Annotated in this window: 52 protein-coding genes and 1 tRNA gene (2 of these 53 only partly in view); 31 read left to right on the forward strand and 22 right to left on the reverse strand. The window is 63.9% G+C overall.

Features of this window, described 5'->3' with window-relative positions:
- The 3 genes from HU738_RS05840 to HU738_RS05850 form a co-directional block, all read right to left on the reverse strand.
- On the reverse strand, window positions 1-665 hold the start of the coding sequence (locus HU738_RS05840; RefSeq protein WP_186601445.1) for a class I adenylate cyclase. 2200 nt of this gene lie to the left of the window's left edge; the window shows 665 of its 2865 coding nt (coding positions 1-665); the start codon lies at window positions 663-665; its stop codon lies beyond the left edge, outside the window.
- A gap of 148 nt (window positions 666-813) precedes the next feature.
- Window positions 814-1059: a TIGR02647 family protein gene (locus HU738_RS05845; protein ID WP_176509183.1), complete on the reverse strand. Its 246-nt coding sequence runs from the start codon at window positions 1057-1059 to the stop codon at window positions 814-816.
- Window positions 1060-1128: 69 nt separating this feature from the next.
- Window positions 1129-1428, reverse strand: a complete 300-nt coding sequence (locus HU738_RS05850) for a hypothetical protein (RefSeq protein WP_099813889.1) — start codon at window positions 1426-1428, stop codon at window positions 1129-1131.
- A 147-nt stretch (window positions 1429-1575) separates the two neighbouring features.
- On the opposite strand from HU738_RS05850, the gene HU738_RS05855 reads away from it, so the two are divergent.
- Complete coding sequence (locus HU738_RS05855) at window positions 1576-2238, forward strand: glutathione S-transferase (RefSeq protein WP_186601444.1); 663 nt, start codon at window positions 1576-1578, stop codon at window positions 2236-2238.
- Between the two features lie 138 nt (window positions 2239-2376).
- Here HU738_RS05855 and argH read toward each other — a convergent pair whose 3' ends face one another.
- On the reverse strand, window positions 2377-3771 hold the full coding sequence (gene argH / locus HU738_RS05860) for an argininosuccinate lyase (RefSeq protein ID WP_176509181.1): 1395 nt from the start codon (window positions 3769-3771) through the stop codon (window positions 2377-2379).
- A 309-nt stretch (window positions 3772-4080) separates the two neighbouring features.
- On the opposite strand from argH, the gene HU738_RS05865 reads away from it, so the two are divergent.
- From HU738_RS05865 to rsd, 7 genes are all read left to right on the forward strand, one after another.
- The gene (locus tag HU738_RS05865; RefSeq protein ID WP_176509180.1) at window positions 4081-4830 is read left to right on the forward strand and encodes a LytR/AlgR family response regulator transcription factor; all 750 of its coding nucleotides are present in this window, start codon (window positions 4081-4083) and stop codon (window positions 4828-4830) included.
- 172 nt (window positions 4831-5002) lie between these two features.
- Window positions 5003-5944: a hydroxymethylbilane synthase gene (gene hemC / locus HU738_RS05870; RefSeq protein ID WP_186601443.1), complete on the forward strand. Its 942-nt coding sequence runs from the start codon at window positions 5003-5005 to the stop codon at window positions 5942-5944.
- Window positions 5941-6723 carry a uroporphyrinogen-III synthase gene (locus tag HU738_RS05875; protein WP_186601442.1) on the forward strand — a complete coding sequence of 261 codons (783 nt, stop codon included), beginning with the start codon at window positions 5941-5943 and terminating at the stop codon, window positions 6721-6723. The genes hemC and HU738_RS05875 overlap by 4 nt, the downstream gene beginning before the upstream one ends.
- Before the next feature lie 31 nt (window positions 6724-6754).
- Window positions 6755-7855 (forward strand): uroporphyrinogen-III C-methyltransferase, encoded by a 1101-nt coding sequence (locus HU738_RS05880; protein WP_186601441.1) that lies wholly within the window; start codon window positions 6755-6757, stop codon window positions 7853-7855.
- Complete coding sequence (locus HU738_RS05885) at window positions 7852-9090, forward strand: heme biosynthesis HemY N-terminal domain-containing protein (RefSeq protein WP_186601440.1); 1239 nt, start codon at window positions 7852-7854, stop codon at window positions 9088-9090. Before HU738_RS05880 ends, HU738_RS05885 begins: the two co-directional genes overlap by 4 nt.
- Window positions 9091-9310: 220 nt before the next feature.
- The gene (locus tag HU738_RS05890) at window positions 9311-9817 is read left to right on the forward strand and encodes a disulfide bond formation protein B (RefSeq protein ID WP_176509175.1); all 507 of its coding nucleotides are present in this window, start codon (window positions 9311-9313) and stop codon (window positions 9815-9817) included.
- Between the two features lie 231 nt (window positions 9818-10048).
- On the forward strand, window positions 10049-10519 hold the full coding sequence (gene rsd / locus HU738_RS05895; RefSeq protein ID WP_176509174.1) for a sigma D regulator: 471 nt from the start codon (window positions 10049-10051) through the stop codon (window positions 10517-10519).
- Window positions 10520-10528: 9 nt separating this feature from the next.
- Here the strand turns inward: rsd and HU738_RS05900 are convergent, their stop codons facing one another.
- Window positions 10529-11194: an FKBP-type peptidyl-prolyl cis-trans isomerase gene (locus tag HU738_RS05900; RefSeq protein ID WP_186601439.1), complete on the reverse strand. Its 666-nt coding sequence runs from the start codon at window positions 11192-11194 to the stop codon at window positions 10529-10531.
- 315 nt (window positions 11195-11509) lie between these two features.
- On the opposite strand from HU738_RS05900, the gene HU738_RS05905 reads away from it, so the two are divergent.
- Window positions 11510-12628 (forward strand): AlgP family protein, encoded by a 1119-nt coding sequence (locus HU738_RS05905; RefSeq protein ID WP_186601438.1) that lies wholly within the window; start codon window positions 11510-11512, stop codon window positions 12626-12628.
- On the opposite strand, the gene HU738_RS05910 is transcribed toward HU738_RS05905, so the two are convergent.
- Window positions 12604-13086 carry a TIGR02444 family protein gene (locus HU738_RS05910; protein ID WP_186601437.1) on the reverse strand — a complete coding sequence of 161 codons (483 nt, stop codon included), beginning with the start codon at window positions 13084-13086 and terminating at the stop codon, window positions 12604-12606. The two genes, HU738_RS05905 and HU738_RS05910, sit on opposite strands and share 25 nt — an antisense overlap.
- Window positions 13087-13136: 50 nt before the next feature.
- Between HU738_RS05910 and HU738_RS05915 the strand changes: the two genes are divergently transcribed.
- Both HU738_RS05915 and HU738_RS05920 read left to right on the forward strand, forming a co-directional pair.
- The gene (locus HU738_RS05915; RefSeq protein ID WP_186601436.1) at window positions 13137-15047 is read left to right on the forward strand and encodes an ATP-binding cassette domain-containing protein; all 1911 of its coding nucleotides are present in this window, start codon (window positions 13137-13139) and stop codon (window positions 15045-15047) included.
- A 152-nt stretch (window positions 15048-15199) separates the two neighbouring features.
- The gene (locus tag HU738_RS05920) at window positions 15200-15832 is read left to right on the forward strand and encodes a LysE family transporter (RefSeq protein ID WP_176509169.1); all 633 of its coding nucleotides are present in this window, start codon (window positions 15200-15202) and stop codon (window positions 15830-15832) included.
- A gap of 30 nt (window positions 15833-15862) precedes the next feature.
- On the opposite strand, the gene HU738_RS05925 is transcribed toward HU738_RS05920, so the two are convergent.
- Window positions 15863-16615: a slipin family protein gene (locus HU738_RS05925; protein ID WP_186601435.1), complete on the reverse strand. Its 753-nt coding sequence runs from the start codon at window positions 16613-16615 to the stop codon at window positions 15863-15865.
- A 1-nt stretch (window position 16616) separates the two neighbouring features.
- Window positions 16617-17963 carry an NfeD family protein gene (locus HU738_RS05930; RefSeq protein ID WP_186601434.1) on the reverse strand — a complete coding sequence of 449 codons (1347 nt, stop codon included), beginning with the start codon at window positions 17961-17963 and terminating at the stop codon, window positions 16617-16619.
- A 97-nt stretch (window positions 17964-18060) separates the two neighbouring features.
- Here HU738_RS05930 and HU738_RS05935 point away from each other — a divergent pair, with 97 nt between their 5' ends.
- The 3 genes from HU738_RS05935 (at window position 18061) to HU738_RS05945 (ending at window position 19530) form a co-directional block, all read left to right on the forward strand.
- Window positions 18061-18519 (forward strand): aminoacyl-tRNA deacylase, encoded by a 459-nt coding sequence (locus HU738_RS05935; protein ID WP_186601433.1) that lies wholly within the window; start codon window positions 18061-18063, stop codon window positions 18517-18519.
- A gap of 61 nt (window positions 18520-18580) precedes the next feature.
- The gene (locus HU738_RS05940; RefSeq protein ID WP_054886437.1) at window positions 18581-18823 is read left to right on the forward strand and encodes a DUF2789 domain-containing protein; all 243 of its coding nucleotides are present in this window, start codon (window positions 18581-18583) and stop codon (window positions 18821-18823) included.
- A 68-nt stretch (window positions 18824-18891) separates the two neighbouring features.
- Window positions 18892-19530: a hypothetical protein gene (locus HU738_RS05945; protein ID WP_054886436.1), complete on the forward strand. Its 639-nt coding sequence runs from the start codon at window positions 18892-18894 to the stop codon at window positions 19528-19530.
- A gap of 6 nt (window positions 19531-19536) precedes the next feature.
- Here HU738_RS05945 and HU738_RS05950 read toward each other — a convergent pair whose 3' ends face one another.
- The 3 genes from HU738_RS05950 to HU738_RS05960 all read right to left on the reverse strand — a co-directional run bounded on the left by HU738_RS05950 (window position 19537) and on the right by HU738_RS05960 (window position 22141).
- A complete protein-coding gene (locus tag HU738_RS05950; RefSeq protein ID WP_186601432.1) occupies window positions 19537-19974 on the reverse strand; it encodes a CBS domain-containing protein in 438 nt (145 codons plus the stop codon).
- A gap of 205 nt (window positions 19975-20179) precedes the next feature.
- Window positions 20180-21907 (reverse strand): dipeptidase, encoded by a 1728-nt coding sequence (locus HU738_RS05955; RefSeq protein ID WP_186601431.1) that lies wholly within the window; start codon window positions 21905-21907, stop codon window positions 20180-20182.
- A 157-nt stretch (window positions 21908-22064) separates the two neighbouring features.
- A tRNA-Arg gene (locus HU738_RS05960) sits at window positions 22065-22141 on the reverse strand.
- Between the two features lie 265 nt (window positions 22142-22406).
- Between HU738_RS05960 and HU738_RS05965 the strand changes: the two genes are divergently transcribed.
- The 9 genes from HU738_RS05965 to HU738_RS06005 all read left to right on the forward strand — a co-directional run bounded on the left by HU738_RS05965 (window position 22407) and on the right by HU738_RS06005 (window position 31816).
- Window positions 22407-23156 carry a GntR family transcriptional regulator gene (locus tag HU738_RS05965; protein WP_176509164.1) on the forward strand — a complete coding sequence of 250 codons (750 nt, stop codon included), beginning with the start codon at window positions 22407-22409 and terminating at the stop codon, window positions 23154-23156.
- A complete protein-coding gene (locus HU738_RS05970) occupies window positions 23153-24877 on the forward strand; it encodes a fumarate reductase/succinate dehydrogenase flavoprotein subunit (RefSeq protein WP_176509163.1) in 1725 nt (574 codons plus the stop codon). Before HU738_RS05965 ends, HU738_RS05970 begins: the two co-directional genes overlap by 4 nt.
- Before the next feature lie 38 nt (window positions 24878-24915).
- Window positions 24916-25161, forward strand: coding sequence for a 4Fe-4S dicluster domain-containing protein (locus HU738_RS05975; protein ID WP_054887076.1), 246 nt, complete (start codon window positions 24916-24918; stop codon window positions 25159-25161).
- 121 nt (window positions 25162-25282) lie between these two features.
- Window positions 25283-26689 carry an ABC transporter substrate-binding protein gene (locus HU738_RS05980; RefSeq protein ID WP_186601430.1) on the forward strand — a complete coding sequence of 469 codons (1407 nt, stop codon included), beginning with the start codon at window positions 25283-25285 and terminating at the stop codon, window positions 26687-26689.
- Between the two features lie 14 nt (window positions 26690-26703).
- Entirely contained in the window at window positions 26704-27486 is a 783-nt protein-coding gene (locus tag HU738_RS05985; RefSeq protein WP_176509161.1) for an ABC transporter permease, read from the forward strand.
- Complete coding sequence (locus HU738_RS05990; RefSeq protein WP_186601429.1) at window positions 27486-28337, forward strand: ABC transporter ATP-binding protein; 852 nt, start codon at window positions 27486-27488, stop codon at window positions 28335-28337. Before HU738_RS05985 ends, HU738_RS05990 begins: the two co-directional genes overlap by 1 nt.
- Entirely contained in the window at window positions 28334-29299 is a 966-nt protein-coding gene (locus tag HU738_RS05995) for a HEAT repeat domain-containing protein (protein ID WP_186601428.1), read from the forward strand. The genes HU738_RS05990 and HU738_RS05995 overlap by 4 nt, the downstream gene beginning before the upstream one ends.
- Entirely contained in the window at window positions 29299-29580 is a 282-nt protein-coding gene (locus HU738_RS06000; protein WP_186601427.1) for a DUF971 domain-containing protein, read from the forward strand. The genes HU738_RS05995 and HU738_RS06000 overlap by 1 nt, the downstream gene beginning before the upstream one ends.
- A gap of 64 nt (window positions 29581-29644) precedes the next feature.
- Window positions 29645-31816 (forward strand): dermonecrotic toxin domain-containing protein, encoded by a 2172-nt coding sequence (locus HU738_RS06005; RefSeq protein WP_186601426.1) that lies wholly within the window; start codon window positions 29645-29647, stop codon window positions 31814-31816.
- On the opposite strand, the gene HU738_RS06010 is transcribed toward HU738_RS06005, so the two are convergent.
- Window positions 31813-32676: an ABC transporter ATP-binding protein gene (locus HU738_RS06010; RefSeq protein ID WP_186601425.1), complete on the reverse strand. Its 864-nt coding sequence runs from the start codon at window positions 32674-32676 to the stop codon at window positions 31813-31815. The genes HU738_RS06005 and HU738_RS06010 overlap by 4 nt on opposite strands.
- Window positions 32673-34268, reverse strand: coding sequence for an ABC transporter permease (locus tag HU738_RS06015; protein ID WP_225923403.1), 1596 nt, complete (start codon window positions 34266-34268; stop codon window positions 32673-32675). The genes HU738_RS06010 and HU738_RS06015 overlap by 4 nt, the downstream gene beginning before the upstream one ends.
- A gap of 297 nt (window positions 34269-34565) precedes the next feature.
- Here HU738_RS06015 and HU738_RS06020 point away from each other — a divergent pair, with 297 nt between their 5' ends.
- Both HU738_RS06020 and HU738_RS06025 read left to right on the forward strand, forming a co-directional pair.
- On the forward strand, window positions 34566-35603 hold the full coding sequence (locus tag HU738_RS06020) for an ABC transporter substrate-binding protein (RefSeq protein WP_186601424.1): 1038 nt from the start codon (window positions 34566-34568) through the stop codon (window positions 35601-35603).
- Between the two features lie 36 nt (window positions 35604-35639).
- A complete protein-coding gene (locus HU738_RS06025) occupies window positions 35640-36545 on the forward strand; it encodes a TauD/TfdA dioxygenase family protein (RefSeq protein WP_186601423.1) in 906 nt (301 codons plus the stop codon).
- Between the two features lie 87 nt (window positions 36546-36632).
- Here the strand turns inward: HU738_RS06025 and HU738_RS06030 are convergent, their stop codons facing one another.
- Window positions 36633-37547 carry a LysR family transcriptional regulator gene (locus HU738_RS06030; RefSeq protein WP_176509153.1) on the reverse strand — a complete coding sequence of 305 codons (915 nt, stop codon included), beginning with the start codon at window positions 37545-37547 and terminating at the stop codon, window positions 36633-36635.
- 193 nt (window positions 37548-37740) lie between these two features.
- Between HU738_RS06030 and HU738_RS06035 the strand changes: the two genes are divergently transcribed.
- From HU738_RS06035 to HU738_RS06055, 5 genes are all read left to right on the forward strand, one after another.
- A complete protein-coding gene (locus HU738_RS06035; protein WP_186601422.1) occupies window positions 37741-40077 on the forward strand; it encodes a TonB-dependent receptor in 2337 nt (778 codons plus the stop codon).
- Between the two features lie 18 nt (window positions 40078-40095).
- Window positions 40096-41772, forward strand: a complete 1677-nt coding sequence (locus HU738_RS06040) for an aryl-sulfate sulfotransferase (RefSeq protein ID WP_186601421.1) — start codon at window positions 40096-40098, stop codon at window positions 41770-41772.
- A 296-nt stretch (window positions 41773-42068) separates the two neighbouring features.
- Window positions 42069-43511, forward strand: coding sequence for an NADP-dependent succinate-semialdehyde dehydrogenase (gabD, locus tag HU738_RS06045; protein WP_176509150.1), 1443 nt, complete (start codon window positions 42069-42071; stop codon window positions 43509-43511).
- Between the two features lie 180 nt (window positions 43512-43691).
- Window positions 43692-44969, forward strand: a complete 1278-nt coding sequence (gabT, locus tag HU738_RS06050; protein WP_054887246.1) for a 4-aminobutyrate--2-oxoglutarate transaminase — start codon at window positions 43692-43694, stop codon at window positions 44967-44969.
- Between the two features lie 138 nt (window positions 44970-45107).
- Window positions 45108-46403 carry a response regulator gene (locus HU738_RS06055; protein ID WP_225923404.1) on the forward strand — a complete coding sequence of 432 codons (1296 nt, stop codon included), beginning with the start codon at window positions 45108-45110 and terminating at the stop codon, window positions 46401-46403.
- Window positions 46404-46430: 27 nt separating this feature from the next.
- Here HU738_RS06055 and HU738_RS06060 read toward each other — a convergent pair whose 3' ends face one another.
- Entirely contained in the window at window positions 46431-47417 is a 987-nt protein-coding gene (locus HU738_RS06060; RefSeq protein ID WP_186601630.1) for a GGDEF domain-containing protein, read from the reverse strand.
- A gap of 141 nt (window positions 47418-47558) precedes the next feature.
- Window positions 47559-48743 (reverse strand): delta-9 fatty acid desaturase DesA, encoded by a 1185-nt coding sequence (gene desA / locus HU738_RS06065; RefSeq protein WP_186601420.1) that lies wholly within the window; start codon window positions 48741-48743, stop codon window positions 47559-47561.
- A gap of 148 nt (window positions 48744-48891) precedes the next feature.
- Between desA and dibA the strand changes: the two genes are divergently transcribed.
- On the forward strand, window positions 48892-50787 hold the full coding sequence (gene dibA / locus HU738_RS06070) for a phosphodiesterase DibA (protein ID WP_186601419.1): 1896 nt from the start codon (window positions 48892-48894) through the stop codon (window positions 50785-50787).
- Between the two features lie 212 nt (window positions 50788-50999).
- Here the strand turns inward: dibA and HU738_RS06075 are convergent, their stop codons facing one another.
- The 6 genes in view from HU738_RS06075 to HU738_RS06100 are tightly spaced (at most 49 nt apart) and all read right to left on the reverse strand, a layout consistent with a single transcriptional unit that may run on beyond the window.
- Window positions 51000-51644 carry a methionine ABC transporter permease gene (locus HU738_RS06075; RefSeq protein ID WP_186601418.1) on the reverse strand — a complete coding sequence of 215 codons (645 nt, stop codon included), beginning with the start codon at window positions 51642-51644 and terminating at the stop codon, window positions 51000-51002.
- A complete protein-coding gene (locus HU738_RS06080) occupies window positions 51634-52743 on the reverse strand; it encodes a methionine ABC transporter ATP-binding protein (protein ID WP_186601417.1) in 1110 nt (369 codons plus the stop codon). Before HU738_RS06080 ends, HU738_RS06075 begins: the two co-directional genes overlap by 11 nt.
- Before the next feature lies 1 nt (window position 52744).
- Entirely contained in the window at window positions 52745-53545 is an 801-nt protein-coding gene (locus HU738_RS06085) for a MetQ/NlpA family ABC transporter substrate-binding protein (RefSeq protein ID WP_176509143.1), read from the reverse strand.
- Complete coding sequence (locus HU738_RS06090; protein WP_186601416.1) at window positions 53538-54929, reverse strand: LLM class flavin-dependent oxidoreductase; 1392 nt, start codon at window positions 54927-54929, stop codon at window positions 53538-53540. The genes HU738_RS06085 and HU738_RS06090 overlap by 8 nt, the downstream gene beginning before the upstream one ends.
- Window positions 54929-56110 (reverse strand): SfnB family sulfur acquisition oxidoreductase, encoded by a 1182-nt coding sequence (locus tag HU738_RS06095; RefSeq protein ID WP_186601415.1) that lies wholly within the window; start codon window positions 56108-56110, stop codon window positions 54929-54931. The genes HU738_RS06090 and HU738_RS06095 overlap by 1 nt, the downstream gene beginning before the upstream one ends.
- Window positions 56111-56159: 49 nt before the next feature.
- Window positions 56160-56361 carry the 3' end of an SfnB family sulfur acquisition oxidoreductase gene (locus tag HU738_RS06100; protein WP_176509140.1) on the reverse strand. Its footprint extends 1040 nt past the window's final position, so only the last 202 of its 1242 coding nucleotides appear in the window; its start codon lies beyond the right edge, outside the window; its stop codon occupies window positions 56160-56162.

Raw genomic sequence — 56361 nt, forward strand, 5'->3', positions numbered from 1 at the left:
TCATAGACCGGCACCAGCCACCACAGCGGCGTGCGCCCGGCCAGCCAGATGGCCGTGCGATAGAACTCGTCGAGCAGCAGGAAATGTTGCGTGGTGCCGCAGTCGTCGGAGCTGAGCTGGCTGTCGCGCTGGCCCTGGGAGAAGCTTTGCGGGTCGATCAGGAAGAAGTGAGCCTCGGCACCCTGGCTGGCCGCCCAGGCCTCCAGCAGCTGGCACTTGCGGCGCAACTCTTCGCGCTCGGCCTCGCTCAGGCCAGGGGCATGGCATACCCAGAGGTCCATGTCGCTCTGTTCGGCCTGGGCCAGCGTACCGAGACTGCCCATCAGGAACAGGCCGTGTATCGGGCGTGGCGGGTTGCCATGACGGGTTTTGTAGGCGAACGAGCGAGCCAGGCGTTGGGCATCGGCGACCTGCTCGGCATCCGGCTCGAACCCCGCCACCCCGGCCGGAGTGGCGCCGGATACGTAACCGGGCAACAGCGGGTGGTTGACGTGGAACAGCAGCGGCAGCAGGGTCAGGACCAGCTGCTGGCGGCTCGACAGGCCCTCCATTGCACGTTCGAGCCGGCACTGGTTGATGTGCAGGAAGCGCGCACGCAATGTCGCCAGCACCTTGCGGTCGATGCCTTCGTCCAGGTCAGGGCGGATTTCGTGGGGGTGGTTCATTGCACACTCAGGGCGGGCCAGGAAAGCTGTGGCGAGTTTAGCCTGAGTGGGGCAGTCGGATAAGCGGAATATGGATTATTGGCGCCATTTTTCTATCGTCTGTTCTGGCCCCTTTCGCGGGCAAGCCCGCGAAGAGGCCGGTGCAGGGTCAGGCTGGCTGTGGGGCTTTGAGGACGTTCAACAGCAACTGCACGCTCTCCACCGCATCATGCCCCAGGCTGGTCAGGTAACCGCCATCAGGTTGATCGGTCAGTTGCTTGGCATGCAGGCGCTTGGCCGCAGCGACCAGGGCGGGGGAGGCATTGGCGTGAATCTTGATGCCTTCCTGGTTGCTGTCCAGGTTGAACAGGGCGAGCACTTCCAGTTCGGCGATCAGTTCGGGGCTAAAGGACATGGCGACTCCTGACTTCCAGACAAGGATGGCGGCACCGCCAGCGGTGCCTGATCCAAGAGTGTAGTCGGGTTATTCGTCGTCGCTTTGACCCATCTCAGGCGGCAGCTCGGGCAGGGCACGCAGGGCGGTCTCATACCACTCGCCGTTGAATGCGCGGTCCTCCTGGAGCATGTTGTCGATTTCGAAGGCCAGAACGTGGGCCATGAGGTTGAGGATGTCTTCACGCTCATAGCCGACCAGGGTCAGCTTGTTGAAGGTGGCCTTGGCCGCTGGCGGCTCGCCGCTTTCGATCTGGTTTTCGATGGCTTCGGTCAGCGTCGCTTCGGCGAAGGCTTCGTCGTCATTGTCGATTTCGTCGTGTTCGCTCATGGCGCTACTCCTGTGGGGGGACGCACAGTTTGCCACGCCTGCGTTGGCAATGCCTGGTCATCGACAGGGCGCATGACGCTGGTCAGGCTTGTATGGACGGTTTATAAGAACCGAGCCATCCCCACACGGCCTGGAGGCTGTAACCCGATGCTCAAGCTTTACGGATTCTCGGTCAGCAACTACTACAACATGGTCAAGCTGGCCCTGCTGGAGAAAGGCCTGCCTTTCGAGGAAGTCACCTTCTATGGCGGGCAGGCGCCGCATGCGCTGGAAGTCAGCCCGCGGGGCAAGGTGCCGGTGCTGGAAACCGAACACGGCTTCCTCAGCGAAACCAGCGTAATCCTCGACTATATCGAGCAGACCCAAGGTGGCAAGGCGCTGCTGCCCAGCGACCCGTTCGGCCAGGCCAAGGTGCGCGAACTGCTGAAGGAAATCGAACTGTACATCGAGCTGCCGGCGCGTACCTGCTACGGCGAGTCGTTCTTCGGCATGCCGGTGGAGCCGCTGGTCAAGGAGCGCGCGCGTACCGACTTGCTGGCGGGGTTTGCCACGCTCAAGCGCAATGGCCGTTTCGCGCCTTATGTGGCGGGTGAGCACCTGACCCTCGCCGACCTGATGTTCTGCTTCTCGGTGGACCTGGCGTGCGCGGTAGGCAAGAAAGTGCTGGGTATCGACTTCCTGGCGGACTTCCCGCAGGCGAAGGCGTTGCTGCAACTGCTGGGTGAGAACCCGCACATGGCGCGGATCGTGGCCGACAAGGAGGCCTCGATGCCGGCCTTCATGGAGATGATCCGCAGCGGCAAGCGCTGAGACCGCGTTGGAGTCATCGCGGGTAAACCCGCTCCCTCAGGGACTGCACTGCTTTTGGCGCCTGTGCAATACCTGTGGGTGCGGGTTCATCGAGGCGTCGAACCGCCGCGAACGAGGGCGAAGCCCTCGCAATGGGCTTTAGCGCGAAGCCAGCAGGGCCTTGCCGCGAGCCACGGCAGCACGCACCTGGGCTGGCGCGGTTCCACCGATGTGGTTACGGGCATTCACCGACCCCTCCAGGGTCAGCACGGCAAACACGTCCTGCTCGATCTGGTCGCTGAACTGGCGCAGTTCGTCCAGGCTCATCTCGGCCAGGTCCTTGCCCGTGTCGACGCCATACTTCACCGCGTGGCCGACGATCTCGTGGCAGTCACGGAACGGCAGGCCGCGGCGAACCAGATAGTCGGCCAGGTCGGTCGCGGTGGAGAAACCGCGCAGAGCCGCTTCGCGCATGATGGCGTGCTTGGGCTTGATCGCCGGGATCATGTCGGCAAAGGCGCGCAGCGAGTCGCGCAGGGTGTCGGCGGCGTCGAACAGCGGCTCCTTGTCTTCCTGGTTGTCCTTGTTGTAGGCCAGCGGCTGGCCTTTCATCAGGGTCAGCAGGCCGGTCAGGGCGCCGAACACACGGCCGCTCTTGCCGCGCACCAGCTCCGGTACGTCCGGGTTCTTCTTCTGCGGCATGATCGAGCTGCCGGTGCAGAAGCGATCAGGCAGGTCGATGAACTGGAACTGGGCGCTGGTCCACAGCACCAGTTCCTCGGAGAAGCGCGACAGGTGCATCATCGCCACGCTGGCGGCCGCGCAGAATTCGATGGCGAAGTCACGGTCCGAGACGCCGTCCAGCGAGTTGCCGGCCACGGCTTCGAAGCCCAGCAGCTTGCAGGTCAGCTCACGGTCGATAGGGTAGGTGGTGCCGGCCAGCGCGGCACTGCCCAACGGCATGCGATTGGCGCGCTTGCGGCAGTCGACCAGGCGCTCGTAGTCGCGGCTGAGCATTTCGAACCAGGCCAGCAGGTGGTGGCCGAAGGTGACCGGCTGGGCAGTCTGCAGGTGGGTGAAGCCAGGCATGATGGTTTCGGCTTCGCGTTCGGCCTGCTCCAGCAGACCCTGCTGCAGACGGGTGATCTCGGCCAGGATCAGGTCGATCTCGTCACGCAGCCACAGGCGGATGTCGGTGGCCACCTGGTCGTTGCGGCTACGGCCGGTGTGCAGCTTCTTGCCGGTGATGCCGATACGGTCGGTCAGGCGTGCTTCGATGTTCATGTGCACGTCTTCGAGGTCGACACGCCAGTCGAAGCTGCCAGCCTCGATTTCGCCCTGGATGGTTTTCAGGCCATCGATGATGGTGTCGCGCTCGGCATCGCTGAGGACGCCGACCTGTGCCAGCATGGTGGCGTGGGCGATCGAACCCATGATGTCGTGGCGGTACAGGCGCTTGTCGAAGTCGACCGAAGCGGTGAAACGGGCGACGAAGGCGTCGACGGGCTCACTGAAGCGGCCGCCCCAGGACTGATTGGTCTTGTCGGTGCTCATGGATTCACTCTATGCAGGCGTGAACGAAAAAGTGGCGCCGATAATAGCAGGGTTGGGCCTGACACCGCAGGACATCGGTCGACAGAAACCGGAGGCAAACATCGGTAAAGGTGGGCGGAGACGATATTCACCGATTGAACGGCAGTGTTCCACGGACCGTCTACAGTTGGACAGAGGACTGGCAGCTATTCTGCTGGCTCAGTGAATCTTTGGCCTTCGTATCGGTCTAGAGCGTGACCGCAGCGTCGCTCGACCTGCTCTTGTCTACGCTATACCTGTGCGAGACTCACTCAGGAATCCAGAGCAATTATGAATGTCCTGATCGTTGATGACGAACCCCAAGCCCGTGAACGCCTCACACGGCTATTCGCTGAACTGGAGGGTTACACCGTGCTGGAGCCCAGCGCCACCAACGGCGAGGAGGCTCTGACACTGATCGAAAGCCTCAAGCCGGATGTGGTTCTGCTGGACATCGGCATGCCAGGCCTGGATGGCTTGCAGGTTGCTGCGCGCTTGTGCGAACGCGAGGCGCCACCGTCCGTGGTGTTCTGTACCGGCGACGATGAATACGGTGCCGAGGCGTTCAAGGACAGCACCCTCAGCCACGTGACCAAGCCAATCCAGCCTCAGGCCCTGCGCGATGCCTTGCGCAAGGCCGAGAAGCCCAACCGTGCCCAGCTGGCGGCGTTGACCCGGCCTGGCAGCGAAGGCGGTGGGCCGCGCAGCCATATCAGTGCGCGTACGCGCAAGGGTATCGAGCTGATTCCATTGCCCCAGGTGATCTATTTCATCGCCGACCACAAGTACGTGACCTTGCGCCACGAAGCCGGGGAGGTGCTGCTCGACGAGCCGCTCAAGGCGCTGGAGGATGAATTCGGCGAGCGATTCGTGCGTATCCACCGCAATGCGCTGGTCGCGCGCGAACGCATCGAACGCCTGCAGCGCACGCCATTGGGGCATTTCCAGCTATTCCTCAAGGGCCTCGACGGCGACGCCCTGACGGTCAGCCGCCGGCATGTGGCAGGCGTGCGCAAGATGATGCAAACACTCCAAGGCTGAGCCTGCATGGCAACGGCTGCGCCCTTGTGCGCGGCTGAAGCCGGTCCCACAGGTACGGCGCCGCCTGTAGGGGAGGCTTTGGCCGCGAAGGGCCCTGACGCTGATCCACATCTGCTGGCGATGCCGGTGATGCTGTTATCATCAGCGGCATTTCTCTGCATCGGGGCGTTTCATGTCCACTCGCGAAATCCGCATTGCCACCCGTAAAAGTGCCTTGGCCTTGTGGCAGGCCGAATATGTCAAAGCCCGCCTCGAGCAGGCGCACCCCGGTCTGCGGGTGACCCTGGTACCCATGGTCAGTCGCGGCGACAAGCTGCTCGACGCACCGCTGGCGAAAATCGGCGGCAAGGGGTTGTTCGTCAAAGAGCTGGAAACAGCGCTGCTGGACAACGAAGCCGACATCGCCGTGCATTCGATGAAGGATGTACCCATGGACTTCCCCGATGGCCTGGGCCTGTTCTGCATCTGCGAGCGCGAAGACCCGCGCGATGCATTCGTCTCCAATACCTTCGCCAGCCTCGACGCCCTGCCAGCCGGCAGCATCGTCGGCACCTCCAGCCTGCGCCGCCAGGCTCAGTTGCTGGCGCGTCGGCCGGACCTCAAAATCCACTTCCTGCGCGGCAACGTCAACACCCGCCTGGCCAAGCTCGATGCCGGCGAATACGACGCCATCATCCTCGCCGCCGCGGGCTTGATCCGCCTGGGCTTCGAGGATCGCATCAGCGATACCATCAGCGTCGAGCACAGCCTGCCAGCCGGTGGCCAGGGCGCGGTGGGTATCGAGTGCCGCAGCGCCGACACTGAAATCCATGCCCTGCTGGCGCCGCTGCACCACGCCGATACCGCCGACCGTGTAGTTGCCGAGCGTGCCTTGAACAAGCGCCTCAACGGCGGCTGCCAGGTGCCGATCGCCTGCTATGCGGTGCTCGAAGGCGATCAGCTGTGGTTGCGCGGCCTGGTTGGCCAGCCAAGTGGCGGGACCTTGCTGGTGGCGGACGCCCGTGCGCCGCGTGCGGCTGCCGAGACCTTGGGCGTGCAGGTCGCCGAAGCCCTGCTGGGTCAGGGCGCCGAAGCCATTCTCAAGGAAGTCTACGGCGAGGCCGGGCATCCGTGAGCTCCTGGCGCCTGCTGCTGACCCGGCCTGAAGAGGACTGCGCGGCACTGGCGCAGAGCCTGGCCGTTGCCGGTGTGGCCAGCAGTTGCCTGCCGTTGCTGGCCATCGAGCCTGTCGCGCTGGCTGACGGGCAGCGTCGGCAGCTGGCCGGGCTGGCGCAGTACCAGGCGATCATCGTGGTCAGCAAGCCGGCGGCACGGCTGCTGCTTGGGCAGCTGCAGGGCGCTGGCTTGCAAGCGCCCACCGCAGGCTGGTTTACCGTGGGTGAGGCGACGGCAGCAGTGCTGCAGTGCGCAGGCCTTCAGGTGACATTCCCGGTGCAAGGCGACGACAGCGAGGCCTTGCTCGCGCTCCCGGCCCTACGCCAGGCTATTGCGGCGCCTGAGGCCCGCGTGCTGATTGTTCGTGGCGTCGGAGGTCGCGAACTGCTGGCCGAGCGTCTTGCAGAGCAAGGTGCTAGTGTCGAATATCTGGAACTGTATCGTCGCTGCCTGCCGGCGTACCCGGCGGGCACGCTGATGCGCCGCATAGAAGCGGAACGCCTCAATGGCCTGGTGGTCAGCAGTGGGCAGGGTCTTGAACATTTGCAGCAAATGGCTGGCGCCGATTGGCCGCAGGTAGCCAGGCTGGCGTTGTTCGTGCCCAGCCCGCGGGTCGCTGAACAGGCCCGGGCCGCCGGGGCCCAACAGGTTGTGGATTGCCGTGGCGCGAGTGCCACGGCCTTGCTGGCAGCCGTGCAGCGTAGCGCTGTACCTGCCTCTCAAGGCGCTTCGCACTAGCGCGAGGCGCCCCCATGCAAAGGATGGATACGTGAGCGAAACTGTCTTGCCCAACAATGATCAGCCGTCGGCGCAGGAGCCGGCGCAACCCGTCACCGACAAGCCTGTAAAGCGCTCTGGCAGTGGTCTGGCCGTGCTGGCGCTGTTGCTGGGTGCGGCCGGGGTCGCAGTAGGGGGTTGGGGTGTCTGGCAGGTGCGGCAGCTGCAAGGCAGCGAGGTGAACCAGGGTCAGCACCTTGAAGCCCTCAGCCAGCGCGCCGCGGCGCTGCAGCAGCGTGAGCAGCAGATCAGTGCACAACTGGCCAGCCTGCCGGCCGCCAGTGAGCTGGAAGACCGTCGCCGCCTGGTGGCGCAACTGCAAGGCGACCAGCAGCGTCTCAGCCAGCGTCTGGAAACCGTACTTGGCGAAAGCCGCAAGGAGTGGCGCCTGGCCGAGGCCGAGCACCTGCTGCGCCTGGCTACCCTGCGCTTGTCGGCGCTGCAGGACATCACCAGCGCCAAGGCCCTGGTCGAAGGGGCCGACGAAATCCTCCGTGAACAGAGCGACCCTGGCGCCTTTGCCGCCCGCGAGCAACTGGCGCGCAGCCTGGCCACGCTCAACAGTACCCAGCAGCCGGACCGCACCGGTCTGTTCCTCAAACTCGCCGCCCAGCGTGAGCTGGTGCAACAGCTCAGCGCCCAGTCTCCCGAATTCGCCAGCAACGCCGATGCGCTTGGTGCGCTGACCGCCGATGGTGACGGGGCCAGTCGCCTGTCGCAGTGGTGGGCAGAAATCTCCAAGTACTTCCAGATCGACTTCAACGCCGATGACAATGTGCGGCCGTTGCTGGCTGGCCAGCAGCTGAACCAGTTGCGCCTGGCCCTGAGCCTGACCATCGAGCAGGCGCAGTGGGCTGCGCTCAATGGCGAGGCCAAGGTGTACAACCAGGCCCTGGATGATGCCCGTAGCGTGCTGCTGGCCAACTTCAATGCCGACAACCCGCAAAGCAAGGCGATGCTCGACAGCCTCAACGCGTTGGCTGAGCAGCCCGTCTCGGTAGTGACCCCGGACCTGAGCGAAAGCCTGGCGGCGGTGCAGGCGTACATTCAACGCCGCCATCTGCCAGCCGAGGCTGAAGGGGGCAAGCCATGAAGCGTGTCTACCTGCTGGCCGTACTGGCGATCGTGGTTGCCGCGGCGCTGGGCATCGCGGTGGCCAAGCACAGTGGTTATGTGCTGATCGCCTACGGTGGTTTCCGTTACCAGTCCGGATTGTGGGCGGCGCTCGCGGCGCTGGCGGCGGTGGTCGTCCTGCTGTTGCTGCTGCGTTATCTGGTCAGTTTGGTCCTTACCTCCAGTGGCGTGGTCAACCCGTGGTCGCGGCGTAACCGCAGCCGGCGCGTGCGGATCGCCATCGAACAGGGCCAGCTGGACCTGGCCGAGGGCCGCTGGGCCAGTGCCCAGCGCCACCTGCATCGTGCTGCCGAGGCCGAGCGCCAGCCGTTGCTGTATTACCTTGGCGCCGCCCGTGCCGCCAACGAACTGGGGCGCAAGGAGGACAGCGACAACCTGCTGGAACGTGCGCTGGAGCGCCAGCCCCAGGCTGAACTGGCCATTGCCTTGACCCATGCGCAACTGCAGATGGACCGCGGCGAGCGGGATGCTGCGTTGGAGACCTTGCTCGCCATGCAGGAGCGCCATCCGCATAACACCCAGGTCCTGCGCCTGTTGCAACGCCTGCATCTGGAGCGTGGCGATTGGTCGGCGCTGATCCGCCTGCTGCCGGACCTGCGCAAGAGCAAGGTGTTGCCGGCCGATGAGCTGGCCGCGCTGGAGAAACGCGCCTGGGGCCAGAACCTTGGCTTGGCGAGCACCCGTGGTGATGATCCGCAAAGCGCCCGTCAGGCCCTTGAGCGTGCCTGGCAGCAGCTGACTGCGGCCCAGCGCCAAGAGCCGCAACTGGTCCTGGCCTATGCCGAACAGCTACGTCAGATGGGTGCCCAGGGCGAAGCCGAGCAGGTGCTGCGCACCGCACTCAAGCGTGAGTACGAAAGCCATCTGGCGCGCCTGTATGGCCTGGTACGGGGTGATGATCCGGCGCGTCAGCTACAGACCGCCGAAGGCTGGCTGAAGGCCCACCCGGACGATCCGAGCCTGCTGCTCACTCTCGGCCGCCTGAGCCTGCAGAACCGCCTGTGGGGCAAGGCGCGCGACTATCTCGAAAGCAGCCTGCGAATGGAGCGTAATCCGGAAGCCTGTGCCGAGCTTGCACGCCTGCTCGCCAGCCTGGGCGAGACCGAACGCAGCAATCAGTTGTTCGAGGAAGGCCTTGGGCTGCTCGATGAGCGCCTTCTGGCCCTGCCGTTGCCAGAAGCTGTACGCGCCTGAGCCCTGCATGAGCCCGCGCAACGGCGCGGGCTCATGGGTCGGGTAACCTGTTCTGCGGTGTAAGTTGGATTTGCAGTCTGTTCTTAGGAAGTTTCCTACAGCTTGCATGGACATTTCTCTTCCAATACAGCGACTTGTCACTCCAGTAGTGCCTTGAAACAAGCCCGGCCTTTCCTCTACCGTTCCAAGCCACTTCAACTTTCCCGGGACCTTTTTTCCCATGCCGATGGCCAGTCTGCGCACGCTTTTCATTCCGGCATGCCTTGCTTCGCTGGCAGTGTTGGGCGCTTCGTTTTATCTCGAAAGTGTCCTTGGGCTGGTGCCTTGCCCGCTGTGTTTCAGCCAGCGGCTATTGTTGGGGATCTATGCGCTGGTCTGTCTGAGCGCGGCGCTGCATGCACCCGGTATTACCGGGGTTCGGCTTTATGCGCGAACGGCAATGCTGAGCGCGGCCAGCGGCGCCCTGCTGGCGGCGCGGCATGTGTGGTTGCAGGGTGCAGGTGATGCGAGCCACCTGTGCCCTTTGCCGATCGGGCGCATGTTCGAGCTGTCCTGGCGTGAAGCTGTGCGACAACTGCTGCTCGGCGGTCCCGATTGCCGCTCGCTGACCTGGAGCTTCCTCGACCTGACCCTGCCGGAATGGAGCCTGCTGGCGTTTCTGTTGCTGGCGGCACTGCCCCTGAGTTGCCTGCTGGCGTATCGTTTCCGCTCACTTGGCAATCCTTGACCTGGCGCATGCCGGTGGCCAATAGCGGACCAATGGTGGTGTCTAACGGTATTAAACGCTTGTATGAACTTTGTCCGCTGCGTACCTTGATGCTAAGCACGCGCGGGAATAATCTCCCAGCACGCATACTGAAAACACAACTGCTCGATGCCGTCCTGCTGATGTCACCTTTGTGCTGCACGGTCGTGGTGCGAGGTGCAGCGGCATCTACCCAGAAGGGAAGAGATCGCCATGCTCGATAGTTGTCAGAACGCCCAGGAACGCTGGGGCGGGGTTCACAAGCTGATCGACCGTTGGCTCGCGGAGCGAGAGGAGCTTGTCCAGGCTTTCCGTACCTTGCGTGTCGCCAAGCCGGCCTTTGCCGACAAGGAAAAGAACCGCGACTTCTGTGCGGTGCTGGTCGACTACGTGTCGGCCTGGCACTTCGAAGTGAGTGAGCAGCTGGTCACCGAGGCCAAGGCATTCGGGGATGAGAAGGCGCTGAAACTGGCCGAAGAGATCAACCCGCGGATCAACGACATTACCCAGATCGCACTGGCCTTCAACGATCATTGCGAGAAGGGCGAGTGCAAGGACACCGAGCGCTTCGCCGAGAAGCTCGGCAAGCTGGGCAGCCTGCTGCACGAACGCTTCGAGCTGGAAGACTGCCTGATCGAAGTGCTGCATAACGCGCACAAGGAAGAGGGCGCGGTCGAAGCCTGAAGGTCGGCGTCAGTTGCCTACCGCCAGTAACTCGATTTCGAATACCAGCGGCGTGTAGGGCGCGATCAGGTCACCTGCGCCCTCGGCACCGTAGGCGCGTGCCGATGGGATCACCAGGCGCCAGGTCGAACCGGCTTTCATGTGTGGCAGGGCCACCTGCCAGCCGTCGATCACCGAGTCCAGGCTGAACCACTGCGGCTGCTGATTCTGGTCGAACACCGAACCATCCGGCAGCCTGCCGACATAGCGCACCTGTACCTTGCCGCCGGCTTTGGGTTGCGCCCCATTACCCGCTTTCAATTCGCTGTACAGCACGCCTTCGGGCAGTTCGTGCACACCGGCACGCGCCCGCTCGTTGGCCATGAAGCGTGTTTCGACGGCCTGCAGTTTGACGACTTCGGCTTGTTCGGCGGCGCTATCGGCCTGTTCCTCATGCTGCTGGAGGATGGCCTCCATCCGTGCCTTGTCGAGTTTCAATGGCTGGCCCTGATAGGCCTGGCGCAGGCCTTCTACCAGCGCATCCAGTTGCAGGCCGGGCACTTCCTGACGCAGGCGCTCCCCCAGGCTGGCGCCGAGGCTGTAGGCCAGGTCATGATCGTTGGCAGGGGCGGTATCGTTGGCGGCCAGGGCGAATGGCGCCATCAGGCATAGGCCAAAAGCAAGATAACGTGACATGGTTGGGTTCTGTTCCAGATGTGTGTAATGGCTCGGGTGTTTGGCGTGATTGATTTGTTGTCGTCGAGATCGAGCGCCGCCCGCGCGGCGCTCGATCTGCGCAATGATAAATGACCAGGTCATACACCCGGAAAGTCCCGGCATCAGGCAAAACCCTGCAACGTTTTGTTAAGCAACTACACTTGCACGGAGCTGCAAGATAACAACTTTGCCCAGGCATGCAACGCGGCACCCTCAATACTGTCAACATGCCCTAGCGGCGGTAGCAGCAGAAGCATAGTATGAGCCGCAATCTCGTCAGCCAGGAGGTAAACCATGTCGGCTAAAAAGAAGCCAGTAAGTACGCCGTTACACCTGCTCCAGCAACTTTCGGGCAGCCTGCTCGAACACTTGGAAGAGGCCTGCTCACAAGCGCTGGCTGATGCGGAGAAATTGCTGGCCAAGTTGGAAAAGCAGCGCGGCAAAGCCCAGGAAAAACTGCATAACGGCCGCCTGAAGTTGCAGGATGCGGCGAAGGCAGGCAAAGCCAAGGCGCAGAACAAGGCGCAAAAGGTGATCGGTGAACTTGAAGAACTGCTCGATTCGCTCAAGGAACGCCAGACCCAGACCCGTACTTACATTCAACAACTCAAGCGTGATGCCCAGGAAAGTTTGAAACTGGCTCAAGGTGTCGGCAAGGTACGCGAGGCTGCAGGCAAGGCACTCGACCAGCGTGCAGTGGCGGCCAGGACTGCGAAACCAGCTGCTGCCAAAGCACCGGCCCGCAGCACCGCCAAGCCAGCGGTCGCCAAGGCGCCGACCAAACCAGCCGCTGCCAAGGCTCCAGCCCGCGCTGCTGCCAAGCCAGCCGCCGCCAAGGCACCTGCTCGCGCTGCCAATGCCAAGCCGGTTGCCAGCAAGGCCCCAGCCAAAACCGCTGCCGCGAAACCGGCTGCCAAACCTGCTGCTGCCAAAACTCCAGCCAAGTCAGCGGCCGCCAAGCCAGCAGCAGCCAAAGCGCCGGCCAGAACCGCCTCGGCGAAGCCGGCCGCCAAACCTGTCGCTGCACAATCCACTGGCGCCAAGCCAGCCGCCAAAGCTGCTGCTGCCAAGGCTCCAGCCAAGCCTGCGGCAGCCAAACCCGTAGCAGCCAAAGCGGCCGCCAAGCCAGCGGCAGCCAAGCCAGCGGCAGCCAAGCCAGCAACAGCCAAGCCAGCAACAGCCAAGCCAGCAACAGCCAAACCAGCAACAGCCAAGCCAGCGGCAGCCAAAGCACCGGCCAAGTCCGCTGCAAAACCTGCAGCGAAGGCCCCGGCAAAACCCGTTGCAGCCAAACCTGCAGAAGCCAAACCGGCTGCACCCGCTGCCAGTGCGCCAGCGACCAACTCGGCCGCTCCCGCTCCTGCCTCGGTATCCGCCAGCACTCCCGCTCAGACGCCGTCTTCGGCTTCCTGAAGCGCTGCCGCCGCGACGCGCAAGTCAACCAGCGCGTCGTGGCCGCGTGCCTGGTCCGGCGCCAGCCGGTCAAGCCAATCGTCCGTAGGCTCTAGCGAGCCTATGGGCCATTGTTGCGCACAGGTTTGCAGCCGTTGCAGCAACTGCTTCTCCGCTTCCAACTCCAGCCCCTTCAATTGCTCACGCAACGCCGCCAGGTGCGTATCGTGTCGTGCAGGCGAACGCCATTGCTGGCGCAGGCTACGTAACGGCGCCACCACATCGTGTTGCCACGGCCCGGCAATCGCACGCAGGGCCTGAGCGCGTTCTTCGCTGAAGGGCACTGCACGCGCCTGCAACCAGGTTGCACACAGCAGCAGGCAGACGTCGCCCCCCATCGCCTGAACATTCAGACAAGCCGTTTCGACGCCCGGGCGGGCATACAGCGCCAAGGCGTGATTCCACAGGTCGGTGTACATGATTCCACTCACGCTGCGGGCCGAGGAAGCTGGTAGACTCCGCGACCACTATGATCAGACTATCCAACCTCACTTTACAGCGTGGTCCGCAGCGCTTGCTAGAAGGCGCCGAGATGACCCTGCACGCCGGTCACAAGGCCGGCCTGATCGGCGCCAATGGCGCCGGAAAATCCAGCCTGTTCGCCCTGCTGCGCGGCGAGCTGTCGCCTGATGCCGGCGATTGCCAGCTGCCCGGCGACTGGCGCATTGCCCACATGCGCCAGGAGGTCGATACGCTCGACCGCCTGGCGGTGGACTATGTGCTCGACGGTGACGCCCGCCTGCGCAAGGTCCAGGCCGAACTGGCCGTTGCCGAGCAGGCCCATGACGGCACTGCGCTGGCGCGCCTGCACAGTGAGCTGGAAGTTGCCGACGGCTACACCGCTGATGCCCGCGCTCGTAAATTGCTGGCGGGCCTGGGCTTCACCAACGAGCAGATGGACCGCCGCGTCGGTGACTTCTCCGGTGGCTGGCGGATGCGCCTGAACCTGGCCCAGGCGCTGATGTGCCCGTCTGACCTGCTGCTGCTCGACGAACCTACCAACCACCTCGATCTTGACGCGATCCTGTGGCTGGAAGACTGGCTCAAGGGTTACCCGGGCACGCTGTTGCTGATTTCCCACGACCGCGATTTCCTCGATGCCGTGGTCGACCATGTGCTGCACGTCGAGCAGCGCAAGCTCAACCTGTACAAGGGTGGTTACACCGCCTTCGAGCGCACCCGTGCCGAGCGCCTGGCGCAGCAGCAGCAGGCCTACGAGAAGCAGCAAGCACAGCGCGCGCACATGGAGAAGTACATCGCCCGCTTCAAGGCCCAGGCCACCAAGGCCCGCCAGGCACAGAGCCGGATCAAGGCCCTGGAGCGCATGGAAGAGCTGTCGGCGGCGCATGTCGATTCGCCGTTCGACTTCGTATTCCGCGAATCGCAGAAAATCTCCAGCCCGCTGCTGAGCCTGTCCGAAGGCCGCCTGGGCTATGGCGACAAGGCGATTCTCGACAAGGTCAAGCTGCAGCTGGTCCCGGGAGCACGCATCGGTCTGCTCGGGCCCAACGGCGCCGGCAAGTCGACCCTGATCAAGAACCTCGCCGGTGAACTCGAGCCGCTGTCGGGCCGCCTGGTACGTGGCGAGAACCTTGCCGTCGGCTACTTCGCCCAGCACCAGCTCGACTCGCTGGACGACAAGGCCAGCCCGCTGCTGCATCTGCAGCGCATCGCACCCACCGAGCGCGAGCAGACCCTGCGCGACTTCCTGGGTGGCTTCGACTTCCACGGCGACCGCGTCGACGAGCCGGTGGTGAACTTCTCCGGTGGTGAGAAGGCCCGTCTGGCCCTGGCGCTGATAGCCTGGGAGCGGCCGAACCTGCTGCTGCTCGACGAACCGACCAACCACCTCGACCTGGAAATGCGCCTGGCGCTGACCATGGCCCTGCAGGAGTTTGCCGGTGCCGTGGTGGTGGTTTCCCACGACCGTCACCTGCTCAAGAGCACCACCGACGACTTCCTGCTGGTGGCCGATGGCAAGGTCGAGACCTTCGATGGCGACCTCGACGACTACGGCCGCTGGCTGGTCGAATACCGCCAACGCAGTGCGCCGGCCAGCAACGCCCCGGTCAACCCGGACAAGACCGACAAGAAGGCCCAGCGCCAGGCTGCGGCAGCCTTGCGCCAGCAGTTGGCACCGCACAAGAAGGCGGCCGACAAGCTGGAAACCGAGCTCAACCAGGTGCATGCGCAACTGGCCGAGATCGAGACTGCGTTGGGTGACGGCGGTGTGTACGAGGCGGCGCGCAAGGATGAATTGCGTGATCTGCTGGCTCGGCAGAGCAAGCTGAAGCAGCGTGAGGGCGAGCTTGAGGAAGCCTGGATGGAGGCGCTGGAAACGCTGGAGAGCATGCAGGCTGAGCTGGAAGCGCTTTCCTGAAAGGTCTCTATCGCCTGGGCTGGCCTCTTCGCGGATGAATCCGCTCCTGCAGGGGCCCGTGCAGGCGATGGAATGCCCGCAGAATTTGCTGGTTATTTTTTCGCCAAAACCTTAGCTTAACGTTTTGCAACAGTTGTTGAGCGAGGTGTGAAATGTCGATGGAAGTGTGGCTGGGCTTCTTTGCCGCCTGCTGGGTGATCAGCCTGTCGCCGGGTGCCGGGGCGATTGCCTCGATGTCCAGCGGACTACAGTACGGCTTCTGGCGTGGCTACTGGAATGCCCTGGGCCTGCAGCTGGGCCTGATCATGCAGATCGCCATCATTGCCGCCGGCGTCGGCGCAATCCTCGCTGCATCCGCCACCGCTTTTCAGCTCATCAAGTGGTTCGGCGTGGGCTACCTGGTCTACCTCGCCTACAAGCAATGGCGCGCCTTGCCCATGGACATGACCGATGAAGCTGCCGTGCGCCCGATTGGCAAGCCGCTGAGCCTGGTGTTCCGCGGCTTCCTGGTCAACGTCAGCAACCCCAAGGCGCTGGTGTTCATGCTGGCCGTGCTGCCGCAGTTCATCAACCCTCACGCGCCGTTGCTGCCGCAATACATCGCGATCACCGTGACCATGGTCAGCGTCGACATGCTGGTGATGGCGGGGTACACCGGGCTGGCTTCCCGCGTTTTGCGGCTGTTGCGCACGCCCAAGCAGCAAAAGCGCCTGAACCGGACCTTTGCCGGGCTGTTCATCGGCGCGGCGACCTTCCTCGCCACCCTGCGCCGGGCGCCAATCTGATCGAATCCCGGGGCTGCCCTGCGGCCCCGGTCATTTCTGCTTGTCCACCAGCCCCTTGAGCAAGTCGACCGGCAACGGAAAGACAATGGTCGAGCTCTTGTCGCCGGCAATCGCCCCCAGCGTCTGCATGTAACGCAACTGCATGGCCCCCGGCTCTTTGCTGAGCATCTGCGCGGCCTGCATCAGTTTCTCTGACGCCTGCAGCTCGCCCTCGGCATGGATTACCTTGGCCCTCCGTTCACGTTCGGCCTCCGCCTGACGGGCAATGGCGCGGACCATCGACTCGTTGAGGTCGACGTGCTTGATCTCGACGTTGGCGACCTTGATGCCCCAGGCATCGGTCTGTGCGTCCAGTACCTGGCGAATGTCCGAATTCAGCTGCTCGCGCTCGGCCAGCAGCTCGTCCAGCTCATGCTTGCCCAGCACCGCACGCAAGGTGGTCTGGGCCAACTGGCTGGTGGCGACGAGGAAGTCTTCGACCTGGATGATCGCCTTCTGCGGGTCGAGCACGCGGAAATACACCACTGCATTGACCTTTACCGACACGTTGTCGCGGGTGATCACATCCTGTGGTGGCACATCCAGCACCACGGTACGCAGGTCGACCCGGACCATCTGCTGGATCACCGGGACCAGCAGGATCAGCCCCGGCCCCTTGACCTGCCAGAAGCGCCCCAACTGGAACACCACGCCACGCTCGTACTCGCGCAGGATGCGAAATGCCGACAGCAACAGCATCACCAGCACGATCAGCGCGGCACCGAACCCCACTTGCATGAACATGTCAGTCTCCTTGCGCCGCAGGCGCGGCGGCACTCACTTCCAGCGTCACGCCATGGCGTGCTGTAACCCGGACGTGCTGCCCGGCCTGCAGCGGCGTGGTGCACTGGGCTTGCCATTGTTCGCCCTGGGCCTGGACCGAGCCGCAGAACGGGTTGTCCGCCATCACCTGGGTCACCGTCACCAGGCTGCCGACCAGCCCGGCGTCACCGCTGACCAGCGCCCGTCGGCGCGCCTTGATGGCCATGCCTGCCACGCCGCCGATCAGCAGGGCCGAAACCACGGCGAGGATGCCTATCAGCACCACGGGGATGCCGAAACCCGGGGCATCGGTGTCGATCAGGATCACGGCGCCAGCGATGAAAGCCACGATGCCGCCGAAGCCGACCACGCCAAAACTGGGCAGGAACGCCTCGGCGACCATGAAGGCGATGCCGAGCAGGATCAGTGCCATGCCGGCGAAGCTCACCGGCAACAGCTGCAGGGCATACAGCGCCAGCAGCAGGCAGATGCCGCCGACCACTCCGCCCAGTGCGGAACCTGGGTTCATGAACTCGAACAACAGGCCGTATACCCCGATCATGATCAGGATCAGCGCCACACTGGGATGGGTGATCACGGCCAGCAGGCGCGTGCGCCAGTCCGGCAGGCGTTCGATCACGGCAGCATCCCGGGTCTGAAGCCGCTGTGGTTGGCCGGCGGCGACCAAGGTCTTGCCGTCGATCTGGTGCAGCAGCGCAGGCAGGTCGTTGGCTACCTGGTCGATCACGTTCAGGCGCAGTGCTTCACTGGCCGGCAAGCTGACCGCCTCACGCACCGCTTGTTCTGCCCAGTCGGCATTGCGCCCGCGTAGCTGGGCCAGGCCTCGGATATAAGCGGTGGCGTCGTTGACCTGTTTGCGGGCCAGGGTCTGTTCATCGTCGCTCGGCTTGGCCTTGTCGTCCTTCGGCGCACCGGGCAGGCCACCGATCTGCACGGGCGTGGCGGCGCCGAGGTTGGTCCCGGGGGCCATGGCGGCGACGTGGCTGGCATAGAGGATGTAGGTGCCAGCGCTGGCGGCACGGGCGCCGCTGGGGGCAACGTAACTGACGACCGGCACGGGGCTTGCCAGAATCGCCTTGATCATCAGGCGCATGGCACTGTCCAGCCCGCCGGGGGTATCCAGGCGCAGCACCACCAACTGGGCACCTTGGGCCTTGGCCTGGTCGAGATTGCGAACCAGGTAGTCAGCGCTGGCCGGGCCGATGGCGTCATCAATGCCCAATACCCAGACGCTACCGGGCGCTGCCAGGCTCGCCGGGGCAAGGCCAAGCAGCAACAGCAGCAGCCAGCGGCAACATCGAGTGATCACCTGTCGTCACCTCGTTGACCTCTCTGCTTGAAGTTTAGCCATGCCTGCCGGCCCAAGGCCTAAAATTGAAGGTTGGGGGCGAAACCGGAGGTGCATCATGCGTATGGCCAAGACCCTGCAGCAGCGCCTGGACCAGGCCAACTGCGACTACGACATCATTCCCCACCCACACTCGGCCACCAGCCTGGAGTCGGCGCGCACGGCGGGCGTACCTGCCGAGCGGGTGGCCAAGTCGGTCATGCTCGACGACCGTCATGGCAACTACCTCATGGCCGTGCTACCGGCCAACCGGCACATGGACATGAGCAAGGTGCGCATGTCCGGCGCCTGGCAACTGACCCGCGAAAGCGCCCTGCCGATGCTCTTCGGCGACTGCGAAAGAGGCGCCATACCGGCAATGGGTGAGGCCTATCAGATAAAGATGCTGCTCGATTCGAGTCTTACCCGCCAGGGCGATGTCTACCTGGAGGCAGGTGACCACGATCACCTGATCCACATGAGCATGGAGCAGTACCTGAAACTGGTACCGCAAGCCGAAGTACGAGAACTGTGCTGATGACAACCAACCCATGCCGGGCCGGGCGCACTGCTGGCCGGCCCGGTGCTAAGGAGGCAACATGGAAAAACCGAACCACCACTTCTCGGAAATCTTCAAGCAACTGGGCCTGCCTGACGACCCAGTCGAAATCGAGCGCTTCATCACCACGCACTCGCCGCTGGATGACGGCGTAAAACTGGTAGACGCGCCTTTCTGGACGGAAGGGCAGCGGGCGTTTCTCAAGGAAAGCTATACCGCCGATGCTGACTGGATACCTATGATCGACCAGTTGAACGAGGCCCTTCATCCCAAGAAAAAATAAGTGCCGAGCGGCACCTGACGAGTGATCGGCCGTTGCTATGCTCAGGAAAAACAACAGGGGATAGCGTGATGAAAGATCCCTACGCACCAGGTTTCTGGTGCTCCGTGACGATCCTGGGCACCCTGACGGCCGGCTACTTCTACGGCATACGCCACACCCAGCAGATGAACCAGGCCATACAGTTTCTCTACGCCGCCGCCGCCGTCACTGGCGCGGTGGCGTTGCTGGCCCTGACCTGGATTGCCTGGCAGCAGTTGCGCTTGAACAAGCGTGAAGTGATTCAGGGCCGAACGTTGCTCACCATCTGGGACACCAAGGTTGCACTGCGCCGCGTCGAGACGGTGTTCGACCGCTATTTCTGGGGCAGCTACTGGCATTCCGGGCGCACCTTCGAGGAAGTGATGGGCGAACTCAAGGGTACGCCGCTGGAGCAGAGCCTGGATGCATTGAAGCGCCAGTGCCGGGCGCTCGACCGGGAAATCCATGACCATCATCACCACTGGCTGGCCAATGCCCGCGACCTGTCCAGTGTGGCCACGGCCATGGCCCGCGAGCGGTATCAGCTGGATCTGTGCGAGCCGTCGAGCAACGGCCATGGCAATACCGCCGTGCTCAACCGTGACCTGGAAGTGTTGGTTTACACCTGGTCGGCGCGCCTGCGCAGCTTCGACCATCAGTTGGACGAACTGGAGCGCGCCTACCATTGAGGCCGGCTATTCGCCGCGAATGTAGCCTTCCAGCTGCTTGATCAGGCTGGCCTGCTCGGCGATGGTTTCCTTCACCAGGTCACCGATCGATAGCAGCCCGAGCAGCTTGCCGTCCTCGACGACTGGCAGGTGGCGCAGATGGCGGTCGGTCATCTGTTGCATGCAGTAGTCCAGACTCTTCCTTGGGTCCACCGTGATCACCGGCGCGCTCATGATCTCGCGCACCGGTGTGGCGGCCGAGGAGCGGCCCCTGAGTACCAGCTTGCGGGCATAGTCGCGTTCACTGACGATGCCCACCACCTGATCGTTCTCCACGACAGGCAAGGCACCGACGTTCTTCTCCGCCAGCAGTTTCAGGGCGTCGAGCACCGAGTCATCCGGGCCGATGGTGTACACGGTCTGGTGCTGGGACTTGGTCTTGAGGATTTGGTCGACGGTCTTCATACGGGCCTCTGCGGGGGAAAAGACGAGCTCCTGGGGTAAATAAAGCATCCGGGACGCCGGCCTGCACGGCAATGCAGGAAACGGCATCGAGTCGATTGAAAAACGTCATGGGTAGTTCCTGTACCGGCCGCTTCGCGGCTAAAGCCGCTCCTGCAGGTATGCAGCGAACATCCGGGGGAGCCGCGAAGAGGCCGGTACAGCTGACTTAGAGCTTCGGCATCTGCCCAATCCGCGCGACCATCTCGCTCACTACCTGCAGGTCGAGCATGAACTGTTCCACGGTCTTGAACTCGTTGTCGTTGTGCCCGGTGTACTTCACATCCGGCATGGCCAGACCGAACTGCACGCCGTTGGGCAGGTCATGCACCGACGTGGCGCCGGCCGAGGTGCCGAATTCGTGTTTCATGCCCAGGTTTTCGCTGGCCACATCGAGCAACGCCTTGACCCATTCACCCTCGGGGTTGCGGAACATCGGCTCGTCGAGGCTGTAGTCGAAGGCTACCGAAGTGTGGCTCTGGCGGGTCCATTTACCCAGTTTGTCGGCCAGCTGGTCCTTGATCACGGCCAGTGGCTTGCCTTTGGGGATGCGCAGGTTCACGGCCAGCTTGAGGCCCTTGTCGTCCACGCCGACGAAAGTGAGCGAGGTGGTCAGCGGGCCCATGAACGCGTCCTCGAAGCCAATCCCCAGTTTCTTGCCCAGGTAGTCCAGGCCCCAGTTGTCGGCGGCGTAGCGGGCGGCATCGGTGAAGTGGTTGTGCTTGAGCGGTACCTGCTGGCCCAGGCCATTGAGGAAATCGAGCATGCGTGCCACCGGGTTGACGCCGGACTCTGGCTCCGAGGAGTGGGCAGACACACCGGTAACGGTGAGCAGCACGTTCTTGCCGTCGACCTTGGCGGTGATGCTGAAGTCATTGCCATGACGCTTCACATAGTCGGCCCCGGCCGTCTCCAGGTGCTTGGCAAGTTCCGCCGGGTTGTCGGCAACCAGGGTCGCCACCGACGTGGTCGGAATCTGGTTGGTCGCCAGACCGCCGGTCAGGTTGACGATTTCCGCACCTTTGCCTGTGGCCGGGCGTTTGCTGAAGCTGGCCATGACCGTGCCGTAACCTTTTTCGGCAATCACCACCGGGTAGCCGCCATCGAGGGCCAGGTTGTAGTCGGGGGTAGGGTTGCGCTCGAAGTAGTAGGGGATGGCATCGCCACTGGTTTCTTCGGTGGTGTCGATCAACAGCTTGAACTGCCGGGCCAGTGGCAGCTTTTCGTCCTTGGCCACTTTCAGCGCATACAGCGCAACGATGATGCCGTTCTTGTCATCCTCGGTGCCACGGCCGTACATGCGGTCACCGACCAGGGTGACCTTGAACGGGTCGAGGCGGGTGCCGTCGGCAAGCTTCCAGTTGTCCGGGTTGACCGGCACCACGTCAGCGTGGGCGTGGATGCCGACCACTTCCTTGCCTTCACCCAGCGAGATCTCGTAGACGCGGTTGTCGACATTGCGAAAGGCCAGGCCGAAGCTCTCGGCCAGCGCCTTGATCTTGTCGGCGATCTTCACGAATTCGGGGTTTTCGTGCTGCGGCACCCCGTCGACGCTGAAGGTGGGGATGGCGACCAGCTCGCGCAGGTTTTCCGTGGCGGCCTTGGCGTACTTGATGCGGGTGTACAGGCCGAGCAGGCGGTTGATCTCATTCTGTTGCTCGGCTGCGAGCGGCTTGCCGGCCAGGTAGGCGTCGAGCGTGGCTGCGAGGTTGTCGGCCTTGGCCAGGTCGCTGCCTTGGAGTTTACCGAGGAATTGCTTGAAGTCGGCCGGGTTGCTGCCGTCGAAAGCTTTGACGATGGCGGCAGACTGTTGCTGGGACAGGTTGGCCTGGGCCGGTTGAGTGAACAGGCCAATGCTGGCCAGCATCAGAGCGGTGGAGAGTTTTTTCAGGTGCATGAGCACGCATTCCTTCGCGAATCATTGTTATGGGATACCCGTCGGGACGGGAGGGGATCCACGCTAACATCAATGACCCATGGCACGGGAGTGCCAGAAACGCGACATGTCGCACAAATGAAAAAGCCCCGGGCATGATCCCAGGGCTTTTCAGATATGGCGCACTCGGCGGGATTCGAACCCACGACCCCTGCCTTCGGAGGGCAGTACTCTATCCAGCTGAGCTACGAGTGCAACGCGCACGCATGATACCCATCTGATTCGGCGGCGTCCATCGCCTTGATCTATCGCTGTTTTCTCGCCTGGCCCTTCGCGGCCAAAGCCGCTGCCACAGGTACTGCGCTGTCTGTAGCAGCGGCTTCAGCCGCGAGAGGGCCGGTACAGGCCGCCACAAATCCATCTATCCATATGCAATTTCAGTATTTCCTCAGCGGTTCTTATGTCCTCTATCCTCTGGTCACAACTTGTTATAACAAGTACTCGATCAGCGAAGAGAATCATGGCCGAACTGCTCCCCCTGTCCCCGGTACCGCTCTACACCCAGCTCAAGGAACTGCTGCGCGAGCGCATCCTCGACGGTACTTATCCACCGCACAGTCGCATGCCCTCGGAAAGCGAGCTGGGCAAGGCTTTCGAGGTCAGCCGTATCACCGTGCGCCAGGCGCTGGGTGACCTGCAGAAAGAAGGACTGATCTTCAAGATCCACGGCAAAGGCACCTTCGTCGCCAAGCCCAAGGCGTTCCAGAACGTCAGCACCCTGCAGGGCCTGGGCGAGTCGATGACGCAGATGGGCTATGAGGTGATCAACCGCCTGCGCAGCTTCCGTCATGTGCCGGCCAATGCGCTGGTCGCTGCGCGGCTGCAGGTCGAGGAGGGCAGCCTGGTTACCGAGATCCGCCGGGTGCGCTTGATCAACCGCGAGCCGGTGTCGCTGGAGCTGACCTGGCTGCCCAAGGCCGTCGGCGAAAAGCTGGAAAAGGCCGACCTGGTCACCCGCGACATCTTCCTGTTGCTGGAAAACGACTGCGGCATTGCGCTGGGCCACGCCGACCTGGCCATTGACGCGGTGTTGGCAGACAGCGACCTGACCCAGGCGCTGGAGGTGGAAGAGGGCGCGCCGATCATGCGTATCGAGCGCCTTACCCACGCCGCCGACGGCACGCCGCTGGACTTCGAACACCTGTATTACCGCGGCGATGCCTTCCAGTACCGCCTGCGCATCGACCGTCAGAAGGGGAGCAAGGCATGAGCATCGAGACCCAGGACTACGACATCATCGTCATCGGTGGCGGCACCGCCGGGCCGATGGCGGCGATCAAGGCCAAGGAGCACGACAAGCGCCTGCGCGTACTGCTGCTGGACAAGGCCAACGTCAAGCGCAGCGGCGCCATCAGCATGGGCATGGACGGCCTGAACAACGCCATCATTCCCGGCCATGCCACGCCCGAGCAGTACACCAAGGAAATCACCGTGGCCAACGACGGCATCGTCAACCAGGCCGCCGTGCATGCCTATGCCACCCACAGTTTCGAAACCATCGAGCAACTCGACCGCTGGGGCGTCAAGTTCGAAAAGGACGAGACTGGCGACTACGCGGTGAAGAAGGTCCACCATATGGGCGCCTATGTGCTGCCCATGCCTGAAGGTCACGACATCAAGAAAGTGCTCTATCGCCAGCTCAAGCGCGCCCGGGTCGAGATCAGTAACCGCATGGTTTGCACCCGTGTGCTGCTCGACGCCGAAGGCGCGGCTGCCGGTGTCATGGGTTTTGATTGCCGCACGGGCGAGTTTCGCGTGGTACGGGCCAAGGCGGTGATCCTTGCCTGCGGCGCTGCCGGGCGCCTGGGCCTGCCCTCCTCGGGGTACCTGATGGGCACCTACGAAAACCCGACCAATGCCGGCGACGGCTATGCCATGGCCTACCACGCTGGCGCCGAGCTGGCCAACCTCGAGTGTTTCCAGATCAACCCGCTGATCAAGGACTACAACGGCCCGGCCTGCGCCTACGTCACCGGCCCCCTTGGTGGCTACACCGCCAACAGCAAGGGCGAACGCTTCATCGAGTGCGATTACTGGAGCGGGCAGATGATGTGGGAGTTCCACCAGGAACTCGAAGGCGGCAACGGCCCGGTGTTCCTCAAGCTCGACCACCTGGCCGAAGAAACCATCCAGAACATCGAACAGATCCTGCACAGCAATGAGCGCCCCAGCCGCGGCCAGTTCCATGCCGGGCGTGGTACCGACTACCGCCAGCACATGGTCGAGATGCATATCTCCGAGATCGGCTTCTGCTCGGGGCATTCGGCGTCAGGGGTGTGGGTCAACGAGAAGGCCGAGACCAGCGTCAAGGGGTTGTATGCCGCCGGTGACATGGCTGCAGTGCCGCACAACTACATGCTCGGTGCGTTTACCTACGGCTGGTTTGCCGGCGTGAACGCCGCAAAGTACGTGGCCGAGCGGGAATTGGCCGAGGTCGATGCCGGGCAGGTCGAGCGCGAACGCACGCGGGTGTTCGCCCCGCTGCAGCGTGAGCATGGCCTGCCGCCGGCGCAGGTCGAGTACAAGCTGCGGCGCATGGTGAACGATTACCTGCAGCCGCCAAAGGTGACCAGGAAGATGGAAATCGGCCTGGCGCGCTTTGCCGAAATCGAACGTGATCTCGAACAGATGAAAGCCAGCAACCCGCATGAGCTGATGCGGGCGATGGAGGTCTCGGTGATTCGCGACTGTGCCGAGATGGCGGCGCGGGCCTCGCTGTTCCGTGAGGAGAGCCGCTGGGGCCTTTACCACCACCGCGTGGACTTCCCCGAGCGCAACGATGGTGAATGGTTCTGCCATTGCCATCTGAAAAAAGGCGAAGACGGTGAAATGACCAGCTTCAAGAAAGCCGTCGAACCGTACCTGATTGCGCTGGATGCCCAGGAACAGACTGCCTATGACCGGCTGCGGGTGAAAGCCGACGCTGCCTGAATGAAACAGAGGGCCGAAGGCCCCAAGGACCCCGTGAAATGGCCTACCAGCCCCAGGAAATCTTGTTCCGCAGCAGCGCCCCGGTAACCATCGACGAAGACAAGTGCATCGCCGAAAAGGGCTGCACCGTGTGTGTCGAGGTCTGCCCCATGGACCTGCTGGCGATCAACCCAGCCACGCAAAAGGCGTACATGGCATTCGACGAGTGCTGGTACTGCATGCCTTGCGAGAAAGACTGCCCCACCGGCGCGGTCAAGGTCGACATCCCGTACCTGCTGCGTTGACTCATCTGCGCCATCCGGGGAGCCACCGGACGCGCCCTCCTGCAATGCCCCTCGTTTCCCACCCCCAAGCCGGGCGGCGGAGACGATTCCAGCACTCAAAACGATTCGAGGGGAAACATCCATGCGCCTTGTAGCAACCGTGGCCGGCCTCGCGCTGGCGCTCACCGGGCTGAACGCCAGCGCCGAAACCATCCGCATCGCCATCGGTACCCAGGACACCACCATCAACTGCGCCACGGGCGGCCTGCTGATTCGCGAGCTGGGTCTGCTCGACAAGTACCTGCCGCACGATGGCAAGTACAAGGACGCCCACTACCAGGTCGAGTGGAAGAACTTTACCAGCGGTGCACCGCTGACCAACGAGATGGTCGCCGGCAAGCTCGACTTCGGCGCCATGGCTGATTTCCCCGGTTCGTTCAACGGCGTCGCGCACCTGGATGCCGGCAAGCGCAGCCTGTTCATCAGCGTGCTGTCGGGCAGTGTGCATGGCAGTGGCAACGGTATCGTGGTGCCGGCGGCATCCAAGGTGCAGTCGCTGGCAGAGCTCAAGGGCAAGACCATCTCCGTGCCGTTCGCCTCGACCGCCCACGGCATGCTGCTGCGCGCCGTGGCAGCCCAGGGCTGGGACCCGCAGAACGACGTGCGGATCATCGCCCAGGCGCCGGAGATCGCCGGTTCCGCCTTGCGCAGCAACCGTATCGAAGCTCACGCCGACTTCGTACCGTTCGCCGAGCTGTTCCCCAATCGCGGCTTCGCCCGCAAGATCTACGACGGTGCCCAGGCCAACGCGCCGACGTTCCATGGCGCCCTGGTCGATGCCGACTACGCCAGGAAGTACCCGGAAGTGGTCACCGCCTACCTGCGCGCCAGCCTTGAAGCGGACCGCCTGATCGCGGCCGAACCGGAAAAGTACAGCGAGCTGATCGAAAAGGTCACCGGCATCGAGGCCGAGGTCAATTACCTGTTCCACGGCCCGCTTGGCCTGCAGACCCGTGACCTGACCTGGAAGCCTGAATACCGCCAGGCAGTGGCGACCTCCATCGACACGCTCAAGCTGCTGAAAAAGACCGATCGCGGTCTCGACACCGACCAGTTCATCGACGACCAGTACATCCGCGCAGCCTTCAAGCAGGACGGCCTGGATTACGACAAGGCGTTGAACAACTATGCGCCGCTGCCACTCAAGGCCAACGACGCGCTCACGGGCAAACCGATCACCGACTTCAGCCGCCTGGCGCAGATCTGGGTGCGCGGTGAAGCCAAGGTGCGCCACTACGCCTCGCCGGAAGCCGCCCTCGGCGCGCTGGCTCAGCTGGAACAGGACGGCAAGGACATTCGCGCCATCTACGCCCAGGCTGCCGACAGCGGCATCAAGCTGCTGGCCAACCAGGCCTGGTTCGTGCGCAATGCCAAGGGCGAACTGGCCGCTTTCCTGCTCAAGGACCAGGCCGAGCAGTACGCCAAGGCCCATGGCGGCGAAGCGCTGGACTTTGTCAGCGCCAACCAGAAGCTGGTCGCCCAGCGCTGACCGGAGGCATCGAGATGACCCGCGACCTCAAGCGCTGGCCCGTGCGTCTGGTTTCGCTGCTGGCCTGCCTGCTGTTCTGGCAGGCGGCGGCCAGTGTCAAGCTGGACCTCGGTCTGCTGACCTTCACCTATGTTCCCACGCCGCAGGCGGTGCTGAGTGCGGCCTGGCAGTTGCTGACCTCCAGCACGCTGCTGGCGCACCTGGGCAGCAGCCTGTCGCGGGTGTTTGCCGGTTATGCCGCTGCTGCGCTGCTGGGTGTGAGCCTGGGGCTGCTGATCGGCCGCTCGAAATGGGCAGAGGACACCTTGCTGCCGCCGCTCGAAGTGCTGCGGCCGATACCGGCGGTGGCGTGGATCCCGCTGGCAATCCTGATGTTCCCGTCGTCGGAGCTGTCGATGGTGTTCATCACCTTCACCGGCGCGCTGTTCCCCATCCTGCTCAACACCGTGCATGGCGCGGAGGCCGTCGACCCGCGCCTGGTAGCCTCGGCGCGCAGCCTCGGTGCCGGGCGCTGGGCAATCCTGCGCGAAGTGGTATTGCCTGGCGCGTTGCCGAGCATCGTCACCGGCCTTGCCATCGGCATGGGCACCTCGTGGTTCTGCCTGGTCACTGCCGAGATGATCGCCGGGCAGTTCGGCATCGGCTACTACACCTGGGAGTCGTATACCTTGCAGAACTACCCGGACATCATCGTCGGCATGCTGCTGATCGGCGTACTGGGCATGGGCAGTAGCTCGCTGGTCAAGCACTTGGGTGCGCTGGTCACGCCCTGGTACCGCACACGGAGGGCTGCCTGATGAACCCCTGTCAACAGGCGCCGGGGCGGATCGAGGGGCAGGGCCTGTCGATCCGTCTGGGGCGGGGCGGTGAGGCCTTCGAGGCGGTGCAGCGCCTGGACTTCGCTGTGGAGCCGGGGGAGTTCGTCTGCATCCTCGGGCCTTCCGGTTGCGGCAAGTCGACCTTGCTCGGTGCCCTGGCCGGGCATCTGGTGCCCAGCAGCGGCCAGCTGAGCGTGGATGGCCAAGCCATCACCGGGCCCTCGCCGCAGCGCGGCATGGTATTCCAGCACCACACCTTGCTGCCGTGGCGCAGCGTGCTCGACAACGTCGCCTTTGGCCTGAAGATGCAAGGCCTGGGCAAGGCCGAACGCCGCCAACAGGCATACGACATGTTGCAACTGGTGGGCTTGGCGGACTTCGCCGAGCGCTGGCCCAGCCAGTTGTCCGGTGGCATGCAGCAGCGTGCCGAGATCGCCCGGGTGCTGATCAATCGCCCGCGCCTGCTGCTGATGGACGAGCCTTTCGGCGCCCTCGATGCGCAAACCCGTGCACGCATGCAGGAACTGCTGCTGGATATCTGGGGGCGCATTCGCACCACCGTGGTGTTCGTCACCCACGATATCGACGAAGCCTTGTTTCTGGCCGATCGCCTGCTGGTGATGAGCCCACGCCCCGGTCGCTTCATCGAGGACCTGCGCCTGGACTTCGCACGCCCGCGCCGTACCAGCCTGCTGACCAGCGCTGAGTTCACCCACCTCAAACGCCATTGCCTGGCCTTGTTGCGCCATGAAGAAGGCCGCGAATTGCCGCGCCTGACGCCGCTCGGCCTGCCGACCACTGAACACCCACCGTTAAGGATTGCGCTATGACGGAACGAAGCACCGACAACCCCGAAATTCTTGACCTGCTGCCACGCCTCGAAGCCGACGATGCGGGTGTGCGACGCATTGCCCTGATCGCGCTGGCCGACCTGGAAGACCCTGATGCCTTGCCGTGGCTGACCGATGCGCTGTTGGTCGATGGCGCCGACGACGTGCGTGCCGAGGCCGCGCGGCTGCTGGAGGCCTGGGAAGAGCCGGAAGTGGTGCAGGCACTGTGCGCCGCGCTGGCGGATGGCGCCGAAGCGGTTCGCCTGGCTGCCGCGCAGAGCCTCAGCGAGTTGAAGACCCCGGAAGCCGGGCAACTGATTTTGCCGTGGACGGCCCATGCCGATGCTTTTGTCCGCGCCAGTGCCTTGCGCGCCCTGCGCGAACTGCGCCTGGAGGACGCTGCCAAGCCTGCGTTGCGGGCACTGGAGGACCAGGATGCGCTGGTGCGGCGCGAAGCGGTGGGGATCCTGGGTTGGCTCAAGCACGAGCCCGCGCTGCCTGCCTTGGCGAGACTGGCCGAGCATGAGCCCGACACCGAGGTACGTCGCGCAGCGATTGGCGCTTTGGGGCTTGCGCATGACCTGGTCGTGTTGCCGGCGCTGGTTGGCGCCTTGCGCGATCCCGCCTGGCAAGTACGCGAAGAAGCCGCGACGACGCTGGGCAAGGTTGGCCATGCCCAGGCCGGGCCCGCCTTGGTGGTGGCGCTAGGGGATGACTTCTGGCAAGTGCGCTTGCGCGCTGCCCGTTCACTGGGCCGCCTGCGTCACACCGAGGCGCTGGATGCCTTGGCCGCCCTGCTGGGCCATGCCATCGCCAACCTGCGCAAGGAGGCCGCGCTGGCGCTCGGCGAACTGGGCCAGGCCCGCGCCCTGCCGGCGTTGCAGGCGGCTGAGGCGGACAGCGATCCGGAAGTGCGCAAGGCCGTGCGCATCGCCTTGGCGCAGCTGCGCGGGGCTGCGTGATGAACAGCCCCAGCGCAATCCGCAACCAACGCGAGGCGGGGCTGCTGAGCGTGCAGTGGCAGGATGCCGAGCAGGTCATCAGCCATGCGCGCTTGCGCGGTGCCTGCCCGTGCTCGCAATGCCGCGCCGCCCGCCTGCGCGGCGCCATTGGCGTGGTGCAGGACGATGTGCGAGTGGAGCACATCGAGCCGCAGGGTTACGGCGTGCAACTGCTGTTCAGCGATGGGCACCAACGGGGTATCTACCCCTGGGAATACTTGCGCGGACTGGGGGTGGCATAGGGGTATCCCCTTCCTCTCCTCGGGGCGGAGCAGCATCAAGGCTCTCGAACCGAGGAGCATGGGCATGACCGATCCATACGCGCAGAGCCTTGAGTGGCTAAAGGACGCCAAGACCATCCTGGAAAAGGCCCGACGGTACCGTGAGGCGTTTCCTGACCTGCAATCGCTGGCGCACGAGCAGGCAAGCGCTTACCTGCTGATGCAAACCGGCATGGCGCTGGACCCCGACCAGGTTTGGTGGCACCACTTCCGTAAGGGGGACAACCGGCGAGCCCGCAGTTTCACCGGGTGGACGCACCATCACGCACCGATCAGCTCACTGACCTTCACCGAGCTGTGGATCAGGCGTCTCGATGTCGAGTTGCAGGACGAAGATGCCGATACGATCTTCCGCCTGAACGGTTTTTACCGTGATGGCCCGGGTGCGCAGGCGTTCGATGCGCAGAACGAAGTGAAGCTCGACCCGGTGAAGGTCAGGAAGCATCTCTGGGAGCTCGACTTTGCCAATGTGGTGCGTGAGCGCACGGATCGGTTCTGGAGCAATGAGGGCAAGGATCTGCCTGTGCTGCTCAAGGTCAGCTTCATCTCTGCCATCGAGAGCAGCCTGATGGCTGGCCATGTCACCACCGAGGATCGCCAGCGGTTATGGGCGTGGATGGGGCTGGAAGCCGGGAAGCGCCTGAGCCTGGCCGGTTTGAGTGGCCCAGGCGGCACTGGCGATTACTCGGTTCGGCACTACCCGATGCACGGAGGAGGGCACTTGTTGACCTTCGCGCTGCGTAACGGCCGGTTTCTTCTGTATACCCCGACGGCGGACGTGGTGCTGCAGGCATTCGATGACGTGGCAGCCTTGCGCATCTGGGTTTCCAGGCAGTTGCATGGGGAAGAGGGCCAGAGCTGGTACGACTCCCTGCACAAGCCCTACGCCGAGGTTGACGAGGCCACGCGCAAGGCCGGGCTGCAGCGACTGCGCGAGCGCAGCGGTACCGGGCCGGCGCCACACTGGCCGTTCGGCCTGGGCGCCGAAGTGGCTCGGCCGCTGTTTGAACAGATGAGCGAATGGGTCAGGCATGACGTCGAGGCCGGCCATCGCATACTGGTCTCCAACAGCGACCTGCACAAACAATACTGGCGACATGAGCTGGGGATCGCGATCACCGTGCTGAGTGTGTTCGCCTTGGGGTGGCAGCCTCTTGGCATGGTGCTGTTCATGCTTGGCAGCGTTCGCCTGGGGCTGGATATCGATGCGTTGGTGAATGCTCCCAACAAGGTCCAGCGCAATGAAGCGTTCACTTCAGCCGTGTGCGACCTGCTGGTGATAGCGTTTTCCGTATATTCGGTGCTGACGGAATCTACGCCTGAGCAGTGGGATACCTACATGGAGGTGGACCAGGCTTCCAGCGACCTGGTTTCACGCGCTGTACGCCAGCGTCACAAAGCGTTGCTGAACCAGGCCGAGCTACCCGGGTTCGAGGGGCACATGGCGCCGACGGACGAGTTCGGTACGCCCCATGTGGCGCGTCAAGGCGAGCGCTTTTACAGCTTCAGGCACGAAGGTGACGTGCACAACAACCTGATCGAGCAATACAGTGGCCACATGGCCAAGGTCAACGATGTGTTCAGTATCGGCAGGCAGCGCTTGGCCGCGGTACCTGAAGACGAGCTGCGGGCATTCCTCGACAACCTGTTCGACTCGATGGAGCAACTCCCTCGCAGCGGCGCCAAGGTGCTGTGGCGTGGAGGCCGTGGCCCGCGAGTGACCATCGGAGCACGCTGGCGGGCCGGTGCAATTCGCCGAGGCGATGTGCTGGTCAGCACCGACATCACGTCGTTTACCGAGAGTCCCTACATTCCCCGACGGTTCATGCTGCCCAAGGAGGCGGTCGACCTGCCGTTGGCGCAGGTGGCGGAGCATTTCGATGACAACACCGTGTTGTACGAGCTGCTTGTCGATGGCCAGGCCAGCGGCGTGCCGGTGGCATCCCTGTCGTTGAACTGGCAGGAGGCCGAGGTGCTGTTCACTCCTGGGCGCTACTTTCGGATCGAGTCCGCCGGCGAGGTCAGCGGTACGCATTACCGTTTTCTGCGCATCCGCTTGCGCGAAGTGCTCAAGCCCACCGACAAACCGATCTACGCCATGCGCACCGGCCTGCCGTTCGATCGTCATGCCTACCTGCAGCTGGTGCAGCATGACGCTGTGGTCGAGCGCTTCTTCCCCGCAGCGGCTTGGACCTAAAGAGCGATCAGTTCAGGCCGCAGACCTTCCACCCGACGTGCTGGCGGCGGCAGGTAGCCGCCGTCACCGGTGATCTGGTGCAGAACCCGCTCGCGCAATCCGTGCAGGGCCACACCGGTACGCAGGCGCGGGTGCGGCAGGTCGATGTCCACCACCGACTTGATCCGCCCGGGGCGTGGTTCCAGCACCACGACCCGGTCGGCAAGGTAGGTGGCTTCCTCGGCGTCATGGGTCACCAGCAGCGTGGTGATACCGGCACGTTCGCGAATGGCCAGCAGTTCGTCCTGCAGCTGCTGGCGGGTCAGTGCGTCAAGCGCGCCGAACGGCTCGTCGAGCAACAGGATGCGCGGGCTGGCCACCAGGCCACGGGCAATCGCTACACGCTGGGCCATGCCGCCGGACAGCTGGTGCGGGTAGGCCGACTCGAAACCGACCAGGCCTACCAGTTGCACGAACTCATGCACACGCCGGGCGCGTTCTCCCTGGGTCAGGTGTTCGTTGACCAGGCCCAGGGCAATGTTCTGTTCGACCGTCAGCCAGGGGAACAGCCGATGCTCCTGAAACACGATGCCGCGCTCGCCGCCGATGCCGCTGACCGCCTGGCCATCGATGCGGATGCTGCCGCTATAGTCGGTGTCCAGCCCGACCAGCAGGCGCAGCAGGGTCGACTTGCCGCAGCCCGAGGCGCCGACGATGGCGATGAACTCGCCTTCGTTGATGGCCAGGTTGAAGTTGCGGATGGCCTCGAAGGGCTGGCCATCGACGCTGAAGACCTTGCCGACGCCTTCGAAGCTGACCAGCGGCGGCGTGGTGTCGGCCTGATTGGCCGTGTGCAGGTGTGAAGCATTGAAGGCGTTCATGCGGTTCTCCAGCGCGTGGCGCGCGATTCGAGGCGTTGGCCGAGGGTGCCGAGCAGGGCGCCGACCAGGCCGATCAGGACCATCGCGGCCATCACCTGGTCCATGCGGAACAATTGCTGCGCGCCGATCATCAGGCTGGCGATGCCACCGTCCGAGGGCATGAAGTACTCAGCACCGATGGTGCCCAGCCAGGCGTAGATCAAGGACAGGCGCAAGCCGGCGAATATCGCCGGTGCGGCGCCGGGCAGCACCAGCAGACGCAGTCGTTGCCACAGGCTCAGGCGCAGTGTGCGGGCTGCTTCGCCCAGTTGTGGCGAGAGGCTGGCGATGCCGCGCTGGGTGGCGATCAGCAGCGGGAAGAATGCCGCCAGGCCGACGAACACGTGCTTGGCCCCTTCGCCGAGGCCGAACCAGGCCGTGAGCAAGGGGACCCAGGCAAACAGCGCCACTTGCCGCAGGGCCGATAGGCTTGGCCCGAACAGGCGTTCGGCCTTTGGCGACAGCCCCAGCAGCAACCCGCTCAGCAAGCCGGCGCCGCCACCCAGGAGCAGGCCGGTCAGGGTGCGCTGCAGGCTCAGCAGCATGGCTTCTGGCAGCGAGCCGTCGGCCAGGCCGCTGAACAGCGCGCGCAGCACATCCAGCGGCGAAGCGAGGATGTTCGGGTCGATCCAGCCCAGGCTATTGCTCGCCTGCCACAGCGCCAGCAATGCCACTGGCAGCAGCAGGCTTTGCCAGCCCCGTGGAATGGGCCCGCGCTGCTGTTCGCCGGTGGCCGGTTGAGGCCAGAACAGCAGGCGCTTTTCCAGGGTCGAGAAGCCGCGCTCCAGCAGTGCACCGACCAGACCGATCACCAGGATGCACAACAGCACCAGATCGAGCATGAACAGCTGCCTGCCCCAGACCATCAGGTAGCCGATGCCCTCGCTGGAGGCCAGCAATTCCACGGCGAGCAACGACGTCCAGCCGGTCGCCAGGGCCAGGCGCACCCCAGTGAGGAAGGCGGGCAGGGCCGCTGGCAGCAGCAGGCGCAGAAACAACAGGTGACGCGGCAGGCGCAGCGCGGCGGCGGCTTCGCGCAGCTTCGGCTGCGCGTCGCGCACGCCGACCAGCGTGTGCAGGGTGACCGGCACCACGACGGCTTTCACCAACACCACCAGCTTGAGCAGTTCGCCGATACCGAAGAACAGCATGAACAGCGGAATCCAGGCCAGGGTAGGGATTTGCGCCAGGGCCACGAAGGTTGGCAGCACCCAGGTCTGCGCGTGGCGTGAGGTGCCCAGCCATGTGCCGAGCAGCAAGCCACAGCCGACGCCCGTCAGCAGCCCCCAGAACAGCCGCTGCAGACTTATCCACAAGTGCCCCCAAAGCTCACCGGAGCCAAACTCCAACGCGCTTTGCCACACCAGTGAGGGCGCCGGCAGGATCTGCTCGCTCATCCAGCGCTGCTGGCTCGCCACGCACCACAGCAAGGCAATGCACACCGGCACTGCCCATGGCAAGACGCGACCCACGCGGGAGCGGCCGTGCGCCGTGATTGGGGCGCGCAGTGGCCAGCGAAGCCAACCCCGCCCTTTGCTCAGAACTCCATTCATCGGCCATCTCTCGAAGCGTTTCAATGTTATTCACTTATGGAATTAAAAAATTACACAAGCGATATTCAAGAGATAAGAGCATGCAAGCCATGCATGCGGAACCCCCTCGCCGTTGCGTTTTCCTCATATTTTCCATGCGTTTCCCGCAAGCCACCCCGCGCCCCGCATGAATCCTCGTTTATGTCTTTCCGTTACTGAAAAATGAAGTTTTGATCTTTGTGGGTTCTAACCAGACCTGCCTAGCTTCTGGCCAACGCGCCGGCCATCGCCGGTGGCAGCCTGCCAAGGAGCCTTGCCATGAAAACCCCGCTTCGCCACCTGATCACCGCACTCGGCCTGGCCTTTACCCTGGGCGCCCACGCAGCCGAGCCGGCCAAGCCGGAAAGCATCCGCATCGCGGTGCCCGACCTCAGCGCCGGCAGCAAGCACAGTGCGGGCGGTGTGGTCGACGTACTGCGCGACCAGCAGCTGCTGGAAAAGGAATTTGCCAAAGACGGCATCCGCATCGACTGGCACTTCTTCAAGGGCGCAGGCCCCGTGGTCAACGAAGCCCTGGCCAATGGCCAGGCCGACTTCGCCTACCTGGGCGACCTGGCGGCGATCGTCGGCAAGGCCAACGGCCTCGACACCCGTGTGCTGTCGGCCGGGGTGCGTGGGGTGAAGAGCTATCTGGGCGTAGTGCCGGGGTCCGGCATCAAGTCCCTGCGCGACCTCAAGGGCAAGCGCGTGGCGGTGTTCCGCGGCACCGCCAACCAGTTGTCGTTCGCCAGCGCGCTGGCCAGCCAGGGGTTGTCCGAGCGCGACCTGAAAGTGATCAACCTCGACTTCAACGCCGCCAACGCTGCGCTGGCTGCAAAACAGATCGACGCCACCTGGGGGCTTTCCAACCTGTTGTCGCTGCGTGAGCGCGGGCTGGTCGAGCTGCCGGTCAACTCCCGCGACCTGGCGGGCGCCGGCAGCACCCAGGCGGTGTTGCTCGGCACGGGCGATTTCATTCGCAAATACCCCGAGCTGGTGCAGCGCCTGGTCAATGCCCAGGAGCAGGCCACCAACTGGCTGCGCGACGAGCGTAACCGCGAGGCCTACGTCGAGCTGGTTGCGAGCAACGCCAACTGGCCACGCAGCATCCTCAGCGATGACCTGGCCAACGAAGACCTGGCCCATTACTTCGATCCTCGCCTGGACGCCGATTTCATCGCCCAGTTGCAGCAGGGCGTCGACCTGGCCGCACGCGAGCGCCTGATCCGCCGTGGCTTCCAGGTTTCAGAGTGGGTCGAACCGCGTTTCCTCGATACCGCACTGCAATCCCAACAGGCCGTGCAGGCCGCCCGCTGAACCCCAAAACCGACCATGACCGCAAGGACCACGACCATGAGCAATGCCGCACTAGCCTCAGCGCCACACGCCCTCGAACTCGACATCCAACCGGTTGCCGGCCGCATCGGCGCCGAAATCCGTGGGGTGAAGCTGTCTGCCGACCTCGATGCCGCCACCGTCGACGCCATCCAGGCGGCGCTGGTGAAGCACAAGGTGATTTTCTTCCGTGGCCAGACCCACCTGGACGACCAGGCCCAGGAAGGCTTTGCCAAGCTGCTCGGCGAGCCGGTCGCCCACCCCACCGTGCCAGTGGTGGACGGCACCAGCTACCTGCTGCAACTGGACGGCGCCGAAGGCCAGCGGGCCAACTCCTGGCACACCGACGTGACCTTCGTCGAGGCCTACCCAAAGGCCTCGATCCTGCGTAGCGTGGTGGCGCCGGCTTCCGGCGGCGACACCGTCTGGGCCAACACGGCCGCGGCCTACCAGGAGTTGCCTGAGCCGCTGCGCGAGCTGGCTGACAAGCTGTGGGCGGTGCACAGCAACGAATATGACTATGCGAGCGTCAAGCCTGATGTCGACCCGGCCAAGCTTGAGCGTTATCGCAAGGTGTTCACCTCGACCGTCTACGAGACCGAGCACCCGGTGGTGCGCGTACACCCGATCAGTGGTGAACGGGCGTTGCAACTGGGCCATTTCGTCAAGCGCATCAAAGGTTATTCGCTGGCTGACTCGCAGCACCTGTTTGCGCTGTTGCAGGGGCATGTGACGCGGCTGGAGAACACCGTGCGCTGGCGCTGGCAGGCGGGCGATGTGGCGATCTGGGATAACCGCGCGACGCAGCATTATGCCGTGGATGACTACGGCACCCAGCCACGCGTGGTGCGGCGGGTGACGTTGGCCGGTGAGGTGCCGGTGGGCGTGGATGGCCAGTTGAGCCGGACAACCCGCAAGGGGTAGGCCTGGTATCAAGGCCTTGAGATGGACCCTGTGGGAGCGGGTTAATCGGAGCGCCGAACCCGCTTCCACAGGGAATACGGTTAGCCCTCAGATTTCGGCATCGCAGGCGATCAACTGCCTGACCAACCCTTGAGCCAGCGGCGACAAGCCATACCCCACCCGGCTCACCACCCCATAGCGGGTGTAAAACGCCTCTTCCTGCTCCGGTAACAGGTCCACCAGTTTCAACGCCACCAGTCCCCCCTCCCTGTGGTAGGGCCGCAAATTCGCATTGCAGGCAATGCCAATGGTGTCCGATTGCATCACCACGTTCAGCAGGGCGTACCCATGCTCGCATTCCACCGTTGGCAGAAAGTCCTGGCGGCCGCTCAGGTCGCTGAGGATCTTGCGGATGTTTGGCGGCCGGAAAGTGGTGGCCAGCGGGTAGTCGAACACGTCCCGCGCACGCACTTCATTCTGCTCGGTCAGCGGGTGCCCGGCCCGACAGCAGAAGTGCCAGCGCTGCGGTGCCAGCTTGTGCACGCGGTAATCCGGGTCGGACTCGAACTGGCGCGTATCGGCAACGAAGAATTCGATCTCCTCGGCGATCAGCTTGCGGTTCAGCGCCTGCCAGTTATCCACCTGAAAGCAGGTGCGCGCCGCCGGGTATTCGGCCACGAAGCGCGCCACGGCCTTTGGCACCAGGCCGCCAGCCGGAGCCGGGCCGGAGCCGAAGCGCACCACGCCGGTGGTGGCGCCATTGAACTGGTGAATCTCGTTGACCAGGTTATGCGCGCCATGCACCAGGCGCCGCGAATGCTCCAGCACCAGCAAGCCCTGTCGAGTGGGTGAAAGCTCCTTGCTGGCACGGTCGACCAGACGACAGCCGATGTTGTGCTCCAGGGTCTGGATGCTGCGGCTGAAGGCCGATTGCGACAGATTCACCGCAGCCGCCGCAGCGACGAAACTGCGGTGTTCGACAAGGGCGATGAAGTGGCGGAGCTGGCGTAGGTCGATATGCATTTTCTACATGAAAACTTTCGGTCGAATGCAATTGATGAAGAGGGTCAGCCCCCTTATAAAGGGAGTCACTTATTCCACAAAATATGATTTACAAATATTTATATCTCTTAAAAGAATATAAGCCCAACTGACCGCGATTCGGTTCCGCCAACGGAAATGCTCGCCCAGGGCCGCAGCCTCAAGGAGCACTTGCATGTCCGGACTTTCCCGTTGGCCTGCGCGCGCGTCGCGCTTTACCTTGCAACCCTTGGCCGCCGGCGTGTTGCTGGCGGCATCCAGCGGCAGCTTTGCCGAAGAACCCGTCAGCACCACGCCGGCCGTGGAGCAGGAAGCCAAGCTCGGTACGGTCACGGTCAATGCCCGCCGCCGCGAGGAAACCGCGCAGAGCGTGCCCACGCCCATCAGTGTGCTCAGCAGCGAAACCCTGGAAACCCAGCGCATCTACCGTGTGCAGGATCTGCAACAGCTGGTGCCCAGCACCAACGTCGCCTACGTGCATGCACGGCAGTCGAGCATCTCGATTCGTGGCCTGGGCAACAACCCGGCCAGTGATGGCCTGGAAGGCAGCGTCGGCATCTATCTGGACAACGTCTATCTCGGCCGGCCGGGCATGGCGGTGTTCGACCTGCTCGACGTCGACCAGCTGGAAGTGCTGCGCGGCCCGCAGGGTACGCTGTTCGGCAAGAACACCACGGCGGGGGTGCTGAACATCACCACGCGCAAACCGACCTTCCACCCCGAGGGCAGCATTCAGCAATCGATTGGCGAGGACGGCTACCTGCAGACCCAGGGCAGTTACTCCGGGCCGATCACCGAGACGCTGGCCGGGCGCATCAGTGCCTACCACACCGAAGACGATGGTTATGTAAAGAACATCCACAACGGCGACGAGCTCAACGGTGGCAAACGCCAGGGCTTTCGTACCCAGCTGCTGTTCAAGCCGAGCGAAACCTTCAACCTGCGCTGGATCGGTGAGTACAACGAAGAAGATTCCAACAACGGCATCCTCAGCCTCTACAGCACCGGGCCGACCATCAATGGCGTCAACCGCTACGAAAGCCTGGCCGCCCAGGCGGGCGCGACGCTGGTATCGGGCAAGGACCGCAAGGTCAATTTCGATGCCGACCAGCAGGTGACCGTGTTCCAGGGGGGTACCTCGGTGGAGGCCAACTGGACCCTGCCCAATGACTTCACCCTGACTTCGATCAGCGCCTACCGCTGGTGGGACTTCACCCCGCGTAATGACGACGGCCTCAATGTGCCGGTGTTCTACAGCGCCGGGGTGTCGGTACGCGACAAGCAGTACTCCCAGGAAATCCGCCTGGCGTCGCCCACCGGTGGCGTCTTCGACTATGTGCTCGGCGCGTACTACTTCAAGCAGGACCTGGACAACAAGTCCTTCACCTATTACGGCCCTCAGGCGGACATCTGGAACATCACCCCGGCCGGCGCCCTGGCCAACGTCAATACCATCGGCAATGGCCATATCGATACCGACAGCTACGCGCTGTTCGCCCAGGGCACCTGGCACCTCACCGATCGCCTGGACTTCACCGCCGGCATCCGCGGCACCTACGAGGAAAAGAGCGCCTGGGTGACCCGCGACGCGCCAACCGGTGGTGCTGCCGTAACCGGTGCGGCCGCCGCTGCGCGCCAGGGCAGGGTGGGGGCGTACGATTCGGGCGACCTCAACCAGTACAGCTTCAGCCCTTCCGGGCTGCTGGGGCTGAGCTATCGCTTCAACGAGCAATTGCTCGGCTACGCCACCCTGACCCACGGCGAGAAGTCTGGTGGCGTCAACCTCACCGTCGGCGCCGCGCCGCGCCTGGGCACCGACTCGTTGCTGGTCGGCACCGAGCGGGCCAACAACGCCGAGTTGGGCCTCAAGAGCACGCTGTTCGATAACCGCCTGCAGCTCAACACCAACCTGTTCTGGACCGAGGTGCATGGCTACCAGGCCAACGTCTACGACCAGATCAACCGCGTGCAGTACCTGGCCAACGCAGGCAGCGTGCGCTCGCGAGGCCTGGAATTCGAAGCCACGGCGCTGCCGATCAAAGGCCTGACGGTGAACTTCAACGGTTCGTGGAACGACGTGCGCTACCTGAAGTACGACGACGCACCGTGCCCGCCGGAAGTGAGCCTGGCCAATGCCACGGCCACCTGCGACCTGTCCGGCCACCAGGTGGTCGGCGCTTCCAAGTACATCGCCAACCTCAACGGCGAATACAAGTGGCAGGCCAGCCAGCATGTCGAACCATACGTCACCGCCAGCTACGCGTTCCGCTCGAGGGCGGTGGGCACCATCGATGATTCCGACTTTGGCCAGATCCCCAGCTACGCGCTGGTCAACCTCTCCGCCGGTGTGCGCCTGGATCAAGGCGACGGCCTGATCGACCTGTCGCTGTGGGTGAAGAACGCCGGCGACAAGACCTATTTCACCAGCTTGTGGAACTCCGCCAACGGTGGATATGCCGGCGTGCTCGGTACCCCGCGCACCTTCGGCGCCACCGCCCGTTACGACTTCTGAGTAAAAAGGAGCTTTGCCATGAACGCCAAGACTGAAACCCCGATACTGCCTGAAGGCGCCTGCCTTACTGCCAAGGTCCCCGAGCGCACCGATGCGCTGCTCGGCGATGTGGTGGTCAACCCGTACCGCCTGGCGCCGCTGACCGCGATCATCCGCGACGGTGGGCGCAACCTGAGCGCCGCCCATGTGCGGGTGCGCGGCAAGGGCGAGCGCGGTGTGGACATTGCCTACGAGGTGTCCGAGCGCTCGCTGTGGACCTATGGCGGCATCCCGGTATTCGGCCTGTACCCGGACTACGTCAACCAGGTGGAAGTGACCTACAAGCTCGACGGCGAGCGCATCCGCGAGCAGTACCAGATCTATGCTCCGGCCGTGCGCCTGCCGGTGGTGGCGAAGCAGACCGCCGCGCTGCCGGAGGTCGAACCGGTCAAGGTGGCGCCAGGCTTCGAGCAGCGCCTGTACCTGTTCAACCACCTGCAAGGTGATATTCCCGGTGGCCGTGCCTTCAAGTGGAACGGCCTGGGCGGCGCCGCGGAATGGGACCAGGTCGGCAACAACTGGATCTCCGACAGCAATGGTGACGTGCGCTGGTACCTGGACATCGAGCAGATCCACGACTCCAACCGCCGCGACGGCCTGGGCGGGACCATGGGCTTCCAGCAGACCCGCGATGGCAAGCTGATCTGGGGGCAGGGCCAGACCTACTCCAAGTTCGACCTGCTGGGCCGGCGTATCTGGCAGCGCAACCTGCCGGACAAATTCGCCGACTTCTCCCACGAGATCCGCGAAACCGCCAACGGCACTTACCTGCTGCGCGTCGGCACCAGCGATTACCGGCGCCCGGACGGCAAGCGGGTGCGTTCGATACGAGACCACATCATCGAGGTCAACGAAGCCGGCGACGTGCTGGACTTCTGGGACCTGAACCAGATTCTCGACCCCTACCGCGGCGACTTGCTGGAAACCCTGGGCAAGGCGGCGATCCAGCTGCCAGAAGGTGTACAGAAGCAGGACGACCGCCTGGCCAACGAACTGGCCGAAGGTGACCTGCCGTTCGGTGATACCCCAGGGGTGGGCACCGGGCGCAACTGGGCCCATGTCAATGCCATCGACTACGACGCCGATGACGACAGCATTATCGTTTCAGCGCGCCATCAGGGTGTGGTGAAGATTGGTCGTGACAAACAGGTGAAGTGGATTCTCGCATCCCCTCAAGGCTGGCCGCAGCGCCTGCGCGAGAAGGTACTGACCCCCGTCGAGAGCGAAGGCTTCGACTGGTCCTGGACCCAGCACACCGCCTGGCTTACCGGCAAGGGCACGCTGACCGTGTTCGATAATGGCTGGGGGCGCGACTTTGCCCCGACCAAGCTCAGTGGCAACTACAGCCGGGCGGTGGAGTACAAGATCGACGAAACCAAGGGCACGGTCGAGCAGGTCTGGGAGTACGGCAAGGAGCGCGGCGACGAGTGGTACAGCCCGGTGACCTCGGTTGTGGCCTACCGGCCGGAGACCGACACGCAGTTCATCTATTCGGCTTCGGTCAACTTCCTCACGCCCGAGAAGCTGACCACCACGGTGCTCAACGAGGTACGCCGGGGGACTCAGGAGGTGCTGGTGGAGCTCAAGGTACACAGCCGCCAGCCGGGGTCCGTTGGCTACCGGGCCCTGGTGATCGACCTGGCCAAGGCGTTCTGAACTGGGTGGGCATGACGTAAATTCTGTATGGATGCATGCATCGAGCGCCGCCCGCGCGGCGCTCGATTCCACAGGCACTGAAAATGCCATGGCAACCCCCGCCTTTCACATGTCTCTGCGCTCGATCGTCTAACCTGTAACGGCTTTTTCGGACTGGGTGTTCAACCATTCGTTCTTTTTTTCGAACAGCCTATTGTCCAACACCCCAGCACCCGCTTAGGATTCGTTTGAGATTTCAAACGCTCGATGCCCTGCCTTGGGCGCTTTTCACACAATCAACAATTCGGGAAGCCGACATGCAGCTCAAAGACGCTCAGTTGTTCCGCCAGCAAGCCTTCATCAACGGTGAGTGGCTGGATGCGGACAGCGGCCAGACCATCAAAGTGACCAACCCGGCCACTGGTGAAGTCATCGGTACCGTGCCGAAGATGGGCACCGCGGAAACCCGCCGCGCCATCGAAGCCGCCGACAAGGCCCTGCCGGCCTGGCGCGCACTGACCGCCAAAGAGCGTTCGGCCAAGCTGCGTCGCTGGTTCGAACTGATGATCGAGAACCAGGACGACCTGGCTCGCCTGATGACCACCGAGCAAGGCAAGCCACTGGCCGAAGCCAAGGGCGAAATCGCCTACGCCGCCTCGTTCATCGAATGGTTCGCCGAAGAAGCCAAGCGCGTCTACGGCGACACCATCCCCGGCCACCAGCCAGACAAGCGCCTGATCGTCATCAAGCAGCCGATCGGCGTTACCGCGGCCATCACCCCGTGGAACTTCCCGGCCGCCATGATCACCCGTAAAGCCGGCCCGGCCCTGGCCGCTGGCTGCACCATGGTGCTCAAGCCTGCTTCGCAGACCCCATACTCGGCATTGGCCCTGGTCGAGCTGGCCAACCGTGCCGGCATCCCGGCTGGCGTGCTGAGCGTCGTTACCGGCAGCGCTGGCGAAGTCGGCGGCGAGCTGACCGGCAACTCCCTGGTACGCAAGCTGTCCTTCACCGGCTCGACCGAAATCGGTCGCCAGCTGATGGAAGAATGCGCCAAGGACATCAAGAAGGTTTCCCTGGAGCTGGGCGGCAACGCTCCGTTCATCGTGTTCGACGACGCCGACCTGGACAAGGCGGTCGAGGGCGCGATCATCTCCAAGTACCGTAACAACGGCCAGACCTGCGTCTGCGCCAACCGTATCTACGTGCAGGATGGCGTCTACGACGCGTTCGCCCAGAAGCTGGCCGCTGCTGTCGCCAAGCTGAAGATCGGTAACGGCCTGGAAGAAGGCACCACCACTGGCCCGCTGATCGACGGCAAGGCTGTCGCCAAGGTCCAGGAACACATCGAAGACGCCGTAGGCAAGGGCGCCAAGGTGCTGTCCGGTGGCAAGCTGATCGAAGGCAACTTCTTCGAGCCGACCATTCTGGTCGACGTGCCGAACACCGCTGCTGTCGCCAAGGAAGAAACCTTCGGCCCACTGGCACCGCTGTTCCGCTTCAAAGACGAAGCCGAAGTGATCGCCATGTCCAACGACACCGAGTTCGGCCTGGCCTCGTACTTCTACGCCCGTGACATGAGCCGTGTGTTCCGTGTCGCCGAGGCCCTGGAATACGGCATGGTCGGCATCAACACCGGCCTGATCTCCAACGAAGTCGCGCCATTCGGCGGCATCAAGGCTTCGGGCCTGGGCCGCGAAGGTTCCAAGTACGGTATCGAGGACTACCTCGAAATCAAATACCTGTGCATCAGCGTCTGATCGCCAGGTAAAAGGCTTTACCTCTGCCAGCGGGGCGCGAGAGCGACGTCTCGCTGGCCTTTTTGACATCGCAGTACCTGGTGGGCAGGGCGTTTACGGCAGTCGATCAACGAATACTGTTCGCGAACACACCCGGCCACCCCCGAATAAAAGCGCCGCTGTCGGCGCAATGAGGGCTTTATGAGCAAGACCAACGAATCCTTGATGCAACGTCGTGTAGCCGCCGTCCCACGTGGCGTCGGCCAGATCCACCCGATCTTCGTGGAATCCGCGAAGAACTCGACGGTGATCGACGTTGAAGGCCGCGAACTGATCGACTTCGCCGGCGGCATCGCAGTACTCAACACCGGCCACCTGCACCCGAAAGTGGTTGCAGCTGTGCAAGAGCAGCTGACCAAGGTCAGCCACACCTGCTTCCAGGTGCTGGCCTACGAGCCTTACGTCGAGCTGTGCGAAAAGATCAACAAGCTGGTCCCAGGCGACTTCGACAAGAAGACCCTGCTGGTTTCCACCGGCTCCGAAGCCGTTGAAAACGCCGTCAAGATCGCCCGTGCTGCCACCGGCCGCGCTGGTGTTATCGCCTTCACCGGCGGCTACCACGGCCGTACCATGATGACCCTGGGCCTGACCGGCAAGGTCGTGCCGTACTCCGCTGGCATGGGCCTGATGCCAGGCGGCATCTTCCGCGCCCTGTTCCCGAGCGAACTGCACGGTGTCAGCGTTGACGACGCCATTGCTTCGGTCGAGCGCATCTTCAAGAACGATGCCGAGCCGCGCGACATCGCCGCGATCATCCTCGAGCCAGTCCAGGGCGAAGGCGGCTTCCTGCCAGCGCCGAAAGAGCTGATGAAGCGCCTGCGCGAGCTGTGCGACAAGCACGGCATCCTGCTGATCGCCGACGAAGTACAGACCGGCGCTGGCCGTACCGGCACCTTCTTCGCCATGGAGCAGATGGGCGTCGCGCCTGACCTGACCACCTTCGCCAAGTCCATCGCTGGCGGCTTCCCGCTGGCCGGTGTATGCGGCAAGGCCGAAATCATGGACGCCATCGCTCCGGGCGGCCTGGGCGGCACCTACGCCGGTTCGCCGATTGCCTGCGCCGCGGCCTTGGCCGTTATCCAGGTGTTCGAGGAAGAGAAACTGCTGGACCGCAGCAAGGCTGTTGGTGAGCACCTGACCACTGGCCTGCGCAAGATCCAGGAAAAGCACCCGATCATCGGTGACGTCCGCGGTCTGGGCTCGATGATCGCTGTGGAAGTCTTCGAAAAAGGCACCCACACTCCGAACGCTGCTGCCGTTGCCCAGGTTGTGGCCAAGGCGCGTGACAAGGGTCTGATCCTACTGTCCTGCGGCACCTACGGTAACGTCCTGCGTATCCTGGTTCCGCTGACCGCCGAAGACGCGCTGCTGGACAAAGGCCTGGCTATCATCGAAGAGTGCTTCGCTGAACTCGCCTGATGTGATGCGCTTCATGAAAAAACCCGCTTAGGCGGGTTTTTTTTGTGCCCAGAAAAGCCGGGTGAGGCTATGGTGGTGGAAGGGATTCGCCTTGGAAGCTGCGAAGGACTGTGTGTCAGGGATATTCAGGAGTTGGCCATGAGTGCTGCAGACCCCACCCCACCTTGCGTATTGATCGCCGAGGGCGACCCTTGGGTACGCGAAATGCTGAGTGAAATGCTGCTCAGCGTGCGTTGCGACGCCCGTTTGCAGGTCTGCGCCGACGGCTCGCAGGCGCTGACTGCGCTGGCCAGCAAACCTGACCTGATCATCGCAGCCCGTGAGTTGGCAGGCTGCGATGGCCTCGACCTGCTGCGCAACGTGCGCGCCAAAGGCCCCGAGCTGCCATTCATTCTCATGAGCAACCGCAGCGATAGCGCCAGTGTGCGCGAAGCGCTACCGCTGCACCCCACGGCTTACCTGAGCAAACCGCTGAACCTGGACAAGCTGCGCAAAAGCCTGGAAGAGTTGCTGCTGGCCGTGGGCGAGCAGATCACCTGCCCGGTGCCGCCGTTGCAGCCTGGCGCCAACCTGCCGGCTTACCTCGAGCAACGTCGCGCCACTGCCGATGGCGGGCCGTTGTTCGCCGATGTGCAGGTGGCGATCAAGCGCGCACTCAACCCGCAGGGCCTGAACCTCAAGGTGCTCGAAGAGGAAGTGCGCGACGACCCGCAGATCACGGCGGTGCTCATCGCCGCCGCCAACAGTGCCAGCCTGCACCGTGACGCACCGGTGCAGACGCTGATGCAGGCGCTGAACAAGCTCGGCAGCACCCAGAGCATGAACCTCATTCTCGGCCTTGCCCTCAAGCGCAGCGCGCGGCTGAGCGACCCGCTGCTGACGCAACATGCCACCCATTACTGGAACCTGTCGCTGCACACGGCCGAATACGCCCGCACGCTGGCGCGCATGCTCGAACTGGATCAGGAGCGCTGCTACTGTGCCGGCCTGTTGCACTGCCTGGGCGACCTGGCGGTGCTCCGTTGCCTGCAGGAGTGGCGCCTGGCCGGGGGGGAGCTGGACGAAGACCGGGTGCAGCTGTCGCTCAACGAATTCGGCGCAGCGTTCGGCTCGGCGCTGCGAACCCGCTGGCGCTTGCCGCTGAGCCTGCGTGAGCTGATCGCGGCCATCTATCAGCTGGGTGGCGGGGTGTATTCGCGGGAGATCCTCGCCTTGAACCTGGCCGGGCAACTGGCGCGCCTGCCGGCAGATCAGGGGCTGGAGAAGATTGCCAGCAGCAAGACGGCGCGTTTGCTGAAGATTGGGCTGCCGGAGCTGAGCCGGTTGCGCAAGGTGGAGAATCCTGAGGTAAAGCCGCAGGAGGACGTGAAGGAGCCTGTGATGGAAGCCAAGGGTGAGGAACCCCCTACTCCTGAAGAACAAGTGCCGACTTAACGTATCGGGGCTGCGCAGCAGCCCCAGTCAGCCGCGAACTATCTGATTCTTACCCTGCCGCTTGGCCCGGTACATCGCCGCGTCGGCGCGGGCGAACAAGCTGTCCAGCGACTCGTCTTCCTCCGTCAGCCCGGTCAGCCCCTGGCTCACCGTAACGTTGTACACCTCATCGCCATGGCTGAAGCCCTGGCGCTGAATTTCCCGCTGCAACCGCTCGGCAATCTGCTCGGCGACCTGTGCATTGCAGCCTGGGAACACCGCTGCGAACTCCTCACCACCGATGCGCCCGAACAGGTCACCGCGACGTAGCACGGCCTTGCCGCTGTCGGCGATGCGCTGCAGCACCTGGTCACCTTCCTGGTGCCCGTAGTTGTCGTTGATACGCTTGAAGTCGTCGATGTCCAGCAGCAGGAAGGCCAGAGGCGTGCCGTCCTCCCGGGCACTGTCGAAGGCCTGCTGGGCACACTCGAAGAAGTGCCGGCGGTTGCTGCTCTGGGTCAGGACGTCGGTGGTGGCCAGGCGCTGCAGTTCGCCTTCGAGCTGCTTCTTTTCGGTGATGTCTTCGGCGATGCCGACGATGATCACCCGCTCGCCTTCGCTCTGCTGGTTGATGTAGCACTTGTCGCTGAGCCAGCGCACCTGGCCGCTGGCGTTGAGGATGCGGTACTCGCGGTCTTCCACGGCGCCCTTGAGCAGCACCTGGGCCAGGCTGCGTTCGGCGAATTCCAGGTCGTCGGGGTAGATGCTGTCGCGCCATTCGTTGTAGTCGGCCAGCACCAGGCTGGCCGGGCGACCGAAGATGCGCTCGTAGGCCGGGCTGACATAGAGCACCTGGCGGGTTTCCCAGTCGAACGCCCAGAGTACGGCGTTGACGCTGTCGAGCAGCGAGCTGTAGAGCTGTTCGCGCTCACTCAGGCGGGCGACTTCGCCCTGGGCATGGAACAGGGCCAGCAAGGTTTGTGCAGCTTCGGGAGGCGGTGTACCTGAAAATGACGAAGGAGGGTTTCTGGCCATGAGCACGGAGCAGTTCTCATTGATGAGGCGCGCGGCCACTAACCGGCCCGCCACGCGGGCGATGTGCCGGGTTTGAGTGGATTTTCAGCGAGGAAGTTCCAGCAGGCACGCCCCGTTGCAGGGCGTGCCGATCAGCGGCTATCAGGCGCCGGTGGGGCGCAGGGAATAGGTTTTCAGCTGTGCCGCGAAGTCGCGCAGGGCATGGATGCCGCTGGCCTCGGCCTCGTGTACCCAGTCCTTCATGGCCGCGAGCATATCGTGGCCGTTGGCACTGGTGCGAGCCCAGATCTGTTGCAGGGCCAGACGTTTCTCGTAGATGGTTTTCAATGCCTGGCTGTGGGCCAGCATGCGCTCGATGCGCACGTGGTGGCGGTCTTCCAGCAGGCTGGTTTCACGCGAGAGCAGGCGCTTGGCACGGCGGAAGCGGTGGCGCACCGAGGCATCGACCTTGGCCAGCTCCTGCTTGACCAGCGGGCCGATCACCAGTTTGCGGTACTGGGCCATGATCTGGAAACGGTTGTTGAGGATGGCCATGGCGGTGTCCATGTCCAGGCTGGCCTTGCCCTCGACGCGGTGGGCGATGGGTGCGACACGCTGCACCTTGGCCAGGCGCAGCAGGCAGAACAGGCGGATCCACGCCCAGCCCATGTCGAACTCCCAGCGCTTGACCGAGAGCTTGGCCGAGTTGGGGTAGGTGTGGTGGTTGTTGTGCAGCTCTTCGCCACCGATGACGATGCCCCACGGCACCAGGTTGGTGGCGGCGTCGCGGCATTCGAAATTGCGGTAGCCGACCGCGTGGCCCAGGCCGTTGACCACGCCGGCGGCCCAGAACGGAATCCACATCATCTGTATTGCCCAGATGGTGATGCCGATGGTGCCGAACAACAGCAGGTCGATGACCGCCATCAGCACGATGCCGCCGAGCTTGTAGCGAGAGTAGAGGTTACGCTCGATCCAGTCTTCCGGGCAGTTCTTGCCATAGATGCGCAGGGTTTCGGGGTTGCGTGCCTCTTCGCGGTAGAGTTCGGCGCCTTTGCGCAGAACCGTGCCCAGGCCCTTGTACACCGGGCTGTGCGGGTCGTCCGGGGTTTCGCACTTGGCGTGGTGCTTGCGGTGCACGGCCGTCCATTCGCGGGTGTTCTGTGCCGTGGTCAGCCACAGCCAGAAACGGAAGAAGTGCTTGAGCGCGCCATTGAGCTCCAGGGCACGGTGGGCGGAGTAGCGGTGCAGGTAGAGGGTGACGCTGACGATGGTCACATGGGTCATCAGCAGGGTGACGCCAACCAGTTGCCAGGCCGACAAGTCGAGCAGACCGTTGTACCACATAGGTGTAGAAGCCCTCGGGAATGCAGGGAGAAGGGGGTGATTATCCCTTGGCAGGGAAATAAAACCAGTCACCCTTTCAGATAGGAAGTCACGGCATGTTTCAGCCTTTATAATGCCCCATCTTTTTTCATGGGCTTTCCCCCCCGACATGTCTGTTTCCGTTCGCGACGCCTTGCGCATGGCCGCGCTGTATGTGGTGCTCTCGTTCCTCTGGCTGGTGCTGGCCGAGGTGGTCCTGCGCAGTATGTCTGACGACCCGCTGGCGTTGACCGTGGGCCGGCAGATCAACGTGGTGGTGTGGGTGCTGGTCAGTGCCTTGCTGATCTTCGTGTCCCGCGCCCGTCTTCTCAATTTCATCGGTATCGGCGCGCGCCTGCGCAGCGAGGACCGCGAGCGCCTGCGCATGGCGGCGGCGGTGTTCGACAGCACCTTGGAGGGCGTGCTGGTCACCGACCGCCAAGGCCTGATCGTGCACGTCAACCGCGCCTTCATGCGCATCACCGGTTATCAACAGGAAGAAGTGCTGGGCCATCGCCCCAGCAAGTTCAAGTCGGGCCGCCACGGCGTGCCGTTCTATCAGCAGATCTATGCCGCCCTGGCCGAAAAGGGTGAGTGGAGTGGCGAGATCTGGAACCGCCGTAAAAGCGGTGAGATCTATCCGCAGTGGCAGACGATTTGCGCCATCCGTGACGACAGTGGCGAGCTGAGCCATTACGTGGCGGTGTTCAGCGACATCAGCGCGATCAAGCATTCCGAACAGGAACTGGCCTACCTGGCTCACCATGACCCGCTCACCGGGCTGCCCAACCGCCTGCTGTTCAACGACCGTACCGAGCAGGCGCTGGCTTCGGCGCAGGTCAACAAGCGCGGCTGCGCCTTGCTGCTGCTCGACCTGGATCACTTTCAGAGCATCAACGACGGCCTTGGCCACACCATTGGCGACCAGTTGTTGAAGCTGGTAGGCGAGCGTCTGCGTGAGGCCGTTGGCAGCAACGTGACCCTGGCGCGCCTGGGCGGTGACGAGTTCGCTGTGCTGGCCGAGAACTGCCAGCAGATTGGCCAGGCCGGCAAGCTGGCACAGGGCATCATCGAACGCATGCGTGAGCCCTTCGAATTCGATGATCACCGGCTGTTCATCAGTGCCAGCGTGGGCATCAGCCTGTTCCCCACCGACGCTCTGAGCGCCGAGCAGTTGTTGCGCAATGCCGATTCGGCGCTGTTCAAGGCCAAGGATAATGGCCGCGCCTGCTATGCGCTGTACACCGAAGAGCTGACCGCTCACGCCCAGCACCGGGTGGAAACCGCGAGCGAGTTGCGCCGGGCGCTGGCCAATGATGAGCTGCGGGTGTTCTACCAACCGGTGCATGACCTGTTCACGGCGCAGAGGGTCGGTGTCGAGGCCTTGGTCCGTTGGCAGCACCCGCAGCGTGGGTTGGTTCCGCCGAGCGATTTCATCCCCATCGCCGAACGCACCGGCCTGATTGCCGAGATCGATGCCTGGGTGTTGCGCGAGGCCTGCCGGCAGATGGTGCGGTGGCGGGAGGATGGGCGGACGTTGGCGTTCGTTGCCGTCAATATCTCCAGCCGCTTGTTCGGCCAGCGTGAGTTGTACCGGCAGGTGGCCGATGTACTGCATGAAACTGGGCTGGACCCGGCGCTGCTGGAGCTGGAAGTGACCGAGAGTGCGGTCATGGAAGACCCGGAAGTGGCACTGGAACAGCTGCATCGCCTGCGCGAGCTGGGGCTGAACCTGGCCATCGATGACTTTGGCACGGGGTACTCGTCGTTGCTGCGGCTCAAGCGCCTGCCGGTGCAGAAGCTGAAGATCGACCAGGGCTTCGTCGCTGGCTTGCCGCAGGATGATGATGACATCGCCATCGTCCGGGTGATCGTCGCGCTGGCGCGGAGCATGGGCATGCAGGTGCATGCCGAGGGGATCGAACAGGCTGAGCAGGCGCGGTTCCTGCTGGAGCAGCAGTGCCAGTTGGGGCAGGGGTACTGGTTTGGGCGGCCGGTGCCGGCTGGGGATCTGCGCTGGGGCTGAGGGGTATGGCGGGTGTTGTTCAGCGCCTGCGAGATCGAGCGCCGCCCGCGCGGCGCATCGCGGATAAATCCTACAAGCCATGCGCCAAGGCAGGCGACCCTGGCGTAACAGGTTCGGCACGTTGCAACAAACTGTAGGAGCGGATTTATCCGCGATGCGCCGCGCGGGCGGCGCTCGGTCTCACAGGCGCAGAAAATGTTATGGCAGGCACGTCAACGCTTGTTCAAGCCTTTCGCCAACCGGTCCCCTCCCAGCTGGATCAGTGCCACCAACGCCACCAACATGGCAATCACGGTCAGCATGATCTGGCTGTCGAAACGCTGATACCCATACCGATAGGCAATATCCCCCAGCCCACCCGCACCAATCGCCCCGGCCATGGCTGACGAGTTGATCAGCGTCACCAGGGTAATGGTGAACCCTCCCACGATCCCCGGCAGCGCCTCGGGCAGCAGGACGTGCCAGACGATGTGCCAACGCCGGCAGCCCATGGCCTGCGCTGCCTCCACCAGGCCATGGTCGACTTCCCGCAGGCTGACCTCGGCAATCCGTGCAAAGAACGGCGTTGCGGCGATGGTCAGTGGCACCATGGCGGCCCACACGCCATAGGTGGTCCCTACCACCAACCGGGTGAAGGGAATCAGTGCGACCATCAGGATCAGGAACGGGATCGAGCGGAACAGATTGACGAAGGCGCCCAGCACTCGATTGAGCAGCGGTGCCTCGAAGATACCGCCTTTGTCGCTGGTGACCAGCAGCACCGCCATCGGCACCCCCACCAGCAGTGCGACCAGCGAGGACACGCCGACCATCAGCAACGTGTCGAGCAAGCCTTCAAGCAAGCGATCAAACCACATGGCCCAGTACCTCCACGTCTTCGGCCCAGCGGCGGGCGCGTGCGAGCAATTGATGGGTGTCATGCGGCGAGCCCTGAATCGACAGGATCAGCTGCCCGAGCGCATGCTCGCCGATGGTCTCCACACCGCCCTGGAGCAGGCGCACGCGTCCGCCCAGTTCGCTGAACAAGTCGGACAATGCCGGCTCGCCCAGCAGGGTGAGCTTGAGCACCACCGCGCTGTCATGGCCCGCTGGGCTGGCGCGCAGCTTTGCCTGCAAAGCCACGGGCAGCTTGGTCTGCAACGGGGCGAGCAGGGTCCGGGTGACGTCATGGTGCGGGTTGCCGAACACGCGCCAGACTTCGCCCTGTTCGACGATAGCGCCACGTTCCAGCACCACCACGCGGTGACAGATGTCGCGGATCACTGTCATTTCGTGGGTGATCAGCACCACGGTCAGGCCCAGGCGCTGGTTGATGTCGCGCAGCAGTTCGAGGATCGACGCCGTGGTCTCCGGGTCCAGCGCCGAGGTGGCTTCGTCGCACAACAGGATCTCGGGGTCATGCACCAGCGCCCGGGCGATGCCGACGCGCTGCTTCTGCCCGCCAGACAGCTGCGCCGGATAGACGTGATGCTTGTCCTGCAAGCCAACCATCTCCAGCAGTTCGCGAACCTTGTGCTGGCGCTCGGCCTTGGCCACGCCCGCCACCTTCAGTGGCAGCTCGACGTTCTGCCACACGGTCTTGGCCGACATCAGGTTGAAGTGCTGGAAAATCATGCCGATGCGCCGGCGCAGTGCCACCAGGCGCTCCTCGTCGAACGGCGCAATGTCTACCTGATCGATCAGGACACGGCCCTGGCTCGGCTGTTCGAGGCGGTTGATGGTGCGCAGCAGCGATGACTTGCCCGCGCCACTGCGGCCGATGATGCCGAAGATCTCACCACGGCGGATGTTCAGGTCGATGCCCTGCAGTGCCGGTTGTTGCTGGCCAGGGTAGGTCTTGCCAAGGCCGATGAAGCGGACGTGGGCTTCGTTGACCTCCGGGCGCAGGGCCTGCTCCCTGGCCGTTGGCGGCGATGGTTGTGCGGTGGGCGCCCTGAGCGCGTTGGCCTGGCTCATGTCAGCCTTCCCAACCGGCCTGGTACAGGTTGCCATGGGCCTTGTTCAACGCTGCACGCACGGCGGGCGAGTGTTGGTAGATGTCGACGAACTTTGCCAGGCGCGGGTCGTCCTTGCTTTGCGGGCGGATGACGAACTGGATCACGTATTCCTTGTTTTCCAGGCCATCGAACAACAGCGCCGAGGTGGCATCGAAGCTGTTGGCCAGGCGGATGTAGGCCGGGTAGCCCTGCACAAGGTCGGCGTCGTCATAGGCGCGCACCAGTTGCACGGCTTCGACCTGCAGGATCTTGAGCTTCTTCGGGTTGGCGACGATGTCGTCCTCGGTGGCCTTGTAGCCGACACCCGGCTTGAGGGTGATCAAGCCGGCCTTGGCCAGCAGCTGCAGGCCACGGCCGCTGTTGATCGGGTCGTTGGCGATGGCCACACTGGCGCCTTCGGGCAGTTCGGCGAAGCTCTTGTACTTCTTCGAGTACAGGCCGACGTTGTTGATGATCCCCGGAGCGTAGGGCACCAGGTTGAAACCGGCGGCAGCCTTGGCATTCTCGAGGAAGGGGATGTGCTGGAAGTAGTTCACGTCGATGTCGCCGCTGTTGAGGCTGACATTCGGCGCGATCCAGTCGCTGTACTCGATCAGCTTCACTTCCAGCCCTTGCTTGTGGGCTTCTTCCACCGCCGCTTCCAAGGGGATGGCAAAGGCCGCAGTGGTGCCGATCTTCAGGGGCTCGGCGGCGAACGCGCTGGTGCACAGGCCGAGGGTGATGGCGATGGCCGCGACGGGCCGGAACAGTTTCTCAAGCATGGTGCAGGGCTCCAGTCGGGGCAGGGGTTGGGTTGTTGCGGTAAGTGGAACCAGGGTGGTCGGCGGGCAGGTGCGGGTGGTCGCTGGCGAACAGCTTCTCGCGCAGGGTGCCGTCGGCGTAGGCGGTCTTGTAGCGGCCACGTTGCTGCAGTTGCGGGACCACCAGGTCGATGAAGTCCTCGTAGCTTTCCGGGGTGACGGTACGGGTCAGGTTGAAGCCGTCCAGGCCGGTTTCGTCGATCCAGGCGATCAGCTGTTCGGCCACCTGATCGGGCGCGCCGACCAGGGTGACATAGCGCCCGCCGAGGGCGTGCTGCTCCAGCAGGCGGCGGCGGGTCCAGGCGTTTTCCTGCAATTGGCGGGTGGCCGACTGGATGGCGTTGCCCTTGCTGGCGCCGATCGGGTCGTCCAGCCCGTAGGCGGCAAAGTCGATACCGGTCGAGGCGGCGAAGTGCGCCACGCCGGCTTCGGCGCTGGCATGCTGCAGGTACTCGGCATACTTGGCCTGGGCCTGCTGCTCGGTGGGCGCGACGATCACCGTGATGCCCATGAACACCTTCACCGCCTGTGGATCGCGGCCGGCCGCCTGGGCGGCCGCGCGTACCTTGTCGACCTGGGCTCGGGTAGCGGCCTTGTCCTGGCCGCTGATGAACACGCACTCGGCATGGTTGCCGGCAAAGGCCAGGCCGCGCGGCGAGCTGCCCGCCTGGAACAGTACCGGCGTGCGCTGTGGCGAGGGTTCGCACAGGTGGTAGCCCTCGACCTTGTAGAACTCGCCCTGGTGGCGCACCTTGCGCACCTTGCTCGGCTCGGCGTACACCCGCCGCTCGCGGTCGTTGACCACGGCGTCATCGGCCCAGCTGCCTTCCAGCAGCTTGTACAGCACCTGCAGGTATTCGTCGGCCTGGTCGTAGCGGCGGTCGTGCTCGGGCTGTTGCTCCAGGCCCATGGCGCGGGCGGCGCTGTCGAGGTAACCGGTGACGATGTTCCAGCCGACCCGGCCATTGCTCAGGTGGTCGAGGGTCGAGAGGCGTCGGGCGAACAGGTACGGCGCCTCGTAGGTAAGGTTGGCGGTGAGGCCGAACCCGAGGTGGCGGGTGACGGCAGCCATCGCCGACACCAGCAGCAGCGGGTCGTTGACCGGCAGCTGGATCGACTCCTTCAGGGTTACATCCACGGAATTGCCGTAGATGTCGTAGGTGCCGACGATGTCGGCGATGAACAGGCCGTCGAACAGCCCACGCTCCAGCAGGCGCGCCAGGTCGGTCCAGTATTCCAGGGTCTTGTACTGGGTCGAGGTGTCCCTTGGGTGGGTCCACAGGCCGTGGTTGATGTGCCCGATGCAGTTCATGTTGAAGGCATTGAGCAGGATCTGCTTGGGCATCAGATAGTCCCCCGGCGTGGAGGGTTTGCGTTGTTCAGGTAGTAGTTGCCGATGGCGTGGTACTTCCAGCGCACCGGGTCGTGCAGGGTGTGCACGCGGGCGTTGCGCCAGTGGCGGTCGAGGTTGTGTTCGGCCAGGGTGGCCTGGCTGCCGGCCAGTTCGAACAGCGTGGTGCCGGCGGCAAGGGACACTTCCGTACTGATGGCCCGTGCTTCGGCAACGGCGATGGAGGCAGCGGCCACGGTGTCGGCATTGCTGTCGGCCTGGGCGCGGTCAAGGATCTCGCCGGCGCGTTCGAGCAAGGCTTCAGCGGCATGCAGGCGGATTACCAGCTGGCCGAAGCTTTTCAGCGTCAGTGGGTCGTCGCTGGCCTTGTCCAGACCGGAGTCGACCCATGGCCGGCTGCGCGTGCGCACGAAGTGCAGGGCGTCCTCCAGCGCGGCGCGGGCGATACCGGTGTCGATGGCAGCGTGGAGAATCTGCGCCAGCGGGCCGACCGGCGTCGGGCGCTCGAAAGCACTCTGGAACGGCACCACGTCGTTGGCATCGACCCAGACGTTGTCGAAGCTCACCGAGCCGCTGCCAGTGGTGCGCTGGCCGAAACCGCTCCAGTCGTCGATCACCTGCAGGCCCTGACTGTCGGCGGGGACGAAGGCCAGCTGCTGGCGGCCTTGGTCGTCGATCACCGAGGTCGGGATCCGTTGCGCATAGAGCGCCCCGGTGGCGTAGAACTTGCGGCCGTTGATGCGGTAACCGGCGCCGTCGTGGGTCAGGCGAGTGGTGCGGTCATGGGCGGTTTTCGTGCCCAGTTCGGCCAGCGCATTACCGAAACGGCGGCCGGCCAGGACTTCGGCGTACAGGCGCTGCTGCTGCTCGGGGCTGCCATTCACCCGCAGCACTTCGAGGGCATAGAAGTGGTTCTGCGGAATCTGGCCAAGGGAGGCATCAGCCTGGGCGATGCGGGCGATGACCTGGGCCAGGGTGACGTTGGACACACCGGCGCCGCCGAAGCTTTTCGGGACGCTGATGGCCCACAGGCCGGAGCGGGTGAACAGCTCCAGTTCGGCGTGCGGCAGGCGGCGTTCGCGGTCGCGCAGGGCACTGTCGCGCTTGAGTTGCTGGGCGACTTGCTCGGCGACAGCCAGGGCCTGGCTGTCGCTGGTGATTACGGATGTTGTCATGCTGTTCTCCGGGGCCATGGGGCTGCAACGCAACCCTTGGGCCCGCCAATCAGATCCAGGAATGCCGGGCGGGCAGGGTGCCGTTGAGGTGGTAGGCGCCCACTGCGTGGTACTTCCAGCGCACCGGGTCGTGCAGGGTGTGCACCCGGGCATTGCGCCAGTGCCGGTCGAGGTTGAACTCGGCCAGGGTGGCGCGGCTGCCAGCCAGCTCGAACAGCTTCTCGCTGGCCTGCAGCGAGATCTCCGTGGTC

This window comes from Pseudomonas vlassakiae (genome assembly GCF_014269035.2).
GTDB classification, from domain to species: domain Bacteria; phylum Pseudomonadota; class Gammaproteobacteria; order Pseudomonadales; family Pseudomonadaceae; genus Aquipseudomonas; species Aquipseudomonas vlassakiae.

Bases quoted from the DNA above. Each gene is read 5' to 3' on its own strand.
- HU738_RS06060 (WP_186601630.1), bottom strand. From the start codon at position 47,417: ATGGCCAGAAACCCTCCTTCGTCATTTTCAGGTACACCGCCTCCCGAA.
- HU738_RS06075 (WP_186601418.1), bottom strand. From the start codon at position 51,644: ATGTGGTTTGATCGCTTGCTTGAAGGCTTGCTCGACACGTTGCTGATG.
- HU738_RS05885 (WP_186601440.1), top strand. From the start codon at position 7,852: ATGAAGCGTGTCTACCTGCTGGCCGTACTGGCGATCGTGGTTGCCGCG.
- desA (WP_186601420.1), bottom strand. From the start codon at position 48,743: ATGTGGTACAACGGTCTGCTCGACTTGTCGGCCTGGCAACTGGTTGGC.
- HU738_RS05950 (WP_186601432.1), bottom strand. From the start codon at position 19,974: ATGAAGACCGTCGACCAAATCCTCAAGACCAAGTCCCAGCACCAGACC.
- HU738_RS05900 (WP_186601439.1), bottom strand. From the start codon at position 11,194: ATGTCACGTTATCTTGCTTTTGGCCTATGCCTGATGGCGCCATTCGCC.
- HU738_RS05940 (WP_054886437.1), top strand. From the start codon at position 18,581: ATGGAAAAACCGAACCACCACTTCTCGGAAATCTTCAAGCAACTGGGC.
- HU738_RS05995 (WP_186601428.1), top strand. From the start codon at position 28,334: ATGACGGAACGAAGCACCGACAACCCCGAAATTCTTGACCTGCTGCCA.
- HU738_RS05970 (WP_176509163.1), top strand. From the start codon at position 23,153: ATGAGCATCGAGACCCAGGACTACGACATCATCGTCATCGGTGGCGGC.
- gabT (WP_054887246.1), top strand. From the start codon at position 43,692: ATGAGCAAGACCAACGAATCCTTGATGCAACGTCGTGTAGCCGCCGTC.
- dibA (WP_186601419.1), top strand. From the start codon at position 48,892: ATGTCTGTTTCCGTTCGCGACGCCTTGCGCATGGCCGCGCTGTATGTG.
- HU738_RS06015 (WP_225923403.1), bottom strand. From the start codon at position 34,268: ATGAATGGAGTTCTGAGCAAAGGGCGGGGTTGGCTTCGCTGGCCACTG.
- HU738_RS05965 (WP_176509164.1), top strand. From the start codon at position 22,407: ATGGCCGAACTGCTCCCCCTGTCCCCGGTACCGCTCTACACCCAGCTC.
- HU738_RS05850 (WP_099813889.1), bottom strand. From the start codon at position 1,428: ATGAGCGAACACGACGAAATCGACAATGACGACGAAGCCTTCGCCGAA.
- HU738_RS05990 (WP_186601429.1), top strand. From the start codon at position 27,486: ATGAACCCCTGTCAACAGGCGCCGGGGCGGATCGAGGGGCAGGGCCTG.
- HU738_RS06055 (WP_225923404.1), top strand. From the start codon at position 45,108: ATGAGTGCTGCAGACCCCACCCCACCTTGCGTATTGATCGCCGAGGGC.
- HU738_RS06090 (WP_186601416.1), bottom strand. From the start codon at position 54,929: ATGCCCAAGCAGATCCTGCTCAATGCCTTCAACATGAACTGCATCGGG.
- HU738_RS05865 (WP_176509180.1), top strand. From the start codon at position 4,081: ATGAATGTCCTGATCGTTGATGACGAACCCCAAGCCCGTGAACGCCTC.
- HU738_RS05945 (WP_054886436.1), top strand. From the start codon at position 18,892: ATGAAAGATCCCTACGCACCAGGTTTCTGGTGCTCCGTGACGATCCTG.
- HU738_RS05935 (WP_186601433.1), top strand. From the start codon at position 18,061: ATGCGTATGGCCAAGACCCTGCAGCAGCGCCTGGACCAGGCCAACTGC.
- HU738_RS06025 (WP_186601423.1), top strand. From the start codon at position 35,640: ATGAGCAATGCCGCACTAGCCTCAGCGCCACACGCCCTCGAACTCGAC.
- HU738_RS06005 (WP_186601426.1), top strand. From the start codon at position 29,645: ATGACCGATCCATACGCGCAGAGCCTTGAGTGGCTAAAGGACGCCAAG.
- HU738_RS06080 (WP_186601417.1), bottom strand. From the start codon at position 52,743: ATGAGCCAGGCCAACGCGCTCAGGGCGCCCACCGCACAACCATCGCCG.
- HU738_RS06040 (WP_186601421.1), top strand. From the start codon at position 40,096: ATGAACGCCAAGACTGAAACCCCGATACTGCCTGAAGGCGCCTGCCTT.
- HU738_RS05845 (WP_176509183.1), bottom strand. From the start codon at position 1,059: ATGTCCTTTAGCCCCGAACTGATCGCCGAACTGGAAGTGCTCGCCCTG.
- HU738_RS06035 (WP_186601422.1), top strand. From the start codon at position 37,741: ATGTCCGGACTTTCCCGTTGGCCTGCGCGCGCGTCGCGCTTTACCTTG.
- HU738_RS05985 (WP_176509161.1), top strand. From the start codon at position 26,704: ATGACCCGCGACCTCAAGCGCTGGCCCGTGCGTCTGGTTTCGCTGCTG.
- HU738_RS05915 (WP_186601436.1), top strand. From the start codon at position 13,137: ATGATCAGACTATCCAACCTCACTTTACAGCGTGGTCCGCAGCGCTTG.
- HU738_RS05910 (WP_186601437.1), bottom strand. From the start codon at position 13,086: ATGTACACCGACCTGTGGAATCACGCCTTGGCGCTGTATGCCCGCCCG.
- HU738_RS05920 (WP_176509169.1), top strand. From the start codon at position 15,200: ATGTCGATGGAAGTGTGGCTGGGCTTCTTTGCCGCCTGCTGGGTGATC.
- HU738_RS05975 (WP_054887076.1), top strand. From the start codon at position 24,916: ATGGCCTACCAGCCCCAGGAAATCTTGTTCCGCAGCAGCGCCCCGGTA.
- HU738_RS05855 (WP_186601444.1), top strand. From the start codon at position 1,576: ATGCTCAAGCTTTACGGATTCTCGGTCAGCAACTACTACAACATGGTC.
- HU738_RS06030 (WP_176509153.1), bottom strand. From the start codon at position 37,547: ATGCATATCGACCTACGCCAGCTCCGCCACTTCATCGCCCTTGTCGAA.
- HU738_RS05980 (WP_186601430.1), top strand. From the start codon at position 25,283: ATGCGCCTTGTAGCAACCGTGGCCGGCCTCGCGCTGGCGCTCACCGGG.
- HU738_RS05925 (WP_186601435.1), bottom strand. From the start codon at position 16,615: ATGTTCATGCAAGTGGGGTTCGGTGCCGCGCTGATCGTGCTGGTGATG.
- HU738_RS06020 (WP_186601424.1), top strand. From the start codon at position 34,566: ATGAAAACCCCGCTTCGCCACCTGATCACCGCACTCGGCCTGGCCTTT.
- hemC (WP_186601443.1), top strand. From the start codon at position 5,003: ATGTCCACTCGCGAAATCCGCATTGCCACCCGTAAAAGTGCCTTGGCC.
- argH (WP_176509181.1), bottom strand. From the start codon at position 3,771: ATGAGCACCGACAAGACCAATCAGTCCTGGGGCGGCCGCTTCAGTGAG.
- HU738_RS06010 (WP_186601425.1), bottom strand. From the start codon at position 32,676: ATGAACGCCTTCAATGCTTCACACCTGCACACGGCCAATCAGGCCGAC.
- HU738_RS06085 (WP_176509143.1), bottom strand. From the start codon at position 53,545: ATGCTTGAGAAACTGTTCCGGCCCGTCGCGGCCATCGCCATCACCCTC.
- HU738_RS05890 (WP_176509175.1), top strand. From the start codon at position 9,311: ATGCCGATGGCCAGTCTGCGCACGCTTTTCATTCCGGCATGCCTTGCT.
- HU738_RS06095 (WP_186601415.1), bottom strand. From the start codon at position 56,110: ATGACAACATCCGTAATCACCAGCGACAGCCAGGCCCTGGCTGTCGCC.
- HU738_RS05955 (WP_186601431.1), bottom strand. From the start codon at position 21,907: ATGCACCTGAAAAAACTCTCCACCGCTCTGATGCTGGCCAGCATTGGC.
- HU738_RS05905 (WP_186601438.1), top strand. From the start codon at position 11,510: ATGTCGGCTAAAAAGAAGCCAGTAAGTACGCCGTTACACCTGCTCCAG.
- rsd (WP_176509174.1), top strand. From the start codon at position 10,049: ATGCTCGATAGTTGTCAGAACGCCCAGGAACGCTGGGGCGGGGTTCAC.
- HU738_RS06000 (WP_186601427.1), top strand. From the start codon at position 29,299: ATGAACAGCCCCAGCGCAATCCGCAACCAACGCGAGGCGGGGCTGCTG.
- gabD (WP_176509150.1), top strand. From the start codon at position 42,069: ATGCAGCTCAAAGACGCTCAGTTGTTCCGCCAGCAAGCCTTCATCAAC.